Source organism: Legionella nautarum, from assembly GCF_001467895.1.
GTDB lineage: Bacteria > Pseudomonadota > Gammaproteobacteria > Legionellales > Legionellaceae > Tatlockia > Tatlockia nautarum.
Genome location: NZ_LNYO01000024.1, coordinates 377,760 through 421,091, shown reverse-complemented (window position 1 = coordinate 421,091; position 43,332 = coordinate 377,760). Strand labels below are relative to the sequence as shown.

The window sequence follows — 43,332 nt, the reverse complement described above, 5'->3', positions numbered from 1 at the left end:
ATAGTCTTCGGAACCACTAAGGCTTCAGGTTTTTCCCTAATTAACCGTTTCTTTGGTTTAATGCGCATATTGAGTTCTAATTCTCGATAAATACGATAAACGCGCTTGTGATTCCAGGCAAATCCCTTCACATTACGCAAGTATAAAAAACATAAACCAAAGCCCCAGTTACGCTGGTTTTGAGTCAACCGTTCTAACCAATCCGCTATCCGTGCATTCTCCTCGCTTAATTTAGGCTGATAGCGATAACAGGTCTCACTAAGGCTAAAGAGCGAACACGATAAACGGATTGAAATTCCTTTCTCTTTCACCGCCTTTTGCGCCAGTTCACGTCGGCGCGACGGCGTTACCACTTTTTTTCAATGGCCTCTTTAAGAATTTCTGCTTTCAATCGTTCTTCTGCGTACATCTTTTTAAGACGACTATTTTCTGCTTCTAGCTCTTTCAGACGCGACATCATTGAAGCGTCCATTCCTCCATATTTAGACCGCCATTTATAAAATAGTGCCGCGCTAATAACGTATTCTCGGCAAATCTCCGAAACAGGCGTACCGCTTTCATATTGTTTTAGTATCGACAGTATTTGGCTGTCTGAATATTTTGATCGTTTCATGCAGAATCTCCTCCAGCATAGGGTATGAGAAAATTCTACTTTTGACATCAGTTATTTTTCGGGGGGATTACCCGTTTTATTGGGAGGTAATCAATTTGCATATATTATCGTAAAAACAAAGTCCTTTTCTACCGTTTTTGAAATAGTTTGGTAATACAGTACATTACAAATTGTGACATAACTGTGGCAGTGTTATTTCCCAATAGGCTCAACTTTCAAATAGGAGAGTGCAATGCCGATCTCACGATTGTCATTTGGTGGACAAATTGGTTTTGGTACTTTTATCTCAATAAGATTAGTCTTTCGCCGTAATGAGTAATGTAAAATTATTTTTTCGTTCTTCTCAAGCTTAGGGGGCTGCAAAAATTTAAAAGTTTGTTCTAATTTTCCAATTTTAATCTTAATGGGTTCTCCAATATTAGGGCCATAACCACCGCCTTCAATAATTAATTTGAATTGCTTCGGTAATAATCTGGAAAATTTAATTGAGATTAAAGGACCTATACTCCATCGGCCGCTAGCGTCGTTAATATTAGATAGCCCTCTAATTTCAAGTACCGAGGTAGGGTAAGTAAATTCTGAAAAGTCTATCCCATCTTCAATTGCATTATTGTTCTCAGCCTTTGGCAGGAGTTCAGGCGGTATTATCAAGGGTTGTAAGGGGAAGAACACTGAAATTGCATTTTTGATTGATTTTATTAGGCTTTTCTTAAGCTTTCGCCAGATAAATAATAGGATAGACGCATCTTTTTTAATTGCCTTGCTATAACCGCTGTTAAAGAGACCCTCTTTCCATATAGGAGTACAATATTCATCAGAAAACTTGTGAACAAGAGTTCGTTGTTCAGCTCGAAGTTCAGTAATATATTCTCGATCGCCCTCCAAAATCCTCTCAATGGATGAGCGAGCTTCTTGCTGAGACTGCACTCGTCCTAGTTTTATCTCAGCTGTCATCCTACCAAGTAGTGACTCAGCATAGTAAACTACAGGCATGCCGTTGATTGCTGCTTCTATTGGAGAATAATGAACATGACGCAATTCTTTGGAAGGGTAATATAAAACGGCACATTCTCGGTAAAGTCGCAAAAGCTCCTCATCGCTTATAAACCCAAGAACATTGGGATCATCAACCGGTGTATCTTGAGCACCAATGATCACATGGGGTAGGTCTCCAAATTCTTCCTTAAATTTTTTATAGACAGCCGCGTAATAAGGAGTACTTACACAGTTAGGGCAAAGGAATAAAATGCGATTATCTGTGCCAGTATGAAAGTTTTCATTGACTTTAAAAGAATCAGGAAGGCCAATGGGTAGAAATAAGGCTCGTTCGGCTAATAGAGGTGGTTCCACTTCAGCCAACTCAGCATAGGCTTGAGCAAACCAAAAGCGCTCTCTAATCGCATAAATATCTACGTATATCTCAGGACCATATAATATTTGAAGAATATTCCAATAGTTTTGGCTATTATCAAGTCCAAAAACTCGAAACAGGACTTGGCCTTTAAATTTTCTTACAACTTCTTTGAATTGAACAGAATAGGGAATAGTGAAAACAGTACCGAAATATCGATTAACCATAGCTACGATATCACTTGGCCATTCATCTTGATAGAAATTGAAATGGTTTAAACGAGCTAATACCTGCGCGGGAATAGTCAAACTGGAATCATAAGTAAAATCAACTAGTTCACTCCTAAAAGATGATTCGTTAGGAATAACCTTGGGTGTAAATACTTCGAATCCTAACTGCACAAGAAGTTTGGCCTCATAAGGCATTAAAGTTCTATGATTTATTAACCAAAGTATCCGTTGTCCTTTTCGCATTTTTACCCCTTAGGTTTTGTCTTTGTCAGAGTTCAAGCTATTTAAAGACTTAGGCAATAACTTAATTGAAGCTAACTGAAAAGATAATCCATAATATTCTTTAACCGTATCGGATCTGAAAACTATAGAGTTAATACCAGAGAATAAATCTTTACGTGGGACAGTTGCTATTAACTCTATGCTACTTGGGATATCAGTCTCAAACTTAGGGTCTAACCAGCGAAATGGGACCTCATGATCATTAATGCGAATTTGGAGGCTGTTACGAACTCTTTCGTTAACAATATTCACTAACCGGATGCGTAATTGATAAAAATCCGCGCTAGGGATTAAGCTGAATTGTAAGTTGGCTTCTTTTGCTATTTTCCATGAGAGGGCTTTGTGTTGGAAATTGTTAACCAGCCATTCAGCCTCTTGCCAACCATTTCCAGGAATGGGATTTTCTAGCCCCCACCAATTCCCAAAGCTCCATTGGAATCTGTCGGAGGCAGGTCTTTTCCATATCCAGCTAAAATGGGAAAGCCAGGTTTTTTCAGTCAAAATATTTCGAAAGCGCAGAGAAGTTTCATTTTGTCCCTGATATAAATTATGCCGGTAGCCTTCTAATGCAGGATCTGCAATCACCTTTCCATCTGGCTCGATAGTTAAAACAACTAAATCCTTTTTGAGCAGTGTTTTCTCTGGTTGAGTTTCTTTATCTTCATTCTCCTTCGCGGATAAAAATGACCAACTGTTTTCTTGCTCAATACAGGTCCCAGGCTTTGCAGCATATAGCTGCCAACTATTTCCGGGATAACGACAGACCATAATTGGGTTAATCTGATGGTTATAAAAATAAGACAATGCACCTTGTAGATTAGGTATTAGTAGCATCCAGACATAATTGAGCTGGTTAGTTTTATCTATTATAAGTAAGGTCTTGTCCTTAGGTTCACCATCAAAGTTTTCAACGATAGCTTTTAACAAGGTTCGCTGAGTGGTAGAAATTTGCGAATAATGATGGAACTGATGCAATTGTGCAGCTGAACCAACAAGAACTAATATAAAACCGAGGAAAAGAGCTGTTTTTCTTGCTCGATATGCAATTAACATTAAAAAGGCTAACCAAACCATAGCTGCACCCGGGGAGGCAAATAAGAAGGTCCGTTGGGTTGTTGCCATGTGGCTTGGTAAAAGGAGAAAAGGGGAATATCCAGCAAGTAATAATACAAAACCAGCCATACCAAGGCGCAATAATTCCCTAATCCTAAAGTTGATATCTTCGCTATTTTTTTGTGAAACCGATTTAGCTAACAAGACAAAACTATAAATAAAGCTAACAATTAAGAAAAGGTAGAGGTAACCATAAGCGCCAAACTCTTTAAAAAACATGCCAAAAGCGTCAACCCATCCCCCTAATAACGCGCGTAAAGCACCTACTGAAAACAATTTTGAAAAGGGTGTCTGTATAAGAAATTCCCAAAACCCTCTGCCACCAATCAGGTTAATTTGATAGGTGTTGATTTTAGAATTGATACTATGCAGATAAAGCAAATAGACTAAAAGACTAGCAATCCAGCTAATAACTAGTATTTTCCGGCCCCACAAATGTTGACAGGAACTTTGGAATCCCTCTTTGATGTATATAATTAAAAAAGGAAATAGCAAAAGAGGAATTGCTGCCTCATACATATTTATAGCAGCAAACATTAATCCTGCAGCTAGTGTGCAAAAAATTAAATAGCTAATCAAGGACTGCTTTATTTCAGAACCTTTTATAAAAAAACAACTGGCTAAAAGGACTAATGAAAGAGCCAAATTGATATGAAGGCCCCGTAAAGCCATTTGCATAGTATCAGCAGGATAGACAATGACAAGAATCCCGGCTAACAAGGCCCATTGAAAAGAGTGAGTAATTTGCTTAATTAAGTAGCCGAATGCAAATCCTTTAATTAATAAACACAGTATTGATAGGGCATGCCAATAATCAAAGGAATTAGCATCTAAATAGTAAGCAAACGCATGAGAAAACACGGTGAGCGGACGTGATGCGTGAATAGCCCATCGACTTGGACTCGATGGATCAACAATAAAAAATAAGCCGTGAGTAGTGTAACTACCTAGAACGCCCCATTCTTCTAATAAAGCAGTTAAACCAAATCCGAAGGGAAGCCAAAGTGCAATAATCACTAATGATAATGTCAGTAATAACAAAAACCATCCATAAGAGTCTTTTTTTTGCTTAAGAGGAGGTGGTGAATTTTGCTCAAATTTCGGTGTAAGAACCATACAAATCCTTATTGTGCATTTTATTGTTCAAAGTGCAAAACTCGGTGTAATTACGGAATAATCACTCGCCTCACAATCGTTGGGCGTGAAAACCAAGAATGCATCTTGGATATTGCCCCCCAGATCATTGGAGGTAGAAGATTCCTTGATTAAGCGTTTCAAGCCATATTTTTTCTGTTTATTAGCGTTATCCACATTTATGCGATTAATGAGTTGTCAGAATCCTTTAGAAACCCGTGAAGTATAATCTGAACTAAAATAGAAGTCTATTGCTGCCGCCTGTCGAAGGTTGGCGATTGTAACCATCAGATATTTAGCGAAAAATATCTAAGAATAAGGAACTAGAATGTCTTGTCTTTAAATAGGTAATCAAGATATCAATAAACACTTATTAACTACCGGCTAAATGGGGCGTATCCCGGTGAGGTGTGGAGGTTCTACTGTCATTGAAACCGCATACTCTGCTTCTAGCGTGAGGTGATATTCCAACCAGCAGGCAATAACTTCAGGCTCACATTATATTCATCGTAAACGAATACCATTTTCTTCGATATCAATTTTATTATGTTTATAAAGATGACCAATCGCAGCCTTGAAACCTTTCTTGCTTTCACCGAATCTTCGTTCAATATCATGAGCCGGGCTCTTATCGTGCAAGGGCAAAAAGCCACCCGCATCCTGCAGCTCCTTAAGTATTCGTGTTGCTAGTTCATAAATTCGATCTTGCCCTACTTTTCTTAACACCACATCTATTTTGCCATCCTCCCGGATCGTTTTAATGTAGCCTCGCATTTTTGCCCCATAATGGAGCTGTTGAAAAATATCTGCTGCGTGAACCAATCCCCAGTATTTATTATTAATAATGACTTTATTTCCTAAGGGGGAAGATTCTGCGATTAAAAGATTTACCTCTTCTCCAGGCTTAAAATGGGGTTGGGACTTATCTAAGAAATAATCGAGTTTAGAACTGGCAATGATCCGATTTTGATTATCTTGTTTCAGGTAGACGAGATAGGATTTATTTTTCTCCATAGGGCGTTGTTGTTCTGCACGGGGAACTAATAAATCTTTCTCTAAACCCCAATTGAGAAATGCGCCGATAGGATTGACATCAATGACTTTTAAAAAAGCACAGTCACCTAATTGAGCAAAAGGATACTGGGTTGTTGCGATGATTTTATCTTCCGAATCAAAGTAGATAAAAACCTTTACGTTGTCATCAATCGTTACCCCTTTGGGCACAAATTTTTTGGGTAATAAGATTTCACCAAAATCATCGCCATCTAAATAGATACCAAACGGTACCTCTTTTATGACTCTTAACGTATTATATTTACCTATTTTAATCATTATCTACTTACCTAATCGTCTGTATAAATGGCTTGTGCTGCAACACTAAAGCGTAGTTTAAAATAATTTCTATTTGTATTTATTGGGTTATTGCTGCGCAGTAATTAGCTGTTTTTGTCTAGTGTATGATTTAAAGAAAATGGCTGCAACGAAATTAAAGATCCAATTGCCTTTTAAGCATGGCGATTTAGCGCTTTGAAGTTAGATAGAATAAGTTAATTTCAAAGAAACAAAATCGCTGGAATCTTAATTTACGCCGTGAATCTGAATAGTTGTTTCAGTTGCTAGCTCAGCAGGATTAAAAAAACATGGGTATAACTCCTGTCAAGACTAACCTGTTTATTTATCTTATAGCCTAAAGAGCTCCGAGAATGGATGGAATCGTTCTCAATAACGGGGCTCCGTTGATTTTAGAAAACTTATTGATAATAAAAGAGTTATTGCTGAGTGCGCTTGTGTAACTTCCTATTCTTATTTGTCTAGCGTAAAATCCAAACCAAGAATGGCCAAAATTTATTTTTCCTGATCGACAATTAAACTATAATTGGAATATCGCCGATTATCAGGTTTTGTATGTCAAGAATAAAAATAGCAATAATTATTTATTCATTAGGAAGCTATTTTCCCCCCAATCGATGTTTTTATGCAAAGAGGGTAGGGGCATTATGAGAAAATATCATGCGCCCAATAGCTTATTACCCTTTTATTTAGCGGAACAGAACCAAACAAATAATGCCAATAACCGCTATAACTTATGTTTTTCCTATCATTTAACCAGTGAAAGTCAAGTCAATGTATTGATAGAAATGTTGCAAAAGCTAATCAAATCGCAGGCGTATTTAAGGCAAACGTTTACCCTTGAAGCTGATACAGTAGTTGCACGTATCCATAGTGATTTACCGGCTAACATTCATTTTTTTTCATCGACAATTGCTGATCTTGATAAGCTTGAAAAAACACTAACTAATGAGCCTCATGATTTCGGAAAATATTCAGCGATTCGTTTGAACCTAATCAAAATAAATGAAGATGAGAGTTACCTTGCTTTTTTTAATATTCATCATATTCTGATGGATGGTTTTAGCCTTAAACAATTTATTAATGATTTAAATCAATTAATCGCAGGTCAACCTATTGTTTGTGAAAATGCCGAAACTTATCTATCAAGGGTAAAAAATGAGTTATCGTTGCAAGAAGGGATTGAGCATCCTGATTTAGAATCCTATCTTCAGGAAGTGGCTGATATCGCTAATCATATTGAATATCAACATTCGAATGTCAAGTCTGAGCTTTTATATTTTACTCAAGTTCTACCGCAAGATTTAAAGCAAAAATTAACGAATGCAAGTAAGAACACTAATCTGAGTATTTTTAATTTGTTGTTGTTAGCTTGGAGTACTTTTATAGCTAAACTTAGCAATCAAAACAATGTGTTAGTGAATTATCCAGTTAATATTCGCATCGATAAATCTATCCCTGGTTGTTTTATTAATTTAATTGTTTTGCCGTTGAGACTTAGACCCCAGGAAACTTATTTATCCCTGATTAAAGGGTTAAAAGCGAAACTGCCCTTTTACAAATTGCTTTCGCAGATTGAGCTAAGAAACCGAGTTCATTTTGCACCTATCTCGAGTTTTGCAAGTTCGAATTTTGCTAAACCAGGAAATATCTTTATGGATGACAAGTCGTTCCCAAGTAAAGCTTATCCTCAAATTGCGAATTCAAATTTAAGCATCAAATACAAAGAGGAAGAGGATTCATTGATATTCAGCCTAGATATTTTTTCAGATTTATTCCCAGCTTGTGTCACATCAACCCTCCTTCCTCGGTTTTTTAATTATTGTAATAAATTATTAGGTAATCCAGAACTTCCATGTTTAACCTTTGATTTAACTTTTGAGCGAGAAAAGAAGTTGATTTTGTCTGAGTTTAATCAGACTTTACAATCTTTTCCTCAAGGAAAAACGCTTCCCGATCTCTTCGAAGAGCAAGTCGAAAAAACACCGGAAAGAACGGCATTGGTATTTGAGGGAGTTAAACTCACCTATAACGAACTTAATCAAAAAGCCAATCGCTTGGCCCATTATCTAAGCGATCATTACCATGTCAAACCGGATGATTTAATTGCCTTATTATTGGAAAGAAACGAATACATCCTGATAGCTATTTTGGCTATTTTAAAAACAGGCGGAGCCTATGTACCCCTTGATTTAAGTTATCCTTCTGAACGTATTGAATATATTCTTGAGGATACAGAAGTTAAAATGGTTCTAACCAATGAAATACATCGCGATAAATTTTTACCCCTTTTAGATTATAGTGATTATGAATACCAAACAGCGCCGAATAGGGTCGATATTATTGCGATTGATAGTCAAAAAATTCAGGATGAGCTTAATGAATTCGAAATAACTAATGTCATTACAGCCGATACCAGTGCCAACCTAGCGTATGTCATTTATACCAGCGGCACTACAGGTAAACCTAAAGGGGTCATGATTGAACATAAAAATGTCATTAATACGCTTTGCGCGTTGGATAAGGTCTATCAGAAAAAAGAAGACGCGGATGAGCCCCTAAAAATCACAGCGTTCACCAGTTATGCCTTTGATGTCTCCGTTTCAGAGTTTTTTGTACCACTCTTGCGTGGAGATGAATTACATCTTTTGAGTAGTACCTTAAGAAGGGATATTTTAGCAACTAGTAAATACCTTTATGACAATAAAATAAATTACGTATATTTACCCCCTGTTTTATTAGCTAATTTACCGCGCATTAAATACCCTGATTTACTAGCAATTATTTATGCAGGGGAGCCTTGTGATAAGGAAACAGCTCATTATTGGTCCAATAAAATTAAACTGTTTAATTATTATGGGCCAACTGAGGCTTCAATCTATGCGACAGGAAAACAGATAGAAGTCGATGAAGTGAATTTAATCGGAAAACCCATCGCTAACACGACAGCTTATGTGCTAAATGCCGAAAAACAGCTTCTCCCTATTGGTATTGCCGGTGAGCTGTATCTAGGGGGCCAGGGGCTTGCAAAGGGGTACTTAAATAATCGCGAGCTAACTGCAGAACGGTTCATTTCTAATCCGTTCCAGACGGAGGAGGAAAAAATTCAAGGTATCAATAGCCGTCTTTATAAAACCGGCGATTTAGTTCGTTGGACCCCAGAGGGTAATTTGGAATATCTGGGACGCAATGATTTCCAAGTTAAAATAAGAGGGTATCGTATCGAATTGGGTGAAATTGAAAATGCGTTAATTAATTATCCGGATATAGACCAAGTCGTGGTGCTTGTGAGAAATCTTGCTACGCAAGAAGAAGCGACCAGTCATAAGATTTTAGTTGCTTATTATGTTGCTAAAGAAAAAATCAATCAGCAGAATCTAGAGGCGCATCTTGCTCTTCATTTACCTGATTATATGCATCCTATGGCGTTAATGCATTTAACTGAATTCCCAGTTACAGCCAACGGCAAGTTGGATAGAAATGCGCTGCCTATGCCGGAGTTAATGGTAGCCGATAACTATATTCCTCCAACCAATAATAAAGAAAAGAATGTTTGTGATTCCTTTGCAAAGGTGTTGGGTTTGTCCAAAGTAGGAATTGAGGATGATTTTTTTAAGATAGGCGGAAATTCTATTATGGCTATTAGCCTTGTTGCCAAATTACAAGTCAATTTTAATATCACCGTAATGGATATCTTTAATTTAAAAACGCCAAAAAAAATTGCCAAGAACATTCCTTTTATTAAAGATAATTTAAAACATCATTTAGAAAAAATTAGAGCGGATTATCAGTCAAAAACACTACTTATAGACGATGAAACGCATTTTCAAGAAAAATTAGATTACTATTTTGAAAGCATTCACCAGTTTGAGCTACCCTCTCTTAAAAATCCAATTAGCCATGTGTTACTCACGGGGGCTACGGGTTTTTTGGGGGCTAATTTATTAAATAGCTTATTAACGACAACGGATTACAGCCTTTTTTTGTTAGTCCGCGCTACTTCCGACGAAGAAGCCTTTGAGCGAGTCAGTAAAAAGTATGAGTACTATTTTGACAGTAGCTTACACCATTTTCATAATAAGCGTCTTTTTGTCTACGCAGGTGATATTGAGAAAAAAGACCTGGGGATTTCAAAAGAAATTTATCAAACACTTGTGACTCAAGTTGATAGTATCATTCATTCAGCAGCACTTACGAAGCATTATGGGATCTACGATACTTTTTACCTTGCGAATGTGCAGGCAACAATTCATCTTTTAGAGCTCTCTAAGTTAACTGAGCTGAAGTATTTTCACTACATTTCAACGACCTCCGTATTAAATGAAGGCTATGTTCCAAACTGTGGCCATTATGTTTTTACTGAAGAGGATGAAGGCGACAATTTGGAGGATCGCTCAAATATTTATGTCAAAACCAAATACGAGGGTGAAAAAATTGTTATTAAATATAGGAAACATGGCGTCATTAGTAACATTTATCGAGTAGGTAATTTAGCGTTTATGTTCTCAAACCAAAAGGCGCAAGAAAACAGTAGCGAAAATGGTTTTTTTACTCGGCTTTGCTGTTTAATTGATTTAAAAATGATTTCTCCCGAAATTGGAATAGAAGAAATATCGCCTGCTGATTTAACTGCACAAGCGATAGTAAAGCTGTTTGATCATGCAGGGCTTGACAATAAGACATTTCATGTATTTAACCCAACAACTTGTGACTTGAGTGCTATTCTTTCTGAAGAGGGTAGTTTTAATGTAGAACAAGTGCCGATTGAACAATTTATTACGATAATTATTAATCTGTTAGACAATCCTGATCATCACCAATCAATCGAACTTTTTTTACTCCACCGACGTTGGTTAAATGAACAACATGACTATTCAACCTCTTTTCGAATACTACAAGATAAAACACAAGCTATTTTAAAAAAATTAGGATTTGAATGGCCGAGACTTAATAAGGATATAGTAAGTAACTATTTAAAGAAGGAAATACAACGTGCAAAAGAAAGCAAAGATTCTTGAGCTCCTTAAAATAGTTGCTCCTATTCTTCCAGCCCCTATTTATTGGGAAGATGTAAACAGTGTGCTTTTAGGTGGAAACGAGGCTGTGTTTACTGCGACTGGAGCAATGTTAGCTGATGCTTATGTCGGAAAAACACTGTTTGAATTGTATCCTGCGGATATGGCAGCCCACATTAAACGGCACAATGAAGAAGTAATGCGAACCGGAAAAGTGCTTGCTCAAGAAGAGGCGATACGTGATATTGCAACGGGTGAGTTAAAATATTTTACTGCTATTAAAGCCCCTTTACGTGACGATGAGGGGAATATCATTGGTATTGTCGGAACCTCAATCGATATTACTGAGCAAAAAAAATTACTCAATGATTTAAAACGTGCCAAAGAAAATGCCGAATCAGCTAACCAGGCTAAAACCGAATTAATTGCTAATATGAGCCATGATATTCGCACGCCTTTGAGCGGAATTATTGGTATGTCTCGTTTTTTAGAAGAAAAAGCAGTTGATTTAGAAGAGAAGCAATATGCCTTGTGGGTTAATGAAAGTGGTGAGCAATTATTAAAACTGCTGAATGGTGTCCTTGATGTGATCTCTGCTGCTCATCTGTCCGAAGAAGATATTATGGCGAATTGTTTTAGCCTTCGTCAAAATATCGAAGATATTGTCCAGCTTGAAAGACCTACTATTCATGAAAAAAATCTAGAATTTAAAGTCGATATCGACAAAAGAATTCCTGATTACATTATTTGCGATCGCTTTAAATTGAATCGCATTTTACTTAATTTAATAGGGAATGCGATAAAATTTACACAAAAGGGCTATATAAAGCTTTCTATTAAACAAGTGAGGCATTCTGAAAAATCGGTGAAGTTAAAATTTAGCGTGAGAGATACTGGTCCTGGGATTCCATCTTCCTTGCAATCTAAAGTCTTTGAGCAATTTTATCGTATTAGTCCTTCTTATAAAGGTGATCACCACGGTCACGGTATCGGTCTCCATATTGCCGAGAAATATGTGACCTTGTTAGGCGGGCAAATTCAATTAGAAAGTGTTGAAGGAAAAGGGACAACATTCTTTTTTACTATTCCTTTAAGGATTGGGCAGAAAGATGCTATAGAAGATAGCCTTCCAACAACACAACCTAAAAAAGAAAAGAAAGCGGCTCAAATGATTTCTAAGCCTCATGTGAAGGAAGATTTACCTCCGATTTATTTGGATTCTACTGCAACACTCTTGTTAGTCGAGGATAATGAAATCGCTTTACGAATGATTGAAATGAATGCGAAAAAAAGCGGTTGCCATTATGTTTCAGCGACTAATGGAGAGGAAGCGCTTGAGTTAGCGAAATCTAAAAAGTTTGATTTAATTGTTACCGATATTGGTTTACCCGGTCTGTCAGGTAATGAATTAACTCGAAAAATTCGCCAATGGGAAAAAAATTTAAATAAAGAACCTATTCCCATAATTGGTTTAACTGCTCATGGCTTAACCGAAGCAAAAAATGAATCCCTTAACGCTGGGATGAACCAAGTCCTTTCTAAACCAATCAAATTATCTGTGTTGGAGTCTGTCCTCTTTCAATTTTTACCCCAGTTATTTAATAAAACGTCTGCAATAGAATCTGAAAAAACCGCATTAGGTGAAGATTTACCCGCTACAAAGGAGAAATTATTTGCCTTGGATTCCTATCCTTTGCTGGATAGTAAAGAAGGTATTTCTAATTTGGGTAATGAAAAGATTTTAAGGGATTTGCTTAACTCAATGATTTCACAAGAAATACCTTCTACATTAAAGCGTTTAGAAGAGGCCCATGCTAGGTTGGATTGGGCGCTGATTGAAAAGTTGGCTCATCATTTTAAAAGTGGTGCTCTTTATTGCGGCACAATTAGGTTAAAATATGCTTGCCAGTACGTTGAGCGATATCACAAAGCGGGTCATCGCGAGTTATTAGATAAACTTTACCATCAGCTGATTAAAGTCCTTCATGAAACCGAGGAACATATTCGGCACTGGTTACAGCAGAAATCCTAGATTTTACTTCTATTTTAAACGCTAGATTATCTACTAGTTTAAAAAGCAAGGATAAACATAAGATGAAAAAGACATGGTTTATAACGGGAGCATCCCGGGGCATTGGTGCAGAAATTGTAAAAAATTCATTGAGTGCGGGTGATAATGTTGTTGCTACGGCTCGCGATTCTGACAAACTAATTAGCTTGTTTGGGAGTTCTCCTCATTTACTTCCTTTATCACTTGATGTGACTAAAGAGGAGCAAATTCATTTTGCAGTCGATGCCGCCATCCAACAGTTTGGCCGCATCGATATACTTGTCAATAATGCAGGATATGGGCATCTCGGTGTTTTCGAAGAGTCTACCTCAAAAGAGGTTCGCGCTGAGTTTGATACCAATGTGTTTGGTCTCATGGATGTAACCAGAGCTGTGATCCCTTTTATGAGGGAGCAACGACAGGGACATATTTTAAATATTTCTTCGATTGCCGGTCTGCGCGGTAATTTTGGAGGTGCACTTTATAATTCCAGCAAGTTTGCTGTCGAAGGGTTTTCTCAGTCCATTGCCGAAGAGCTTGCCCCCTTTGGTATCCATGTCACCGCCATTTCGCCTGGATTTTTTAGAACAGATTTTCTTGATGCTCGTTCTGTAAAACATTTAACCCGATCTATTAGTGATTATGATTCGGTCATGCAGGACTATCATTCTTTTCTCACGGACCGCTCCCATCAACAACTAGGTGATCCACAAAAATTGGCAGATGTTATTAGGGAGTTAGTGGAAGTTAAAAATCCTCCCGTGTCCTTTGTAGCAGGATCTGATGCCGTAGAATGGCTTAAAAGTGTTATCGCTCAAAAGGAATTAGAACTTAAAGCATGGCAAGAGCTGTCTTTAAAGACAGATGGTGAGTGGTAATGGATTTAAATAAAGAAATTTACTACCAGCAGCTCAGACTGCCTGTTAATTGAGGAGCTCTTTGCTGTACTTGTTGAATCTGAGCCTCTAAATAGGCAAAACTTTGCTTCTTAATCTTTTACTAGTTAAAGCGAGGCTTGCCCCTTTAAACTCTTAAATTCAGAGTTGGATCGAACTTATACTATAATTTAAGCTGAAAATCATTTAATGAGTGCTGTGGTGTTTTATGCAAGAGCGAAAAGAACATAATGAACGGCAGGAATTAATGGAAAAACTGCTTGAGGATGCAAATATCCCTGCGTTATCGTTCTCTTGGAGTCAAAAAGGCACTCGCTATAGTGTCGCTTCTGGTAAGACTGACACATCAGCACCAAGGCCCGTAGATACAAATACTTTATTTCAAGCGGCATCCCTAAGTAAGCCTGTATCAGCGGCTATTGTTTTAGATTTGGTGGCTCAAGGTAAATGGGATTTAGATAAGCCGCTCTTTGAATACGACGAATCCTACGGTCCATTAGAACTTCGGCAACCCCCCTATGATGAAGATTATAAAAAACTTACAACTGCCATGATCATTGGACAATGCTCAGGTCTGGCAAACTTTGGCGAAGATGGTGATGATGGGAAAAAATTTATTGCAAAACCGAACACACGTTTTTGCTATTCAGGTGTGGCACTTGATTTTTTAAAGCAGGTTATTGAGAAAGAACTGAAAAAAGACTGGGAAGCAATTGCGCAAGATTTTTTCAAAAAAGCGGGTATGGAGAGTTCTACCTTTAAGAGACAGTTGCCAGGGGGGCTGCTCCATGATATTCCCCGAGACGTTGCAAGCGCGCATAAAATAGATTCCTCTAGTAGCGTTCTTGTCCCCTTACCACCTTTTCCAGACAGTTATCCTGGGATTCCTGCTGGCTCCTTACTGACAACCGCAAATGATTACATCAGTTTTCTCCAGTATTGTTTTAAAGAGGAGCCCCTTAAATCAAAACTGCTGAAAGCTGTTTTATCAACGCTTCCTGCAATTCCTTCGAAGGATCCAACCTCCCCGCCGACCTCACAGGTCCAATGGGGTTTGGGAATGGGGCTTTATAGGGACAATAATTCAAAAAAAATGATTGCCTTTCATTGGGGGAATAATACGGGTTCTATTTCATTTTGTGCTATGGATATAGCAACAGGTGATTCTGTGGTAAGTTTTGCAAATTCAACGAATGGACCTACTGTGTTTGAACAGGTAGCAGAGCCTATTGTTGGCCATATAAAACCATTATTTGAATGGCTAGCCCAGTATTGTGATTTTAAAGATAAGATAAGCTCAAACCCAGCAGCTATCGCAGAAACAGTTCGCTCTATTCACTCCTTAGCAAAAACAGACTCGGTAGAGGGTATAGAAATAACAAGCCGCTTTAAGCAAGGTGTGAAGCAATTACAAGACAGTGATATGACGCCAACTAATGCTGATTCCAAAACTTCTATGAACCCATGAGCAACTCGGTTTTGGTATGTATTTAAACAAATAAATCAATATGTAATCTATTGCTAAGAATCTCTTAATTATCTGCAAGTATAATTTGATCTGAATTTTATGCGCTCAGGCTGTTTATGAAAAAGACTATTAACTATGTATGGGTAGGCCAACCCACAAAAAATGATCCCACTGCCATTGCCGGTCATGATGTTGCAGGCCCTATTAAAATGGCTAGAGCATTAAAAATTCAGGCTGAAGAAGGTGAGGAAGTTAATCCCATCAAGTTCTGGTGTCTAGAAGAGCATACTGCATTCTACCAAAAGCAATTTGCGTTAGAAGAGGTTGATATAGAGGTTTGTTCTATTGAGGGATTGTTAAGAGAGGACAAGGAAGGACCTTTAGTAGAGTATGCGGAATGGATGCAGACGTTTATGGCTGAATCTTTAGAAGAACTATCTGGAAGAGTCGCATACAAAGATGTTTTTTCTTTATTTTTATTAGTTAGCCAAGGTGGCTATTTTTTTGATACCAATGTTTTTCCTAAAAAAGATAAGGTAATTAGTTTATTAGATGAACCCGTTGTAACTACAGCTAAATCAGGTTTTCAAGACTCTAATGATTTTTATATCATGTATTCGCCTGAGCCTATGAATACTGAAATGTTAAAGATCCTAGATGCCTGGATAGCTGATCCTCAATTTTGTAACCTAAGTGTGTTCAAAGTTACTGACGTCCCTTACCTTAATGAAGAAGAAATGGGAGTAAATAAGGTAAGCTATAAATCTTATTTTATGCAGGAGTCTCGAGGTTTATTTTATTGGTTTAATAGAAACTTTGATGAGTTTGCAGAGCATCTGAAATATGGAGATATTAATGAACAACGACCCTATACTTCCAGTGGAGTAGCCCTGCACGATTTTAGTTTGTGTTATTTGAAGCCTCCTATAACTGAAGAAAAATTATTGTCAATTCCATTCGCTACTAATGAAGCCTACGTATCCACCACAAAAAGAAACGCAGGTGAAATTTATTATGTTAACAAGAAAGAAAGAAGCGTTGCTCTTGTTTATGATGGGTTTTCTAATTTATTTGATTCCTTTCCCAAGAGTGAAACCATTTATCAAGCAGACCCTAGAAGTTTAGTAAAGATCTTAAGTTTTTTTAATTCTTTTAGAAATGATATCCATCCAGAATATATTATTAACACAGGAAACTGTACATTATTACATCATGCTGTGTTAAGTAAAAAAATTGACCATGTAAAATTGCTCATTCAATCAGGTGCTCGTCTCGATTTAGTGGCTACTTATGAAATGAAGCCCTCGGGTAAAATGTTAGAACTCACAGCAAGAGAGCTTGCCGAGTTTCTCAATTATGGAGAAATAGCTTCATTGTTACAGCACCATGAAGAAATAGCCCGTACAAAGATACAAGGAATGGAGAATAGCGACGAAGAGGTTTTATCAAAAGAGAAAGAAGAAGAGAAAGATACTTCGGAAACGCCCAACTTATTTGGTTTTTTCAAACCTAATAATTCGGAACCCACCTTCTTGGGAGAAAACAGCCAGGCAAGTAAAACTGCAGGGACCCACGCCGCTGGGCAGCAGCGCTAAGAGATTGAGCTATTTCAAGTCAATAGTTAGGCCGCTTTAGAATACTGTGTTGATTAGAGTATCTTTAATCAACCATTGTTGTACTAATTCAATTTCATCTTTTTTCATCAATGAAACAGGATGGCCAATACCCGTGAAACTGACTGTTTTTAAAGTGGTTTTCAACTGTTGCATTTTTACTACTGTAGCATCCGATAAGACATCGGATAATGATGCATGCAGTAATAAGGTTGGACATTGAATCTTACTCCATAAACCCCACTGCGGCGTGTTATTTTTGGTCGCTAAGATGACATTATCAATTATTTTAGGATCGTAAGATAATTGATACTGCTGATTCGGATTTTTCCAAACTCCATAGGCCGCAAGCTGTTGCCATTGTTCGGGGCTTAATTGCGCAAAACTTGAGTAGGTTTCTTTTAAATAGATTTCTACCTCCTCCAGTGTTGTAAAAGAGTGCTTACTTCCTTCTTTACCATACTCAACAATTCGCTCTAAGGCTTTTGTGTCAACGAAAGGTCCAATGTCATTGAGCACTAATTTTTTAATAGGTGAATGTTTCATCGCCGCCATCACCATACCAATAAGCCCCCCCATAGAGGTACCTATATAGTCAATTTCTGTTACACCCAGCTGAGCTAATAAAATGGTGATATCAGAGAGGTAAGTTGTAATGGAATAGTCTTCTGGCTTACTTAATCTATCGCTTAAGCCCCGTCCAACTATATCAGGACAAATCACGCGATAATGAGATGATAGAGCTTGAGCTAAGTCATCAAAATCCCGAGCATTACGAAATAGACCATGAACACAGAGCAACACTTTAGAATTGCTAGAGTCGCCCCATTCATAATAAACCATCTTATGAAAAGCCTGGCTATCTATTCCCATCACTTGATGTTTTTGCATAACCTACCGACTCTTTCTGGGGTATATTATTCTTCATTATAGAGCATCGAGTTATTTTTTTAAAAGATAGTTATTTCGAGTAAATGTTACATTAGTGTTGCCATCCCTTTTTCCGCACTATTTACTCTAGTATTTTTTTTGACGATAATGTATTGGTTTTATTTAAATAACGAGCATGTAACTATTTGTTATGTTTTCCTCCTCTTATGGTGTTTATTTTTTTCATAGTAACAACCCTGCGGTTACTGTAATAACTCATCCAACTATTTCCTTAGTAAAATATTTTGGTGTACGGGATGAATCATTGAGACTACCGACCCGATCTAGTTTTGCTTTATCATTGATGAATCTTTTTACTAAGACTACGGTTTCATTTAATCATGGAGAAAATAAAGATAAGATTTTAATTGAAAATTATGAGGATGAAGCAGGGATCGAAATGGTAATGGCCTTTATTCAACAATTTCGAAAACTGTATCAGATTCAAAAATATTTCAATGTAAAATCAAAAAATAATTTTCCAACGGCAAGTGGACTAGCGAGTAGCGGTAGCGGTTTTGCTGCGTTAAGTATCGCCTTAGCTGAACTTTGTCAGTTAAATCTCTCAAGAAAAGAGTTGGCTGCACTCGCTCGCTTGGGTTCAGGTTCTGCTACCCGTTCGATTTATGGTGGTATGGTATTTTGGCACAGTGGAGAAGATGCAAAGGGTAAAGATTGTTTTGCAGAAACTATTTTTCCCGCTGATCATTGGCCCGAATTAAGAATGATAGTAATTGTCATTTCAGAACAACCAAAATCGTTAAGCACTCGCAACGCTGGAAAAATGATAGTAAAAAGTCCAGCTTATCAGGGTTGGGTAGACGCAGCTGAAAAAAGGATTAACTCATTGATCGCTGCGATACAAGATAAAGAAATTGAGCTTGTAGGAAGCATCATGGAACAAGATTGTTTAGAGATGCACCATTGTTTAAAACAAGTGGGCATAAGCTATCATACAGAGGAAAGTAATCAGGTAATGACTATTATTAGAGGTCTACGTGAGGAAAAAATTGACTGCTATTTTACCTCGGATGCTGGCCCACAAATTAAAGTTTTGTGTTTAGAACATCAGGTTGATTTAATTATAAATCGTATCAAAGAGGATTTTCCAAATATAAGATGCCTGGTTTCGAATATTGGAAATGATCCCATCGTTAAAAAATCACTGATAAACAATAGCAATGAATGCGAACCAGATCCTTTTAGTGCAAAATTATAAATAGGCTCTCTTAGAATCGCTGATACGTCTGATTAGACAAACAAAAGTTCAGGTATGAGCATGAAAGAGAGAGAGCAAAGCAAAATTTGCTAAGCAGAAAGAAGCTACTATACGTAAAAATATAAACATGAATAATCGTATATCAGGAGGTTAAATTTTGGCTTGTGGTAACAAAAAAACCAGATCATCAAATATTGACTTTCCCAATACAATAAAACAGGGATGACAACAAGAGCGGATCGAGAGCACTATTTAATCCTAAAATTAATTTCAATTAAGTTCTCTTGCTGGGCGATTGATGAAAGTTTAGTTTTTTAACCCTATGAATCAAGCTAATATTGTGGGATAATTATTAGCCAACTGCGACAATATTTGCCTATTTGTATGAAAATAAAAGCAATTTTCTTTATGATCTCTATTTTTTTCCCGACTGTTTTATTTGCTAGTACTGCAACTTGTCCTTTAGTAAACGGGATCAATGTACACACCACAAAGCGAATTTTAAATATTTGTAAACAAGGGGCTGTTATTAAGAGCTTTAGGGTAGCTATCGGCTACAAAGGTGTCGGTAAAAAACGAGCGGGTGATAATAAAACGCCAATTGGTTTGTATCGTTTGGCTTATCCAAGAAAGTCCACTAAATTTAAAGTCTTTATTCCAATCCTTTATCCGACTTCAAAGCAATTAGCGGCAGGTTATACAGGTAGAGATGTTGGAATCCATGGGCCAGCTCAGTCAGCTAGTCTGTTTAATTGGTTAAACAACTTACCTTACTCAACGCGAGGATGCATTGCTGTTGGCAAAAATAACTATATTGAATATGTCGCTAATTGGGTAAAAGCCAATCCTGGGACTAAGGTTTTAATTATTTAGATTTAGACGAGCTCCTCCTTATTTAATTGGAAAATCCTTTTGAGAGCGATTTTTTAGAAAAATTTCACAATCTTCTGCCCTGATAGGATGGGAATAATAAAACCCTTGGATACCATCAATGCCATTATTCTGCAGGAGTTTTAATTGCTGTTCATTTTCAACTCCTTCAGCGACAACTTTGATATTTAATTTATGGGCGATAGTTGTAATTGCATTAATAATTGTTTGATCAAGATAATCGCTATGGCAGTTGTCAATAAAAGCCTTATCAATTTTTATTTTTCTGACAGGTAAGTGTTTTAAATAGGATAGGCTGGAATAGCCAGTGCCAAAGTCATCGATGACTAGATGCACACCCATTTCACGTAAGGTATCAATTTCATTATATAATTTGTCATTGTATTCAATGAAAATAGTTTCAGTAATTTCTAACTCAATAGCTGATGCGCTTAATTCTGTTTCCGCCAAAACCTTAGCGATAATCTTGCTCAGAGAATGGCGAAGAAATTGTATCGTTGAAATATTAATAGCAATAGGGCCGAAAAAGATTTTCTTGTCAGACCAACGTTTCGCTTGTTGGCATACCTGCCTAATGATCCATTCACTGACGGGAATTAGTAAAGAGCTTTTTTCTAAGGTGTAGATAAAGTCCCCGGCCTCTAAAATGCCTTTTGTAGGATGGTTCCAACGTAATAACGATTCAAGCCCGATGATTTGCCCTGTCAAAGTATCACCTACAGGTTGATACATTAAAAAGAATTCCTGTTTATCAAAAGCGCGCTGTAATTCTTTACCTAGGCCATGAGTTTGTTGATATTCTTCATAAAGTGCTGTCGAATAATAATGAAATTGGTTCCGGCCCTTTTCTTTGGCCTGATAAAGTGCCGTATCGGCCAGTTTAAGTAGGGTTGCAATATCATGGCCATCTTTAGGGAACATACTAATTCCCATACTTGAGGTAATTTGGATGAGATGCTCATCAATTGGAACGGGTTTGGAAATCTCTTGAAATAAACGCTCAACAATGGCTGTCACTTGATCAACAGAAATAATATTCGCTAATACAACGGTAAACTCATCCCCTCCTAAGCGAGCTGCGATATCTCCTTCACGCAGACAAGAATTGAGGGTCTTCGCCACATGAACCAGCAATTGATCACCGTTATCGTGGCCTAGGGTATCATTGATAACCTTAAAGTAATCAATATCTAAAAAGAGGAGCGCTATTTTGGTTTGGGTATGACTGACTTGTACAATGGTTTGTTGAAATATTTCATACAACATGTTTCGATTGGCTAACCCTGTTAAAGGATCATGGGTGGCTTGATAGTAAAGCTTTGCATTTTCAAGAGAGGTCATTGCTTGTGAAGCTAATAATTTTAGGCTGTCTAGATGGCTGGGGGTAAAGGCGTAACTATTACTATTGTTTTCCAAATACAAGATACGAGATAAATTACCTTTATAAAATAAAGGCATCATTAAAAGTGAGCGTGGATTTTCTTGCTGGACGTAAGGATCATGTAGGGTAAGTTCAGATTGGATAGCGTCATTTAAAATGATAGGTTTTTGGGTGCGTTGAACGTAATTTAGGATAGAAAACGGGTAGTTTATTTGCGGTTTATCAGCGAAGGAACTATTAATATAAATGCATTGTTGTTCAGGTGTTCCTTCGGCCTCAACTATCCATTTATCATGCTCCTTCGATAAGATAATACTTCGTTGCGCACCTGCGTTTTCTATGACAATAACTAAAAATTTCTTCAACAGTTTATCAAGACGAATTTCACTTGAGATCACTTGAGTAAATTTCAACACGGATAAAATATCTAAACTTGGTGTTTTTTCTTTGGAGGGGCTTTCTAGAGGGTTATAACCCGTTAAAAGATTCTTATCAAAAGTCATTTTAAGATAAGTTTTTTCTAATAATTTAACCTTGGAATTTAAACCCCAATCACTATAATAGCGATAGGCCATATCGAAATATAATTTTGCGACCCTATTAATCTTATCTTTAAGGCAAAAATTGCCAGCTCTTTCGCTGGCTATTGCAGCAATTAAAGTCAAACCACGTGAACGGGCTTCTTCTATTGCTTCCTCATAGATTGAAAGAGTATTAACTTGATTTTGCAAGCCAGAAAATTCAGCTTGTATTAATAAGGAATGCGCCTTGAAGTTTGTAGGGCACCATTTGGCTATTTTTTCAACAAATGAATTCAGTTTCTTTAATTTTTTCAAATAAATTTTCTTGTTATTTCTTGGATGATTTTCAAGCTGGCAGAATAAGGAGAGAGTAAAATAAAATTTACCGTCAAAATTAGAGATTAAACCTTTGTTATAATCAGAGTAAATTTCATGATTCTCTCCAGCTTTTACTGCTTCTTCAAAATTTCCCAATAAGAAATTTAAAAGGGTTAAACTGCTATAAAAGAAAGCTAATTCAGTTTTGTTTTTATCCTTTATAATTTCTACTTCAAAACTGGATATCCGCTGCTTATTTGCTAATCCCGGATTTTCTAGGCATTGGGTCAAGTAATCCCAAAATCGAATGATATTGTTAAAATCAGAAATCTTCACTCTTGCAATAAATAGCAAAGCTGATTGAACATTTTTTCTAATATTGTTCAGTGAGTTACCAAATGAGAGTGAATGGAAAATTAGGAGTAAGTTACTGTAATTAGAGTAAATTAAATCGCCGACTTCACAGCAAAGTCTAAATGCTTTTATCACAATATTATTACAGGCGATAATTTCTTTCTGATAAGGTTCAATAAATGCACCTAATGCAAATTGATTTCTCCCTTCAAAATTTGATGCGCCGTATTTTTTCTTTAACTTATTGTAAAGTTTTACAAATGAAATGGCATCCTCATATAAATTCAGTGAATGCATAATGATAAAAGCATAAACTGGAATAGAAGTTGAGGTGCTTTCTGTGTAACCATGCCGCAAACTTAAGCTAATATGTTTACAAGTTAAAATAACAAATAGAGTTTGATTATTAATGAAAGCGCTACCCAGTAACTGAGTTATTAAATCCACTATCGCTATCTGTTTTAAATCCTTCATCGGAGGGAGGTCGATATCCTCAATTTTAGTTTTTATCAAATGAATTTTTATCTTTCCAATAGCAGCCAAGATATGAATTTTTCGCGGTCTTTTAGGTAATTTTATTCCAAAATTTTTCAGAGCATTTAAGCCTATTTTTAATGCCTCATCATGCTTTGATAAGGCCGATAGCATTTCAATTTTAAGGCGATAAATTTCCAGTTTATCCAATGAATTTGTGGCTTGTTCTAAAAGTTTAGAAAAATAACAATCTGCTTGGGTAAAATCTCCAATTAAATATTTACAAACTGCTAACTCCTTATAAAGTTGGAAAGCCAAGTCATAATCTTTTTCCCAATTAGCGGGCTCTAGTAATTCAACGCCTGCTGATAGATGCTCATCCGCTGCATAATAAGCTGAGGCCAACTTTGCTTTTTGACCCGCCCAATAATTGTATTTAGCTAATTGCAATCTTTCAGTTCTATCATCAATCAAAGGAAGACTTTTGTTAAAATGTTCCATGATCTTAAAAAGATGCTCATCCTGTTTGGTCAATTGCTTTTCTTCTAATAGAAATCGACCAATTTTAAGATGAATAAAGGGTCTTTCGCTCTCGTCGATTAAGGCATAGGTTGCTTGTTGAATTCTGTCATGAGAAAAGCGGTAATGTAGAGAGCGCATATCAAATTCAGTGTCCACTTTTTTTAAACCGATTAAACCAATTGTTTTGTAACTTTCATCAAGTGGATAGATTAAATTTGCTTTAATGGCTTGCCATAATTGTTCAGCTGTTTTGCTGATTGTTTGTCTGGTAATGCTTTGTAATGTTTTAAAATCAAACTCATGTCCAAAACAGGAGCCTAACTTTAAAGTTTCTTGAGTTGATTTGGGCAGTAAGTGAATTTTTTCTGTAAGTAAATTTATTACGTTATCGGTGGCGTTTTGGTATTTAATCTTCGCTAAATCCCATTCCCATGAGCCTAGTTCATAGGAGAAAAAAAGTAGGTTTTGTTGATAAATTATTTTAATGAATTCATTAATAAAGAAAGGGTTTCCCTGAGTTTTATCATAAATGCAAGTGGCAAAATCTTCAATTTTTTCTAAGGGACTAGAAAAGGTATCATGTAAAAGCTGTTGGATATCCTTTAACTGGAGTGGCTCTAATATAATGTTATTAAATTCAATATCATTTTTAGTTAAATCATTAATGCTTAATTGGAGAGGATGGGTATCATCAATTTCATTATCTCGATATGCTCCAATAATAAGTAAGTAATTTGTTTCTCTATCTTGTAATAAATTTTCGATAAAATTAAGCGAGGAATTATCAGCCCATTGTAAATCGTCCAGAAACATTACTAAGGGGTGATCTATTTGAGCAAATACGCGTACAAAATTTTGAAAGGCTAGATTAAAACGAATTTGCGCATCTGTAGGATTAAGCGTTCGAACTGGTGGTTGTTTGCCGATAATTAACTCTACTTCTGGAATAACATCGATGACAACTTGACCTACATTGCCTAAAGAATTAACAAGATTTTGTTTAATTTTTTCCAACCTATCTTCACTTTCTGAGAGCACTTGTTTCACGAGGTTTTGAAAAGCAGCAACAATAGCACCGTAAGGCAGACTACGTTGTAATTGATCAAATTTGCCTTGAATATAATAGCCTCGATGTTGGACAATCGGTTTGTGTACCTCTTTAACGAGAGAGGTTTTACCTATTCCTGAATAACCGGCAATAAAAACCATCTCTTTAGTGCCGCGACTCACACGATTAAAAGCCGTCATTAATTGGGAAACTTGTTGCTCACGACCGTAGAGATTGCGAGAAATACTTAAATGATCTCGGATGTCATTTGAGCCAAGACAGAACTCACGAATGTCGCCATTATCCTGCCACTGTTTATAACACTCTTGTAGATCAGATTTTAAGCCGACAATACTGGAATAGCGCTCTTCAGGCATTTTTCCTAATAATTTATCGATAATGGCTGCCAACATTTTTGGTACATCGGGCCTAACTAGCAAGACAGTTGGAGGCTTTTTAGCAATGTGACAATGAACTAATTCAAGAGTATCAACTGTCTGAAAGGGCAATTGATTGGTCAACATCTCATAAAAGGTTATACCTAGAGAATAAAAATCGGTTCGATAATCAACTGGACGGTTTATGCGCCCGGTTTGTTCAGGAGAAATATAAGCTAATCCATTTTCAAACTCATTTAATTTCAGGTAATCAAAGGTTTCTTCAGAAAGTTTAGTAGAGGCACTTAAATCAACTAATTTAAGAATTAATTTTTCAGGGTTAATAACAATATTAGAGGGGTTAATCTCCTTATGGACAATATTGCGTTGGTGTAATTCACCTACAATATGGACTAATTGTAAGGCCAGATTAAAAAAATCACCGATTTCTAACCGATGAAGTAGCAAATAAGAAGTTAATAATTGACCCTCAACATCCTCGAGAACTAAAACCGGTGCAGGTGTATTTTGCAAAAAATCATAGGCTTTAATAATTGTGGGCGTTTCAATCATGTTCAACAATTGGTATTCATGTTGGAGAATGGCTAAATTTTCAGAGCTCATATGAGGACTATTAGGTGTTTTTAATAGAACTTTCCGTTTATCCTTAAGACGCATGCCATAATAAGTATCAATATTATGGTTATGCCGCATCTTCTCTTGTAAGGCATATCCTGATATCGAAATCATTAGCGCGTTCTCTTTTTAATAGATAGCTTATTAAAGTAAAGGAAGATCCTGCCTCTATTATTCAAGTATAGAATAGATTGACATTTAGCAGGTTAAATAATAGACAAGTACTTATAGTTGCTCTACCTTGTATATTGGTTGATATTGCAGTGGCACAGCGATGTGCAAAACTTCATACTCCTGATCGCCGTGCTGAAAGAGATGCATTGATAGCGGCTACAGCTTTGGTTCATGGGTTTGTGGTAGTAACACGAAAGATAAAAGATTTTGAAGGCGCTGGCATACAATTACCTAATCCTTGGGATATTACAAACTAAAGCCTGTCTCCACCATATCTTTTTGAGCGTTGTTAGTTGTTAGGATTTTATGGCAGTATACTGCTTAAGAGTAAATGGTGTTTTAAGCACAAAAGGAATGGTTTTCTTATGCATCTTGATTTAATTAATATTATCTTTTTAATTGCCGCAACGCTGGTATCATTATCTTATTTTTTTACAGATATTCTTCTTTTGCGCTTATTGTCTATTTTAGGGGCAGTGGGATACCTTTTTGGTGGATCGATTGCAGGTCTCGATAAGCCTGGTATGCTCACGATCGTTCTTTTTTCCCTAATTAATTTTGCTATTAATGCTATTCAAAGTATTCGAATTGTATTGGCTCGAATCCCTATTTTTTTGCCGAATGAACTCAAAGATATTTATACAAAAACTTTTGACATAATGACACCCAATGAGTTTTTAAGAATATATAAATTAAGCAAGACAGCCAGTGTAAAGCAGGGTGAACAAATTACTATTCAAGATAAACCTGTAGAGAGCTTAATCTTATTGAAAGAGGGCAGGACTGATATCATAGAAGATAAGCAGATTATTACCTCATTAAGCGCTGGATTTTTTGTGGGGGAAATGAGTTTTTTAACAGGTCAAATGGCAAATGCAACAGTGACTGTGGCAAGCGATACAGTGGATTATCTTGTTTGGGATAAAAAGAAGTTAGATCAACTTAAAATTAAAGATCCGGATCTTTATGAAAAACTTGAACATACCATATCCATTAATCTAATTAGAAAAATTAGCAAACAAGTTCACCGGGCCAAGGGCGTTCCTTTACCATCAAGTTAATCTATAGGAAGAGAGGGGGGGCTAATCCTCCATTGCCATGAAGAGATAAATGCGGTTCTTTAGCGGTTACTTGCGAGGGGGGAGAAGAACAGATGTCTTCAACATTCCCATTGATAAATAAACCTAGTGACCTTTTGGAACCTTCGGGATAACAGGCTTTTATTGAACTAGTGCTTTCCATGTTATCGCCATCATGGGCAGATTCCGTCATTACTGCAGGCGGAGGGTTTCCTTCAGAAGGAAGATTGACATTTTCAGCTAATATTTCAAATCTAAGCTGGCTATTATCATCGACAAGAGATACATCCACAGTAACAGGGTCAATATAACTTTCTTGATAGGTTTTTTCACCTTCCATTAGGGCAGCAATTTTTTGCCAAAGAAGAACGCCAGTATAGATAACGGCGGCAACGAGGATAACAGGGATAATAATCCAAGATAAAAGTATAGATGCGGTTAAGAGAAGCAGGCTTTGTAACCAATGCGTTGCGATCCAAGTAAGGATAAGGGATGAGAGAGGTGTTGGTATTGGCGGCGGCGGTACTTCGATTGGAAATACAGGCTTGAGTGCTTGCAAATCCTGTTGGAGCTTTTCGGGTGACAAGCTAAATTTTGCTTTCAGTCCCTGAATTTTTTGAGCCTGCCTTGCCTCCCTGTTCTCACGATTACCTTGATATTCATTGAGTGCTTCTACAGCCTGGCTGACGCTATCTGGGAGCTTGTCTGCTGCTGGATTTAACCAAGCTTTTAGCTGACTAAAATTGGCATTAGGCGGCAATTCTTTTAAAAACTTGAAAAAGACAGGATGGGCAAGGAGATGAATAAGATGGAAAAGAGATTTAAAATCAGACTGGTAAAATGCCGTGAAAAACTCAGGATCCAATAGTGAAAATCGGTTCAAAATCTCTTTGAATGTCGGGTCTTTAACTAATAGCTGAATCAAACCATATTGACTGGCTAGTTTGAAAAGCGGGATCAAAGTTTTGCTATCAAGTAACTCTTTTAGAGAGGGGGCATTTTCAAACGATTTGATAATAGTGACTATCCCTTCGAGTGCTGTTCCTGCTTCATTATTTAAGAGTTGCATCGCTTCTTTGATACTTGGATGCTCCAAAATAGGTAGCAGTTTATCCAGGATTAAAGTCCAAATCGCCTCCTTAGAATGGAGATGTTTGGGGATTGCTGTCAAGAAATCTTGCAAAGCGGGTTCAAGCTCCTGCAAGATTTTCATCAATTGCAGCTGCTTTGCTTCGTCATCGGGTATCAATATTTTAATCTGATCCTGCAGCAGCTTCATGATTTTGGGCAGCGCATAAAATTTGATTAAGGCGTAAATACCTACCTTACCCCCCACATTGACTAAACCCTTTTTAGCAATGCCAGCCAGAAAAGAAGAATTATCCTCCGATGAAAAAATATCTTCAGCGAGACTTGGAAGAGTTAATTCTTGCCAGCGTTTTTCTAGAAGTAGTGTTTTAGTTTTTGCTACATATTCTTTGACATAATTCAATGCTTTTTGTTTTGAGAAAAGTCCTTCTGCGACCTGAGGGATTTCTTCAAGAAGCTCGAGGCAGTTTGCTTCAATGGTATCAAGCATTGGGATGAGCTCCGGAATATTAACCAGCTCAAGTTCAGTCACTAACTGACCGATAATCGTTTGAATTCCGCCTTGGTCATTACCATATTGATCCAGGACTCCTAGAACTTGTTCGACTTTGGTGAGGTTCGTATTAATCGATTGATGGCCAAGAGTTTCCCATCCCATAGCAAGCAATTCACTGATTGCAAGCAACTGTTTGATTTTTACCTCATTCATCCCCTCAAAAGCTTCTAGTTTCTGCAAGGGAACCAAAGGTTCTACGGGCTGGTAATGACTAAATTTTTCATCGGGAAGCCAGCGCTCCACAATCTGACTGTATTCATGGGACAAATACTCGAGGAAGCGCTGCTTTAGTTCTTCATTAGGTTGTTCATGGATTTTGAGTAATTCAAAATAATGGCTTTCTGTTTTTCTGTTGAAATCCCTAAGGGTTTTCATAAATTCGACTGTTTCAACAAGAGAATAGTCTCGGCCATGTTGACGGCTTAAGATTCGATCGGCTTTTTCCCTAAGATCAAGTAGATACCAGGTAGCTAAACAACGGCTATCTTCCAGAAAACGAGTTCGCGCCCGTTCTTGTTGAGCTTTAAGGCCAATTTGTTGCTGAAAAATCTTGAAAGTAGCAGCAATTTCTTCAGTAGGTGCTGTTTTGACTAAACCTAGTAGTTGCACGTCAATAATTGAGCAAAATTGTCCTAGCTGACCATTACGCCCACAACGTCCGATGATTTGGATTAATTGTTCTTCAGTCAAATGAGTACATAAGTTAATTACCAGGAGACCATGTTCATGAGCTGAGTCAAAATCAGCGCCGCGAGATTCACATTTTGTTGAAATACTGATTCTATTTTCTTCACCCGCCGTAACAATAAATCGTTCTTCCTCGTGCGGATCCGAACTGTAGCCATAATAACTCTGTGTACTCCATGGATACTCATCAGAATTCAAGTCCTGATAAAGATCAGAGGCAGCCTGGGCTGATTCACAGATGAGTAAGATGGGCTGGTTTTGTCGCTGCTCTCTCGATAGCCTGATGAGCTCAAGGGCCGCTTGCTTTTGGTCATTCCAACCTTCAGCGGCCACAATACCCAAATCTTGGCAGCGATCAGGATGGAAACTGGGATAATAAGCGGCTCTAATACCATATAAATTATGAAATTCACCAAGTTGATCAGGCATACCCGGCGTTGCGGTTAGACCAATAAATTCACCCTCTGCCCGTATTAGATCGGCTAGATTTTTAGGGGTCATGCTAATAATTGTTTCTGTGTCAGGTAAAACACTAAAAGCGGTGGACTCTTCATCCGACAGAGCGGTATTTTTTTCAGTATGCAAAAGAGGCTGTGCCCCTGCACCAAAACTTGCTCCTGGTTCAGCTCGGCTCGTATGCGGTAAATAGGGGGCGCCATAGAGTTTTTTATGGCCCTGCTCTTCTTTCTCGACCACCATATAGTCGATGTTTTCTTCCAACTGGACGGCGAGTCTTGCCGAATCGAAAAGGGTTTCAAGCAAAGAATCAGGAATCCGTTTGATAAACGCAGTGAGTGGTTTGTCGGGATTTTTTGATAGACAATACACACGGAAATTGTGTATATCGTCTCTATTCGAGCAGTTATTGTCTAAAAAAAGTTCTTTTTCTTGTACAAATTCTAGCAAATAGCTATACACTTTTGACCAGTTTTTAGTATCAAGTAAGATGGGTTCCAAGGTTGCCGCTAAGCGAAAGGGAACCGTCGAGATGAGGCTTGCATCAATTTCATCCCAGATAAGATCCCTGTTTTTGGGCAGGCGTTTCTTTTGAATAGCCATACTGATAAAAAATAATGAAAGCCCGTAAGGAGTGGAATAATTGATTCCATTGGCCACATAGTCAGAGTAGGGGCTATGCGCTTCAATAATACGTTCACCACAACGAATACCGAGATAGTGGTAAAAATCCTTAAAATTTACAATACCATCGCGCCCCAGCTTCTCATTTTCAGTGGGAACAAGGGCTGTTCTCCCTGCGGCAACGCGTAAAGCAGCATGCAGCGCAGCAATAATACTTTTCCCAGCACCTGTTTTCAGCTCCTGAACCAATTGACCTTCCTCACTAAGGCTATGAATAAGGGGGAGAAGTTGGGTTGAGCGGGGAAATTTTTTACAGGTTCTTTTAAGAACAACACAGCAAACAGCGAGCAGAGCAAGTTGATTTTCTTTTTTGTTTTCGCCGCGACTGATTCTTTCCTGAAGTGCTTTGAAAACAACTGGAAAATGACGATTTTTGAGTTGATGAACAGTATAGGAACAACTTATTCCATTCATGATCTCAACATAGACAGGTTGGTTTTCAATATAGTCCATCACCTTTTTGTAATCACGTTTTAGGCGTTTCCGTTCAGACTGCGTAAGAAATTTAGGTGGTTTGTCATCCCAGGAGTTGTACCTAATTTCTTTTATTTTTTGCTTAAGATCATTTGCATCATAGCGATAACTGGGCAGGTCCTCCTGATAAATCTCTTCCTCTAGTGCGTCGATAGCTGCGGTTACAGAGCGTGATTCCAGAATATCTTTAAGCGTTGATAGAGGAATTTGATAATGCTTATAAAGACAGATTAAAGTCTGTAAATAATTTTCTGGGATTGGTATTAAAAGCTCAAGTAGTTGAGAGGGAGATTGATTTTGCTGCTTGCAAATCGCAGAGCAAAGAAACAGGATAGATGAACATTTCTTTTCTTCAAGACTTAAGAGGGTACCGATGAAGCGATTATCGTCAGTGTGCTCCTTTTCCCTAAGAGAATATTCAATAATAGTCAATACACTAGGTGCATCATTGGTTTTTTTAATGAGTTCTGTTGCTTTTTTTAATAAGGATGCAGAGGGCTCGTACTGAATATGTTCGTGAAAAAAGGCATACACCTTTTTATCGTGCATCAGTTCTAATAGTGTTTTCAGGGTTTCGCTATCGTCCTCTAAGGTCTGATACAGACCAAAGAGCAGCGGTAAAGACGTTTCATCAATCGGCACACTAAGACAATAATCCAGGATGAGCTCAAGCCCTTTATCCAAGGTGGTGCAATAGGGTAATAATTTAGGATTTGCTGCTAGGCCATGCAAAAAAAGAGTGAAGGGTTTTAAATGCTCAGGTTGATTCTCGAGTTTTTCTTTAGCTAACCTAAGTAAGGAAATAGCCGCTTTGAGATCAGGATTTTCCTTGAGTATGACTTGAAGCTCTGTAAAAAATTGGACATCAATTGTTTTCAGCTGGCGTATACTCTCAACTAAGACGAGATGATCCAACAAATTTTCGAGAAAAAGCGTGATACCAAAATGAGGAACTAGAATTTTAAACAATTGTAGGCAGATCTCATATTTCTGCTTATCCTCAGCAAAAAAATTGGCTAGCAGTGACTCGGCAAGGACAGTTTCAGCCTGAGCAGTATGCAGTGTTTTTCTTGATGTTGTTAACCTCACATGGCGCAGAAGAATTGGTAGACAGCTCTTGAGCTCTGCTTGGTGAGCCAGAAGAAACTTTTTAAGCGCTTTTCGCTCAAATTTATGAGCAAGAATCTCGGGTATGGGGAGGCTAGTTGGCAAGTCGAGGGATAAGTTATTTTCTTGCCAGAGTGCCCATAAGGTCATAGTCCCTTTTTGCGCATTGGTTTTAACCATATAAAGCCTTTGCAAAAAATGACTGATGAGTAAAATTGGGTCGACATCCACCGTTTTCGCATAAGGATGTTGTTGCAGAAAATGGTGGCATCGACGAATGAAATCGATTTCTTCAGGATGAGGGTTATAATTGAGTCCTGTAAACGCTGAGACGTAGTAAGCCCAAATCAGTTCGTAGATTTTCTGTTCATTGGGATTGGAGTATTGACTGGGATAAAGATTCCGATAAAAATCAAGCTGTTCTCGAAAAGCTTCTTTGCCTAGGTAGCGGAATACTTCGGTCTTTAAGGAAGGAGAGGAGGGATTGAAGGCACGAATAGCAGCCGTTAATTCCCTTAAAGAAACCGCATAACTGTTTCTGCCTGCGCCCATTGAGCCTGCTTTGAGCTCCATTTCTTTGCAAACCAGATGAAAGCCATTGTAGTCAATGGCATAAGGCACATCAGTCCAGGCTAGAGAAATAGCCTCTAATTCCGCAATTTGCTCCCACAGAGAATGTGTTTCTATAGTATGATCTATAAGATTTTCTAGACAGACTAAAAGCGTATCTAGTTTTCTCAGTGGTGCTAGCTTAAGACCATCCTTGCTAATCAAATGGGTTAAAAAAAGATTAAGTAGCTGCCGTTGTTGGTTTGCATTCCCCTCACAATAGATTAGAAACTTCGCAGCCACTCTATGCCAGAATTCCTCTAGCTCTTTTAGACCACTGGAATTAATAGCCATATAATTTTTAGCCGCAAACACTAAAACAGCCTGAGCAAATCTTTCGAACAAAGGCCAGTCTTGTTCTGAGTTGGAAACTGGCGTACGTTGTGCCAGGCTAAGAAAACAACTTTTATTGGTTTCCTCGATGGTGGTTTGATTATGCGTCAAGTGACCGCCATGATGATTATGGCTGGCATAGATTACTTCTGCTTCTGCTTTTTTGAAAAAATCAACGAGAGAAAATACGGTTGGTGCGAAGCTAAAATAGATTTTAGAAAAATGGTTTAATAAGCATTTTTGATCAAGATAAACAAGATAATTTAAAAATAAAGCAAATCTTTTTTGTCCAACAGAAATCAAAAGCTGAAAAAGAATGCGAATATTATCTAGATTATGGGTATCAAAATTTCCAAATAATTTGTTAACAATGTCAATATATTCTGGGAAAGTTAATTTGATTAGGGCAAAAAAATCTGCTTCTTTCTCTGCAATATAATCCGGGTTTGAAAATCTGTTTGGCGCAGGTACACCGTTCTTTGCAGTGATCCAGTCTGTTAGCTGTTCCGAGCTAAGCCAGTATTTGTTCGGTGCTATAGGTTTTGCTTCCTTAAGACCTGCGATAAGAGGGGCATAATCAGTCAGTTTAGAAGCGAGTATTTGTCCGCTCTCGTCAATATAATAAAGTGTCTTGGCCCTTTCCAGAAAGACATAACTGTTTTTATAGTTTTGAATGTTGGTAGGCAGTTTAGGCAGACGATAAAGCTCGTAGCGATTAGGCGTAAAAATTTTTAGTAAAGAGTTTAGATAAGAAGATTGTAATTCATCAAAACTGAGCAAATTAGGGCTAAAATGACTCTGATAACCACAATCCTCTCGATTAGCTAACAAAGCTAGTTTAGAAGTCTCAATGGGTAGTGTCGAGAGTGGCACCTGGGTTGTTGATATATTATCCCAACCTTGCATTAAGCTTTTTTGTAAAACACGAGAATAACCTTTATGGCGGCAAGCTGGATTTATACCATCCGCGAAATCATTAAAATGATCATAGATGTCTCTTATAAGAAAGTCTTCAAGACTTTCACAAGAATAACCTGGTAAAGGGACCATTTTGTGCTGCCCCGCATGATACATGGGGGTAGTTGATGCTATTTTGGCTATGTTACCAACTAGTTTCGCTGCCTGGCCAAGGGATACATTGGTACCCTCTGCCGCAACGAGGCTTACCATTTCTGGTGAAATTGTATAAGCGAGCCCAAGTATTTTTGCAATATGATCAGCAAGAAATCCGGTGGGGATATCCAACATTTTCCTAAAAATAGCCGCTTGAGAATAATTGGAGCGGTACCAAGAAGTATAATACACCTCTTGCTGTAGTTGCTCTTCAAGGGTTCGACTCCTTAAATCCTCTTCCGCAAACATTTGTAAACTTAAAGCGAAAATTGAAATTGGAACTGGTGGTGTGTAAAAAGGGAAATCGACTTGCTCATTGAGTTGATGTTGTCTTTGCTGGGTAATACTTTGCTGTTTTGCTAGGTCCTGATTTTGTTTCAGTGCTTGAGATTGCTGCAGTTCCTGTCGCATTTCCTGCTTGAGCTCTAGATTGTATTTAAAAGTTAGACCAACAACCTGGGATTTTAAAGATCCTTTATCCAAGCGTTTCGACTGGCGAATAGCTTCGCTAGATGCTCCTCCATAGATATAACCGCAGACCTCCTCTTCAGCTTTAACCTCTTTAACCTTCGGGCAAATTTCAGCCTGCTCAAGCCAGTCTGAAGTGAGGTTCCCATCCTGATTTTGCTCGAGATAATAACCTATAGTCGCAAAGAATGCAGAGCTACTTAAGTAGTAACCTGCGTTATTTGCCAAAGGACTAAAATCATCTGTATGTGGATAAGTTGGTGCTAAAGAAAGAAGAGTTTCTCTTGGATTAAGGGATTTTAGATCCTTGGTGAGTAAAATGAGGTGAAAAAATTTCTTGCACTGCAGGCGATGCAAACTTGCGGCAATAGCACTAAAAATTCGCTCTCTTTCTTCAAGGGCTTCATAAGCTTTTCCTTGTAGAAGAATGATTATTTCTGCATGGGATTTGAAGGGAGTACTGTTATAGCATTCAAAGGAGTCCAATAATTCCGTAATCGGGTCTTGAGAAGTAAAAACCAGCACTAGGCAGTTTTTTCTGGGTTGTGGTTTAGTACTCAGTGTCTTGCAGATGTTATCCCAACTGCAAATATCATAGTAGGTATGAGCCTCATAGGATGAATTAAAGCAAGGTAGAGTGGCCAAGGGGGTGACGAGATCAGCATTTTCCTTTTCATCCCCTGGTTTAATGCTTGTGTAATAAGAGGCAACAAGAATGTCTGTCTCTGAACTGTGTGCATCTATTTGAGGTCTAAACCTATTGAATAATGCTTTTCCAAATTGGTAACCATAGCCAGAAATGAGCTGCAGATAGGTTTCTGAGTCCCTTAGCAAATAATCATCCTCTTTACTGTAATGTGCCGGGGGAGATTGGTCATTGGTCTGTAAAAAAACTTCACTGAAATTAAAGGAAATCCTATAACCCTTATTAACCAGTGCATGAATGACTTGAATAAATAAAGAAACCCTACCTATTGAACCTACAATAGAAATTTTTTTTAATTTTTCGAGGGAAATTTTAAGGGTTTTTGATTTCTTACTCTGAGCTGGAAATTTCTCTTCAATCTCATTGACTTGCTTATTAAAAAAAGCATGATTGATATATTCGTCTCCAAGTGCATCAATGTAGGGATTTAGTAGAGGTGCAATTTCGAGTGCCTGATCGACTTGCTCATTAGATAAGATTTCCCATTGATAAAGGTCTTGAGTAGAGGATAATAAGCCTCTTTTCTTACGAAAGCTAAAATATCTGGTCATTATCATACTGATAAAAAAAGCTACGGCGCATTCTATTATATGAGCAGATGTTGTTCAATAAGAACTGTTTGTTAAATTTGGCGTCAAACAGATCGCGTGTATTGATACTCAATTGTACATAAGCCTCAGTACTTGGGTTTCCTCCCTCTTGAACATTAGAGCATAACTGCTAGACTCGAACTGATTATAATGTTTAGGGAAGATATCTAATGGACAAGGATAAAACTCAAAAATACACCACAACCGATGCAGGAATAGCTGTACCTAGTGATGAACACTCCTTAACTGTTGGACCCAATGGTCCGATCCTTCTACATGATCATTATCTGATCGAGCAGATGGCAAATTTTAATCGTGAAAGAATTCCCGAACGTCAACCCCATGCAAAGGGCGGTGGCGCTTTTGGTCAGTTCGAAGTAACAGAAGATCTTAGCAAGTATACCAAAGCAGCTTTGTTCCAACGGGGAGTGAAGACGGAAGTCGTAGTTCGTTTTTCAACGGTTGCTGGTGAGCGCGGAAGCCCGGACACTTGGCGTGATCCACGTGGGTTTGCTCTGAAATTCTACAGCAGCGAAGGTAATTTTGATATGGTTGGGAATAATACGCCTGTTTTCTTTGTGCGTGATCCAATGAAATTTCAGCATTTTATCCGTTCTCAAAAACGTCGCGCTAATAATAATCTGCGTGATCATGATATGCAGTGGGATTTCTGGACCCTTTCTCCAGAATCGGCTCATCAAGTAGCCTGGTTAATGGGTGATCGTGGTATTCCGAAAAATTGGCGTCACATGGATGGTTTTTCAAGCCATACTTACATGTGGGTGAATGCTCAGAATGAGAAGTTTTGGGTAAAATATCATTTTAAGACCAACCAGGGAATTGAATTCCTGACCCAGGAAGAGGCTGATAAGTTGGCAGGTTCAGACGCTGACTATCATACACGCGATCTTTATGAAGCGATTGAGCAGGGTAACTATCCGAGCTGGACGCTGTATATGCAGATTATGCCGTTCAAAGAAGCGGAGACTTACCGTTATAACCCCTTTGATCTCACAAAGGTATGGCCACATGCTGACTATCCCCTGGTCAAAGTAGGTCAACTTACTTTGAACCGAAACCCAACAGATTATCACACTGAAATTGAACAACTTGCCTTTGAACCTAATAATATGGTGCCCGGCACTGGCATCAGCCCCGACAAGATGCTCCTTGGCAGAGTGTTCGCCTACGCCGACGCTCATCGTGCCAGATTGGGTGTAAATTACAAGCAGATACCCGTTAATAAACCAAAATGCCCTGTTTTCAGCTACAGCAAAGAGGGTGCAATGCGTGTCGAAAATGTTTCTGATCCTGTTTATGCCCCTAACTCCAAAGGAGGGCCTAAGGCCGATAGTTCAAGAAATCCGGAAGTCGCAACCTGGGAGGCACAGGGAGAGTTTGTACGTGCGGCCTATACCCTCCGTAAAGATGATGATGACTTTGGACAAGCCAATATACTTGTGCGCAAGGTGATGGACGATGAAGCGCGTAACAGGTTAGTGAATAATGTAGTCGGTCATCTGAAAAAGGGTGTAAGCCAACCTGTGCTTGAGAGAGCATTCAAATACTGGAAAAACATCGACCAGCAGATTGGCGAACGCATCGAAAATGGGGTTAAAAAAGGTGGATAGATAAATTGCTGTCTTGAGCATGAATTCTCAAGCTTCGAGACTTGATGCGTTTCCACTATGTTGCTGTGATCTCAGTCATCTTTGTTGTCAGCCCTCCTGCGGAGGAGGGGATGACAGCAAAGCCGGAAGACACTTATTAAGCTCGATTAAAGATCTTGTTCAATTATCATAGGGATATTATTTTCCTTTATGCTTTTAGATTTTTCTTTCTTTGGTGGAGTAAAAAAGGCACTTTCTCCTTGCATCTCCGTACTCATTAAAGTTGAATTTAATTTTTCCCGAATAAACCGTCTAGCAAAACGGCTTAATCCCGATTCGGTGCTGCGAGTTACAACTTTAAGTTCTTTAGTAAAATTAATAAAATCTTGCCTTTTTTGCTTATCATCAGAGCAGCTTGTCGATAAGTAAGCTTTATTTATGCCGCCTTGCCATAAATCCAAACCAAGTTCATGGTGCTTTGCCAGGCTTGTTGCAGTAACAAGAATGGGAATTTTATCTTGTTTATTAAATTCGGTTAGAAAGGTTTGAATTTGTTCTGTGGTGGAGGAGGTAGTATCCAATACAAAAACCTGAGGATGAACACCCTCTTTTAAAAGATTAGCGAGTACCTGCAGAGCAGTATTCGCTTCTACCCCGTCTTTATTAACGCAAGGATTATTATCAGCATAATAAACTAAAGGTTTTTGTAATTTATCTATCGTTGTTTCATTAATATAAGTAAGAGAACATTCATTAATAATTTTTATCCCGTTTTTAAGGATCTCTTTCAGATTTGCTTGTAGAACAGGAAAGTTGTCAATAAGTTTGGAGTTGACTGATAATTCATGGGCAATTTCATCAAAGCATTGAGCCATTAAAGCTTCTATATTTAGTTCTTTTCCCTGAATTCTATGTGCATAAATAACAGGAATAATAGGTTTAAAGCAAATTTGCCCAGCCAAATAATTCAGTGGTGGGAGGCTCGTATCTTCAGCTAATTTTTGATGCATAATCTTAAAAGAATTTCTCTTAAACATATCTTCAATCATGTCGCATCGAATAAATTGATTTACGTCTAAGGCTTTATTCCAGGTTATTGCAATTTCAAAATAATTAAATATATCGCAGCCATAAGGCGTCGCGATAGTCTCTTTTGAGTTAAAAACCTTTCTGGCAGCATACAGTGGAGCAAAGAGGGCGCTCATTCCGGCGGGCGAATAATAATTTTTTTTGGTAAATTCATTATCGCTGTCCTCATCACTTGTATCCTCTGTGATAAGTGGATTTTTCTTCACCAGATAATTCACAACCAAATCTTGCGTTTCACATAAATTTCTTATTAGATATTCAAGATCATTGCTTTCTAAAATAGCCGGTAATTTAGTATTAGAATTTATAACTTTTAAATAAATCAACATGATATCAGAATAAAGGCTATTAAATTCCTCATCTGATTTATGTTTTTCAGAGCGACCGGGGGCTGCATTCTCAATAGCTTCAATTAACCAAAGGTCCTGCTCATCATTTAAAGAATACAGGTCGTCATCATCATTAAAATTATTTTTAAGGAAATAATTGATTTTATCTTTGTCTACAGCAATTGATTTATTGCCACTTTTATCATAGATAATAATGGTGCTGTCGATTTCATTAAAGTAATAATATTTATTGATTGCCCCTTTCTCTATTCTAACTTTATTTGGTCTATCGATATCTTTTTTTGATAAAAAAATCTTAGGTTTTTTGTCCACTTCTTTCAATACTGAAATGACATCATTCCTTGTAACAACTTTTGAAAATTCTTTTCTTTTGTAGAGGTTTAAAAGATATTTATGAGCCTCTGCACAAAGTTCTCCCCCAATAAATTTTCTCTCTAATTCATTTTGGGTTTTATTAAACTGTAGCTCGTTAAGTGCTGCATTTGTTGCTTTAATTCCCTCGATAACACAAGCTATCCATTCTTGATTGGGTGTGAGACCTAGGGATAATCTAACCCCAGTTTCGATCTCTGTTAAGGTAGGTGTTAAGAAACCAAAACTTTGTCTTCTTTCAATGAGGGGAGAAAGCTTTTTTGCCTTTAATTGCAAATTAATTTGAGCGATCATTAAATGAGTAACAAATTCAGGATAACCCTTTGGAGTTTCGTGATCATCTCGACTTAATTCTACCTTTCCTAAACCCTCCATATTTACGGCCGGGAAGGTTATTATGAGGCAGGGATATTTGGCTTTCAGTTGCTCTCTATTCACATTAAGCCAGTCAAATTTTTCACAAGCTAATTGATTTACTAAAATTTCAACCATTTTATTTTTGTGGACTAATACTCTGTCTCTTAATTCATTGAAGGCTCTATTATTTCTTTTTTTAGGGGTATAACTAGTATTGAACCTGCTTCTTCTGGATGTAAAGGAAATAATTCTATCTACCCGTGAAGCATTTGCCCCCACACTATAAGAGTCGCCATCTTCTGATAACATGTCACTAACATTTTCACCAAAGCGGTTTAGCTCGTATTTTAAATTATATTTGATGCCGGTTTTGACTGCGATTGCCGCAAGTATTGCTCTTAGCTCTTGATTGTTAAATTTTTTACCCTCTAGTATTTTGGAGATAATTTTTCTCTTATCTTCAATGGAAGGAGCTATTATTACTAATTTTCCTTCAATATTAGCTAGGAGTTGTTGGCTCTCATCGACGGCTATTAAAATTTCACTTTTATCATATTTTTTCTTACTTACTTCGGATAATTTGCAGCCTGTTATTTTTTTACCATGCGTATGTGTTTTGTGATAAAAATGAGCCTCTTGGGATCGGCGATAGAAACGTTCTCTAGCCGGAAGGCTAGATGCAATTTGGATAGCTTTTGTTTTGATTGGACCACGCAAGGGTGAAAGAGTATTATTTAGCTGTAACTCTTCGATAAAAATGAGATCAACTTCTCGACTAAAGTATTGTTGCATTTTCAGTAGATTATTATTGTATCTTTGAATCTGTTCTTGTAATAGAGCATCATTTCCAACGGCTGCCTGATCAATACTACTCCAGGTTTTACAGAGGTCTTTGAAATCTTTTAAAATCCCAATATATCCAAGCCTCATAGCCTCTAAAACTATTTTTTGTTTTATAGAGGTTAGCTCATCCTGTTCACTTAGTTCACAACAAAAATTTTCTACAGTACCATCTAAGCAATTCAATTGAACAACTATTTTATTATCCACTAAACGATAATAAAAAATATCTTTCGTTTTTTCTGGTGTATCTTCTTTAATCTCATAAATCGAAATAAAATGAGACATATCTTTCAGTGTTAATTTCTCCAAAATTATTTTCAATTCATCCTGGATGTCGTCGATGTTTTTCAAAAAGGGGTCTCAGCTAAATATCTATAAAATTTTAATAATAACGCACAAAAATTAAAAGAATATTAAGAGCAATTGATTAGTAGAATAACCTTAAGAATCCAATACGGCTGCATCTTTTCAGCTAAAAAAGCGACCATTATATCAATGGTACAGAAGTAACAAATCAGATTAGAGCATTTAATCTTCAAAAGTGGTTAGAGCTACCTATTATTGCGCTTAATGGACATGCCTGTGATCCCGAGAAAAAAAGAAATTAGTTTATGCGGGTATCAAGAACTATTCACTAAGCCTTGCAGCAATTGATTTTTAACAAGGGCTGAGTTTAGTTTGCCGTTCCATTATTTTCTGAGGATGGTTGTTTATTAATGAGTTGCTTAAAAGTCCCTTCACAGACTGGTTTTGCTCCTCTTGTTTCAAAATAGCTCAAGGGGGTAAGAAGTGCGATATCAATATTTAATGCAGGGCACAAGGTTACCCAGTCTGCATAACATTGTTCATCAAATTCATTAACACCATAGCCACCCTCTGCGTTCCCCAGTTTGCAATAAGCGATGGATGCCATGGCATTGATAAGTTTTGGTCCAGGATCCCTAAAAGTAAAGGATTCGTTGCCTGGCTTGTGAAACATATAAGTAGTTCCACAGAAGAGGAGTGCGGTTTTTAAACCCTCTTGATAGCGCTGAGCAAATTCCGGGTAATTAATATCTTCTTGGGGAATACGTGTATCGGTTTGCGTTATTCGACCTTGGGCAAAGTCTTGGTAAAACCAAATTAATCGTCTTATGGCAATGGCTGTATTTAGATTTATTTTTCCTGGCGTTAAAGCACTTTCATGTCCCTCTAAAAAATCGGTATCGTAACTCTGATTTTGCGCTAAATGAAAAGCATCAAATAGTCGATCAGCTGAGGTTTGAGTCAAGCCTAAATTCGTTTGATAATTCAATTTAACTCGGTTTTGTAGCGTAAGGTCTAATATGTTTTTCCAGTGTTCTAAATCTGTCCTAGGTGCATTCGTAGAGATGGAGTTACCGCTCATGCTAGTCACGTTGGACGAATCTCCGCTGCTTTCTTTGAGGATCATAGCAAGAATATGCGCCCATCGATAGGCCGTGTTATCGTTAAAATAAATATGATGAGCATTGGCAATTTGTTGATAAATAAGAAAGTGCTGGAATATTAGCAGCCTCAGATGAGGGTGTACCGCTTTACAGGCACTATCGTTTTCTTCATTCATGACTTCAACGATATGCTGAGTAAAAAGTTCAATTTGGGCTTTAGTAGGTAAACCAGTAAGATCAGGCAGCCAACCTCCATCGATTGGATCGTGCGATTTCGACAAATGGAGATGATCCGCTAGCGAAGGCGGCGCATTTTCTTCTAAATTCGGGGAGCTAAATGCTAATAATGGGGCTAAAAAAAGAATTCTCAGTAATTTAATATATTGCTTTTTCATATTACAACTTCACATTAATTCGTCATTATTTCTCCTCCTTGAAAGCGGGTTCGTCCTGAATTAAACCTGGGGTAAATGAGTTCATTTTAAGAGCACTTCGATAAATACTCACGGTATTTGTTCATTATAGACGCAGAATTGGTAAATTTCTTGGAATCAGGACTCTGAGCTTATTGAAGGAATAATCAGATCACGATATTGTTTGTAATAAAAAAAGCCTTTTGACATAAAATTTGCGTTAGGACATCACTTAAAAGGAGGAAAGTTCATGGGTTTATATGACAGCCTATTAGTTCACTGTAAATGTGGCAACGAAATTGAACTTCAAAGTGAAGCGGGTTATTGTGAGATGTACTTATATAGCCTAGAAGAATGTCCTTTAGAAATCCTAATTGATTTAGAAAAAGAAGAACATTACTGCGAACGATGTAATAAAGGGTTTTTTATTAAAGTACAACATTCTGCCCATTTGCTTTGGAATTAGGTACTAGCGCATCGGGATCAGCTGTTTATTTAGATGAACGATAACATAGCCTCGAGAATGTCCTCCGGGATCGGGGAAGGCCCGGCCTGTTGTAAAAGATGGCAGATTTTGATCTTTTAAAGCAAATTGAAAGGAGTATAAAAAATACCAACCGTTTAATATTGATAGCTATTGAAGCCATGTAGGCTTGACGTGGTCAACCAAATTGTTACACCCCAGTTAAGCAACTTTCATTAAAAAATCATTTTGTTTTTCAAATTGATTTGGGCTTAAATATCCTAAATAAGAATGCAATCTGTGGCTGTTATAGAACATAATAATGTAATTCAAAATGTCCTGTTGAGCTTCCCATCGAGTTTGATAGTTCTGCCATTGAATTCGCTCTTGCTTTAAACTTCCAAAGAAGCTTTCAATAACACTATTATCCCAGCAATCTCCTTTTTTACTCATACTGCCAATATAACCTTTATTCATTAATAACTTACGGTATTGGTAACTTGCGTATTGAGTTC

20 protein-coding genes and 1 pseudogene are annotated in these 43,332 nt (G+C 37.5%); 11 read left to right on the top strand and 10 right to left on the bottom strand.

Annotated elements, in window-relative coordinates; genetic code table 11:
• The 4 genes and pseudogenes from Lnau_RS16235 to Lnau_RS13580 all read right to left on the bottom strand — a co-directional run.
• A pseudogene (locus tag Lnau_RS16235) lies at window positions 1–613 on the bottom strand (transposase); the annotation flags it as partial.
• A gap of 192 nt (window positions 614–805) precedes the next feature.
• Entirely contained in the window at window positions 806–2,437 is a 1,632-nt protein-coding gene (locus tag Lnau_RS13590) for a DUF7024 domain-containing protein (protein ID WP_058505676.1), read from the bottom strand.
• Window positions 2,438–2,446: 9 nt separating this feature from the next.
• Window positions 2,447–4,705, bottom strand: coding sequence for a hypothetical protein (locus Lnau_RS13585; RefSeq protein WP_058505675.1), 2,259 nt, complete (start codon window positions 4,703–4,705; stop codon window positions 2,447–2,449).
• 522 nt (window positions 4,706–5,227) lie between these two features.
• Entirely contained in the window at window positions 5,228–6,055 is an 828-nt protein-coding gene (locus tag Lnau_RS13580) for a CvfB family protein (protein WP_058505674.1), read from the bottom strand.
• A gap of 665 nt (window positions 6,056–6,720) precedes the next feature.
• Between Lnau_RS13580 and Lnau_RS13575 the strand changes: the two genes are divergently transcribed.
• The 5 genes from Lnau_RS13575 (at window position 6,721) to Lnau_RS13555 (ending at window position 17,097) form a co-directional block, all read left to right on the top strand.
• Complete coding sequence (locus Lnau_RS13575) at window positions 6,721–11,091, top strand: non-ribosomal peptide synthetase (protein ID WP_162263206.1); 4,371 nt, start codon at window positions 6,721–6,723, stop codon at window positions 11,089–11,091.
• Window positions 11,066–13,120 (top strand): PAS domain-containing hybrid sensor histidine kinase/response regulator, encoded by a 2,055-nt coding sequence (locus tag Lnau_RS13570; protein WP_058505672.1) that lies wholly within the window; start codon window positions 11,066–11,068, stop codon window positions 13,118–13,120. Before Lnau_RS13575 ends, Lnau_RS13570 begins: the two co-directional genes overlap by 26 nt.
• Before the next feature lie 62 nt (window positions 13,121–13,182).
• Window positions 13,183–14,016 carry an oxidoreductase gene (locus Lnau_RS13565; protein ID WP_058505671.1) on the top strand — a complete coding sequence of 278 codons (834 nt, stop codon included), beginning with the start codon at window positions 13,183–13,185 and terminating at the stop codon, window positions 14,014–14,016.
• Between the two features lie 226 nt (window positions 14,017–14,242).
• Window positions 14,243–15,502: a serine hydrolase domain-containing protein gene (locus Lnau_RS13560; RefSeq protein WP_058505670.1), complete on the top strand. Its 1,260-nt coding sequence runs from the start codon at window positions 14,243–14,245 to the stop codon at window positions 15,500–15,502.
• 116 nt (window positions 15,503–15,618) lie between these two features.
• Window positions 15,619–17,097: a hypothetical protein gene (locus Lnau_RS13555; RefSeq protein WP_058505669.1), complete on the top strand. Its 1,479-nt coding sequence runs from the start codon at window positions 15,619–15,621 to the stop codon at window positions 17,095–17,097.
• 36 nt (window positions 17,098–17,133) lie between these two features.
• On the opposite strand, the gene Lnau_RS13550 is transcribed toward Lnau_RS13555, so the two are convergent.
• Window positions 17,134–18,006, bottom strand: coding sequence for an alpha/beta fold hydrolase (locus tag Lnau_RS13550; protein WP_058505668.1), 873 nt, complete (start codon window positions 18,004–18,006; stop codon window positions 17,134–17,136).
• Between the two features lie 190 nt (window positions 18,007–18,196).
• Between Lnau_RS13550 and mvaD the strand changes: the two genes are divergently transcribed.
• Entirely contained in the window at window positions 18,197–19,264 is a 1,068-nt protein-coding gene (gene mvaD, locus Lnau_RS13545; protein WP_058505667.1) for a diphosphomevalonate decarboxylase, read from the top strand.
• 384 nt (window positions 19,265–19,648) lie between these two features.
• Window positions 19,649–20,137 carry a L,D-transpeptidase family protein gene (locus Lnau_RS13540; protein WP_058505666.1) on the top strand — a complete coding sequence of 163 codons (489 nt, stop codon included), beginning with the start codon at window positions 19,649–19,651 and terminating at the stop codon, window positions 20,135–20,137.
• An 18-nt stretch (window positions 20,138–20,155) separates the two neighbouring features.
• Here the strand turns inward: Lnau_RS13540 and Lnau_RS13535 are convergent, their stop codons facing one another.
• Entirely contained in the window at window positions 20,156–25,900 is a 5,745-nt protein-coding gene (locus tag Lnau_RS13535; RefSeq protein WP_058505665.1) for an EAL domain-containing protein, read from the bottom strand.
• A gap of 149 nt (window positions 25,901–26,049) precedes the next feature.
• On the opposite strand from Lnau_RS13535, the gene Lnau_RS13530 reads away from it, so the two are divergent.
• Entirely contained in the window at window positions 26,050–26,217 is a 168-nt protein-coding gene (locus Lnau_RS13530; RefSeq protein WP_202972585.1) for a PIN domain-containing protein, read from the top strand.
• Window positions 26,218–26,325: 108 nt separating this feature from the next.
• The gene (locus tag Lnau_RS13525; protein ID WP_058505664.1) at window positions 26,326–27,021 is read left to right on the top strand and encodes a Crp/Fnr family transcriptional regulator; all 696 of its coding nucleotides are present in this window, start codon (window positions 26,326–26,328) and stop codon (window positions 27,019–27,021) included.
• 1 nt (window position 27,022) lies between these two features.
• Here the strand turns inward: Lnau_RS13525 and Lnau_RS13520 are convergent, their stop codons facing one another.
• Window positions 27,023–35,872 (bottom strand): helicase-related protein, encoded by an 8,850-nt coding sequence (locus Lnau_RS13520; protein ID WP_058505663.1) that lies wholly within the window; start codon window positions 35,870–35,872, stop codon window positions 27,023–27,025.
• A 209-nt stretch (window positions 35,873–36,081) separates the two neighbouring features.
• Between Lnau_RS13520 and Lnau_RS13515 the strand changes: the two genes are divergently transcribed.
• Window positions 36,082–37,542 (top strand): catalase, encoded by a 1,461-nt coding sequence (locus tag Lnau_RS13515; protein ID WP_058505662.1) that lies wholly within the window; start codon window positions 36,082–36,084, stop codon window positions 37,540–37,542.
• Window positions 37,543–37,688: 146 nt separating this feature from the next.
• Here Lnau_RS13515 and Lnau_RS13510 read toward each other — a convergent pair whose 3' ends face one another.
• Together Lnau_RS13510 and Lnau_RS13505 are read right to left on the bottom strand one after the other, a co-directional pair.
• Window positions 37,689–40,739: a hypothetical protein gene (locus Lnau_RS13510; protein ID WP_157070662.1), complete on the bottom strand. Its 3,051-nt coding sequence runs from the start codon at window positions 40,737–40,739 to the stop codon at window positions 37,689–37,691.
• Between the two features lie 466 nt (window positions 40,740–41,205).
• Window positions 41,206–42,336 (bottom strand): G protein-coupled receptor family protein, encoded by a 1,131-nt coding sequence (locus Lnau_RS13505; protein WP_058505660.1) that lies wholly within the window; start codon window positions 42,334–42,336, stop codon window positions 41,206–41,208.
• Window positions 42,337–42,604: 268 nt separating this feature from the next.
• On the opposite strand from Lnau_RS13505, the gene Lnau_RS13500 reads away from it, so the two are divergent.
• The gene (locus Lnau_RS13500; RefSeq protein WP_058505659.1) at window positions 42,605–42,820 is read left to right on the top strand and encodes a hypothetical protein; all 216 of its coding nucleotides are present in this window, start codon (window positions 42,605–42,607) and stop codon (window positions 42,818–42,820) included.
• 219 nt (window positions 42,821–43,039) lie between these two features.
• Here the strand turns inward: Lnau_RS13500 and Lnau_RS16815 are convergent.
• Window positions 43,040–43,332: IS3 family transposase (locus tag Lnau_RS16815; protein ID WP_238585980.1), on the bottom strand; the 293-nt coding region annotated here is incomplete at its 5' end.

What these genes read in the sequence shown, in the direction of transcription:
- Lnau_RS13590 (WP_058505676.1), bottom strand. Translation starts at nt 2,437, where the DNA reads ATGCGAAAAGGACAACGGATACTTTGGTTAATAAATCATAGAACTTTA.
- Lnau_RS13585 (WP_058505675.1), bottom strand. Translation starts at nt 4,705, where the DNA reads ATGGTTCTTACACCGAAATTTGAGCAAAATTCACCACCTCCTCTTAAG.
- Lnau_RS13580 (WP_058505674.1), bottom strand. Translation starts at nt 6,055, where the DNA reads ATGATTAAAATAGGTAAATATAATACGTTAAGAGTCATAAAAGAGGTA.
- Lnau_RS13575 (WP_162263206.1), top strand. Translation starts at nt 6,721, where the DNA reads ATGAGAAAATATCATGCGCCCAATAGCTTATTACCCTTTTATTTAGCG.
- Lnau_RS13565 (WP_058505671.1), top strand. Translation starts at nt 13,183, where the DNA reads ATGAAAAAGACATGGTTTATAACGGGAGCATCCCGGGGCATTGGTGCA.
- Lnau_RS13560 (WP_058505670.1), top strand. Translation starts at nt 14,243, where the DNA reads ATGCAAGAGCGAAAAGAACATAATGAACGGCAGGAATTAATGGAAAAA.
- Lnau_RS13555 (WP_058505669.1), top strand. Translation starts at nt 15,619, where the DNA reads ATGAAAAAGACTATTAACTATGTATGGGTAGGCCAACCCACAAAAAAT.
- Lnau_RS13550 (WP_058505668.1), bottom strand. Translation starts at nt 18,006, where the DNA reads ATGCAAAAACATCAAGTGATGGGAATAGATAGCCAGGCTTTTCATAAG.
- mvaD (WP_058505667.1), top strand. Translation starts at nt 18,197, where the DNA reads ATGTTTTCCTCCTCTTATGGTGTTTATTTTTTTCATAGTAACAACCCT.
- Lnau_RS13540 (WP_058505666.1), top strand. Translation starts at nt 19,649, where the DNA reads ATGAAAATAAAAGCAATTTTCTTTATGATCTCTATTTTTTTCCCGACT.
- Lnau_RS13535 (WP_058505665.1), bottom strand. Translation starts at nt 25,900, where the DNA reads ATGATTTCGATATCAGGATATGCCTTACAAGAGAAGATGCGGCATAAC.
- Lnau_RS13525 (WP_058505664.1), top strand. Translation starts at nt 26,326, where the DNA reads ATGCATCTTGATTTAATTAATATTATCTTTTTAATTGCCGCAACGCTG.
- Lnau_RS13520 (WP_058505663.1), bottom strand. Translation starts at nt 35,872, where the DNA reads ATGACCAGATATTTTAGCTTTCGTAAGAAAAGAGGCTTATTATCCTCT.
- Lnau_RS13515 (WP_058505662.1), top strand. Translation starts at nt 36,082, where the DNA reads ATGGACAAGGATAAAACTCAAAAATACACCACAACCGATGCAGGAATA.
- Lnau_RS13505 (WP_058505660.1), bottom strand. Translation starts at nt 42,336, where the DNA reads ATGAAAAAGCAATATATTAAATTACTGAGAATTCTTTTTTTAGCCCCA.
- Lnau_RS13500 (WP_058505659.1), top strand. Translation starts at nt 42,605, where the DNA reads ATGGGTTTATATGACAGCCTATTAGTTCACTGTAAATGTGGCAACGAA.